Raw genomic sequence first — 56,494 nt, forward strand, 5'->3', positions numbered from 1 at the left:
GTTGTTTGACTTCGAGCCGCGGTGAACGGAGTGTCGTGTCATAAAGGCCGGGCAGAACAGCGCCACGACATATCGCCACGGATCGGCGTACATGGTGATGGTTTGCTAAGGCCGCATAAGGGAACACCGTGACTATGCTGAATATTCCGAAGTCCAGAAGCTCAGCGTCATAATCACGGAAATCGGAAGCGGCGGGCCGGAGCTGCGCCGGGATTTTGTACACACGATCGAGCTGTAGATATCCTGCATTTCCCGGAGATGCTGGCGGCAGTCGTGCGCGCAAACGCCAAGAATCTGCGAACGACCGTATGAACAGGAGGTAAGTACATCATGGTGTTGCTAAAAACTGAGAAGACCTCGCGCGTGCCGACACTGCTATCCATGGGTTTCGTGGTGGCTATGGCCTTGGCGTCCTCCGACAGAATGGCGCATGCCCAGGCTGTGGAGCTCCCCAAGCCTCTCATCGATGCAGCGCAGGCTTATGCATCGAAGCTGACCGGCGGGCAGAAGATCGGCGGCAAGGTGTCCATTCTGGGCGTCAACGGCGGCCGGGAGCTTGATATGCTCAAGGCTGCCTGGGCGCCTTTCCAGGCGGCGACCGGCATTACCGTCGATTATACGGGCACGACCGATTTTGCCGCGGTGCTGCAGACACGCGTCCAGGCAGGAGATCCGCCGGATCTGGCCGGCTCCACCAATATCAATAACCTCATGCGTTACGCCAAGCAGGGGGCTTTGAAGGATGTCGGCGCGATGGTCGGCGAAGCCGCCATCAAGGGCAAATTCGATGCCGGGCTTGTCGATGCGGCAAGTCTGAACGGCAAGATCTACGGGGTGTGGACCGAACTCAACAATTTCATGGTCTGGTACAACGTCCATACCTATGACGGCCCGAAGGCATCGCCGACCTGGGAGCAGTTCGACGCATGGGCCGTGAAGCGTGCCAATGCCGGCAAGACGCCCTGGTGTTATACCGACGAGCGAGGCGCTTCCTCGGGAGCGCTCGCCGGCAACTGGATCCAGGCCTACATCCTGAAGAACTCCGGCCAGAAAACTCTTAAAGGTCTTGCGGATGGCTCGGTTTCCTGGACCGCCCCCGAAGTGAAGGCTGCCTTCCAGGCCTTCGGCAAAGTCGCCCACGACCCCAAGATGATCCCGGGTGGCCCGGTTGCCGCCATGTCGACGCCTGCCGTCAAAGTCGGTACCGGACTTTTCTACGAGCCGCCGCAATGCTCGGTTCTTCTTTGGGGGACGTATGCAGGCAGCCTGACCACCCTCATCTATCCGAAGGTCAAGCCGATCGAGGACCTGGATTTCATGCCGGTGCCGGGCAAGCCGGAAAATGCGGCCTATGAGACCTTCGGCGGAACGCTTTACCTGGCATTCAAGGATACGCCGCAGGTCAAGGCATTCCTGTCCTATCTCGTTTCGGACGAGGCGCAGAAGCTCGTGGCTTCCGCTGGTAACTGGACCGTTGCCAGTCAGGCGGTTCAGCCGAGCGACTATTCCAACCCGGTTCTCAAGCGGGCTCGCGAGACGTTGCTCAAGCCGGGTGTCACGCTTGTCGCCCAGCCGACCCAGGTTGTCGATCCGCCTGTGATCCAGGCCTTGTGGAAGGGGATTGTGCAATATGTGCTCGACCCTGCCAGCCTCGACAGCGTCCTGCAGTCCATTGACGCTGCGAGATAAGTCGGACGATCAATCCCGGGAGCGGCCTGAGGTCGCTCCCGGCACAAGACGGAACAAGCGCCATGAGTAGTCAGATCCTGCAACTTGTCCTTGGGCTTCTCGCAATGCCCGCGGTCGTCCTTGCCATCATCCTGCCGGGCGAACTGGCGATCAGAAGGTTTCCGCAGAAGCGCCAGAGCAGCTTGCGGCCATGGATCTGGCTTTCGCCTGTCCTTGCTCTGGTCGGGCTTGTCATCGCCTATCCGCTCGCCGCATCGATCGTTTTCAGTTTTCGCGATGCCATGGCCAGCAAGTGGGTTGGATTCAGCAACTTCGTCTGGGCATTCGGGAGCGCCATGCGGCCCGTACTGGTCAACAATGTCCTCTGGATCGTCGTCTTTCCGCTGCTGACGGCCGTGCTCGCGCTTTCGGCCGCCATCATGCTGGACCGGGTCAAGTACGAGCGCATCGCCAGGACCTTCCTGATCCTGCCCACGGCCATGTCTTTCGTCGCCGGCGCCGTGATCTGGAAGATGATGTACACCTATGAGCCGCCGATGCAGCCCCAGACCGGTACGCTCAACGCCATCTGGACCGCGGTCACCGGCCGCATGCCGATCGCCTGGCTGATAGACCGCAACGTCAACAACTACGCGCTGATCTTCGTCGCTGTTTGGATGAGCATCGGCGTAGCCACGCTGATCCTTTCGGCTGGCGTCAAGAACATTCCGCGAGAACTGGTCGAAGCGGCCCGCATAGACGGGGCGGGGGAGTGGTCGATCTTCCGGTTCGTGACGCTACCCTCGCTGTGGCCGACGATCCTCGTGGTCCTGACGACCCAGGCGATCTTCTCCCTCAAGGTCTTCGACATCGTATACGTCATGACCAATGGCTCCTTCGGCACCGACGTGATCGCCAACAGAATGTATACGGAGCTTTTCGTGAAGCAGAATCTCGGAACGGCCAGCGCCATCGCTGTCCTGCTCCTCATCCTGGCGTCCCCTGTGATCTTTATGAATATCAAGCAGATCAAGTCGGGGGGAGGAGAGTGACGATGTCCGCAATCGAAAGCCGCACCGCCATGTCCGCACCGATGCAATCCACGTCCAGGCTCGGAAACCGGCTGAAACAGGTAGCGCTCCACACCGCCGTCTTCCTGCTGTGTCTGGTCTGGTTCACGCCTGTCCTGTCACTTTTCGTGACGACGTTCCGATCGGAAAGCGACTCGTCACGGACAGGGTGGTGGTATGCCTTCATCGAGTGGCGACCGGTGTTGTCAAACTATGTCGAAGCGATCTACCTGACTGGCGTCGGCCGAAGCGTCGTCAACTCGATCGTCCTGACGGTCCCGACCGTCCTGGGCACCGTGCTCTTCTCCGCGATCGGGGCGTTTGCCTTGGCCCGGATGCGGTTTCGCGGGCGTATCGCCCTGTTCCTCGCCATGGTCGGTTTCCAGGTGCTGCCGCCCCAGCTCGTGCTGGTGCCGATGCTGAAGTTCTTCCTCGCGCTTGGCCTTACCGGGACCTTCATTCCGGTGTGGATCATCGAGATGGGGTTGACGGTGCCATTCGGGATCTTTCTCCTTTACGGCTTCTTCGCCAGCATTCCATCCGACCTCGTGGAAGCCGCACGCATCGACGGCGCTTCAGAGCCCCGGATATTCTTCCAGATCATCCTGCCGCTGTCGGGAGCCGTTCTCGCATCGCTGGCGATCCTGCAGTTCATGATCGCCTGGAACCACCTGCTGATCCCGCTGATCTTCCTGGGGTCCGGCTCGCTCTCGCCGCTGACGGTGCAGGTCGCAAGCCTGGCGCAGACCAATGCGGGTGGTCTCAACACGCTCACGGCGGCAACTTTCATCTCGGTGATCGTGCCTTTGGTCCTGATCGTCACCCTTCAGAAATATTTCGTACGCGGCGTGCTCGGCGGCGCAGTCAAAGGATAACCATCAACGCTTGCGATCCGCCGCGAGCGGAAGGCAGGCCGCTGCGCTGGACGGGTAAGTCGGCGCACGCAACGAGGAATGGAAGCATGGCCAACGTAAATCTCCGCGATGTCAGAAAGATCTATAATCAGACCCAGGTCATTCATGGCGTGAACGTCGATATCGATGACGGCGAGTTCGTGGTTCTGGTCGGACCGTCGGGGTGCGGGAAATCGACACTGCTGCGGATGATTGCCGGGCTGGAGGAAATCAGCGACGGCCAGGTCCATATTGGATCGACCATCGTCAACGACATGTCCCCGAAGGACCGGGATATCGCGATGGTCTTCCAGAGCTACGCGCTCTATCCGCATATGACGGTTGCCCAGAACATGGGTTTCTCCCTGCAGATGCGCGGCAACGCAAAGGCGGAGATCCGCACCCAGGTCGAAAAAGCCGCCAAGATTCTCAACCTCGAGCCGCTGCTCGAGCGTTATCCGCGCCAACTGTCGGGCGGCCAGCGGCAGCGCGTTGCCATGGGTCGGGCGATCGTGCGCAATCCGCAGGTCTTCCTGTTCGACGAGCCGCTGTCCAATCTGGACGCCAAGCTGCGCGTCGTCATGCGCGGCGAGATCAAGGCGCTGCACCAGAGGCTGGGAAGCACCATGGTCTACGTGACGCACGACCAGATCGAAGCCATGACCATGGCCGACAAGATCGTGGTGATGCGGGACGGTTTCGTCGAGCAGGTCGGTTCTCCCCTTGCTCTCTACGATCGGCCGGCCAATCTCTTCGTTGCGGGTTTCATCGGTTCGCCGGGGATGAACTTCCTGTCAGGCAGATACGCCTCGGGCGCGGTCTGGATCGGCGATGTCTCGCTTCCGGTTTCCGATCTTCCCGTCTCCGCCAGCGAAGGGCGGCAGGTGGTCTACGGCATCCGCCCCGAAAACCTGGCCATTACCGATGACGATGGCCTGCCTCTCGTCGTCGAGGTCATCGAGCCGACAGGCGCCGAAACGCATGTCGTCGGGCACATATCCGGACAGCGGGTCATCGGCGTTTTCCGGGAGCGATTTACGACGCGGCCGGGAGGTGTCCTTCGCGTCAAATTCGATCCCCGGAAGGTCCATCTCTTCGACCAGCAGAGCGAACAGCGGATAAACTGAGCATCGACGTCCCTAGCTCCGTTTGAGGTGCGATTTGCCAGCAGAAGATCTCAGCTTGTGGGACAGTTTGATGTTGTCCGTGAAGGTTGGCGAGGCGCAATTGGGCCGAGTTCACAGAGCCGTATTCCATTGCACGCTCCCTCAGGTGCAAGTGATGAAAGAGCTTTTCTCCTCGCCCTCCGGGATGAGAGTGGGTGAATTGGCATCGCGTCTGGCGGTAATGCCCAGCAATATCTCGCAGATCGTCAAAGGGCTGAGCGCGGCGGAGCTTGTGGAGCAGCATCCGATGGAAAAGGATCGGCGGATTCAAATAATAAGCCTGACCTCACGCGGTCGCCATGTGGCGGAAAGCGAGATTCGCCGAAATGAGAAGGAAATTGAAGCCTACTTTGCTTGCCTGACACGACACGAAAAGCTGGTAATGTGTACGCTGCTGCAGAAAATAACTTCGTCGCGACAAGGTGACATGCGTTAGATGCAATCTCGCGGCAACTCGGCTCACCCTCTCAAGGAGACTGAACATAGCGGTGCGGTAATGCGGCACATAGGGTTTCCAGTTCTTTGACGAACGAAGTCACCACGGGTCGCAAGACGCTGCGTCGGCGATAGGCGATACCGATATTACGGGTCCACGTTCGGCTATCCAGCTTAAGAGCTACAAACTGCGCGTCCCGCCCCTGGATGAAGACGCTGGTGCGCGTCAGATAGCTCAACCAAGGCGAATTGGTGATCATCGACATCTGAAATGTCGATGACGTCGTTTCGCAAATGGCAAGCGGTCGCGGAAGTTGCGCGGCGGCAAACAAGCCCTCCAGGGCAACCCGGTCAGGTTCCGGTCGCGCGGGTATCACCCATCGATATTCCGTCAGATTCGCAAGGCTGACCTTGGGCATCCGGACCAGCTCATTGTTCCGGTCGGCGACGATGTCGACCGGGATTTCAAGCAAATTGAGAAACTCGATCTCTTCAGAAATCTCTTTGGGCCGGGTCATCACGGCAATGTCGATCGCGCCATTGAGCAGGGAGGCATAAAGCGCCGAGCTCAGCTCCTCATTGAGCGAAACATCGACCTCCGGTTGGGCCTTGAGAAACCGCTTGATGGCGGTCGGGACGATTTCCCGCATTGCCGTGGTGACCGCACCGATGCGCAGCCGGCCTCGACGGGCACCGCGCATGGCGTCCAATTCGTTCCGCGCCTCGTCCGTCAGGGAGAGCACGAGCTCTCCATATTCGATCAACCGCAAACCATAATCAGTTGGCTTGACGCCCCAGGGGCCGCGATCCAGGAGGCGAACGCCCAGCGACTCTTCCAGGGCACGAATACTCTTGCTGAGCGCGGGCTGTGTCACATTCAATCTCTCGGCTGCGACGCCGAAGCTGGCGTAACGCGCCACCAGAACCAGATTCCTCAGCTGTCTCAGATCCACGGTCTCTCCGATCGCATGTCCAATAACTTCCGGTTATCCAAAGTGCTTCAGCCGTCGGTTGACTTCCCAGCGCCAACGGTTTCCGTGGTGTGCCGGCCAACAGTCGGGGCGGCTCAAAGCCCTTCCGCTGCCTTTTCATTATGACCAAAATTCATGATAGGCGACCATTTAGTTTCTTGCCGATGCCCATCCCTTTGGCCAAGATCGACTTCAATAACCGGCAACAACGCCGGATGGGAACGATAAATGAACGTGGTCACGGGGCAAAAAGCCCGTCAAATGGGCAAGGAGCGAAAACCCCTTCGGATATTATCCGAGTGGGCGGCCGGTGCCTGCAACTTCAGTCCGCTGGCCTATCGTCGGGGTGAAGACGCGTTCTCGGATATCACTGCGTGTATGATTGCCGGAATGAATGACGTTTCGACCCGTTCAGTCGTCGACGCGGTAGCCGAAGGTGGCCTGGGACAATGCCTCGCGTTCGGAGCGTCCGGCAGGGTGAGTGCACCCTGGGCGGCCCTGATCAATGGAACCGCGGCGCATGCGCTCGACTTCGACGACAATTTCGCGCCCGCTTTTACTCATGCGACGGCGGTCCTGGCCCTGTCTCTTATACACATCTAGATGTGTATAAGAGACAGGAGTGCACCCTGGGCGGCCCTGATCAATGGAACCGCGGCGCATGCGCTCGACTTCGACGACAATTTCGCGCCCGCTTTTACTCATGCGACGGCGGTCCTCGCTCCCGCGCTTTTATCTCTGGTGAATGGCCGCAGGATCGACGGGACCGCGCTTATCGACGCATTCATCGTTGGGCTGGAACTCCAGGGCCGCATTGGCCGCCTCATGCAGCCGGCTCACTATGAACGCGGCTGGCATTCCACCTCGACGATCGGAGCTATCGGCACTGCCGGGGCTTGCGCTCGGCTGCTTGGCGCCACTCCGGACCAGGTGCTCGCCGCAATGAGCGCGGCAACCAGCATGGCTGCCGGTTCGAAGCTGCAGTTCGGTTCCATGATGAAGCCGATCCATGCCGGGCTCGCAGCGAAGAATGCCGTTCTCGCGGCCCGGTTCGCCATGGCCGGTATCGGCGCCAATGATGACCCTCTTGCCGGCGACTGGGGTTTTGCGGCGTTGACCGGCGCGGGCAAGATTGGTGCCGAAGTCATGATCGACGGGCTAGGGGAGGCGCTGGAAATCGAGACGAGCGGATTGCTCGCAAAGCGTTTTCCCTGCTGCGGCGCGGTCCATCGCAGCGTCGATGCATTGGAAGTCCTGCAGAGAGAGCCGGGCTTTTCGCCGGAGGCGATCGACCGGATCGAGACGTCTCTGCCCGAGATGGCAAGGCGGAACCTTCGCTTCGACTGTCCCGCCGATGAAATGGAAGCGCGGTTCAGCGGCACCTATTGCATGGCGCGAATGCTGGTCGATGGAGGGCTCAAGCTCAAGCACTTCACTCCGGAAGCTGTGCGGGATGAACGGATTGCCGCGTGGCTGCCTCGCATCCGCCTGATCGCCTACGACAATGCTCTGATGGTCGATGGCGCGAATTTCGAGGCGACCACACGAGTCTATCTGAAGGACGGTGGGGTCATGGAAGCGATGGTCAGCCATCCGAAAGGTTCGCCGGAGAACCCACTCAACGATGACGATCTGCTGGCAAAATTTCAGACGTGCTGCGCCTGGAGCGGTCACGCCGCAGCGGCCGAACCGCTTTTCGAACTCGCGAGATCATTGGGAGCGGCAATCGACGTCGGTGAAGTCATGGCGGAGGTCGAAAGGACCCTGCGCATCCAATAACCGGCCCATCCGGGCCAATCGGTAAAAAGGGAACGTCTTCGAAGAAATACAAGAACGAAGACAGAAAATGGAGTGAAATCATGAATTTCGTGAAAACCAGGCTGGCCGCTTCGGCAGCCTTCCTTCTGATGGGTACATTGTCTCTTTCTGCCGCGGATTTGAAGATCGGTGTCAAATCGGAACCGTCTTCGCTCGATCCGCAGTTCCACGTTCTGGTGCCGAACATGCAGGTGACTTTCGCCATGTTCGATCCGCTTGTGATGATGGACCCGAAGCTGGTGCCCAAGCCGGCGCTGGCCGAGAACTGGAAGCCGACCAGCGACACGGTCTGGGAATTCGCCTTGCGGAAGGATGCAAAGTTCTCCGACGGCTCGCCGCTGACTGCCGATGACGTGGTTTTCACGTTCGACCGCATTCCGAAGGTTCCGAACAGCCCGACGGCTTTCACGCTGTTCACCCGCCAGATCGCCAAGGTGGAGGCAGCGGATGCGCATACGGTGCGCATCACCACGAAGCAGCCTTATCCGCTGTTGGTGACCGATATTGCCAACCTGCCGATCCTGTCGAAGGCGGCAGCATCCGGCCCGGCTGCCGAAGGCAAGACGACTGTCGAGTTCAACCGCGGCGAAGGACTTGTCGGCACCGGCCCGTTCAAATTCGTTTCCTGGCAAAAGGGCGCAGATCTGGTCCTGGAGCGCAATCCGAACTATTGGGGCAAGCCGGCGGCATGGGACAAGGTGATCTATCGCCCGATGACCAATCCGGCGGCCCGCGCTGCGGCCCTCCTGTCCGGTGACATCGACATGATGGAAGACCCGCCGACAACGGACCTGGAGCAGTTCAAGACGAACCCCAAGCTGTCGGTCGCGGAAGCCCCCGGCACACGTATCGTCTACATCGCTCTGGACCAGAAGGGCGAACCAAGCCCGGGCATTCCCGGACAGGGCAACAAGAACCCACTGATGGACAAGCGGGTCCGCGAAGCGCTTTCGCTGTCTATCGATCGCAAGGCGATCGCCGAACGGGTGATGGGCGGCGTCGCCGTCGCCACGGGAGACCTGCTGCCCGAGCCGATGTTCGGCGCGGTCAAGGCACGGCAGGCCGCACCGGCGGTCGATACCGCCAAGGCCAAGGCCCTGCTTGCGGAAGCCGGTTATCCCAACGGCTTCCAGATCACGCTTGGCACTCCGAACGGCCGCTACGTCAACGACGCCCGCGTCGCCCAGACGATTGCCGCCATGTGGACGCGTGCCGGCGTCAAGGCCGAGGTCGCCGCCGCTGCTCCGCCGGTATTCTTCAAGAGCCGCGACAATTTCGAATACAGCGCCTATCTCGCCGCCTGGGGAAATTCCACGGGAGAGATGTCCACGACGCTGCGGTCGCTGGTCGGAACCCGCGAGCCGTCCAAGGGGTCGGGCACGTCGAACGGCGGGCGCTATTCCAATCCGGAACTGGACGCCCTCCTCGACAAGGCATCCGCCACGATGGACGACAAAGCCCGCAAGGAGCTGCTGCAGAAGGCCGACGAGATGGTCCTGTCCGACTACGGCATCATTCCGGTACATTTCGAAGTGCCGGTCTGGGCGCTGCGCAAGGGCCTGACCTACGCTGCCCGCGCCGATCAGTATACCCTGCCTCAGGACGTCGCATCCGCGAAGTAAATCAAGTTTCCGGCCTGCTTGGCGATGCGCAGCAGGCCGGGACACGCGAAAGAAGGACAGGCGAGTGCCCGTTTTTATCATCAACCGACTGTTTCAGGCATTCGGCGTGATCCTTGTCATGTCGGTCCTGGTCTTCGTCGGCCTTTACCTGATCGGTGATCCGACTTCGATGCTGGTCAGCCCGGAGGCGACGGAGATCGAGCGACAGGCGCTGCGCAAGGCGCTCGGTCTCGATCAATCGATATGGGTTCAATACCTGACGTTTCTTGGAAATGCCGCGCAGGGTGATTTCGGTCGCAGCTTTCTCACCGGCCAGCCGGCGCTGCAGCTGATCATCGAGCGCATGCCCGCGACCGTCGAACTCGTGATCGTCGCCATGACGTTTTCCGTCCTTGTCGGCGTCCCGCTGGGCATTCTGGCCGGGTTGCGGCCGAAGGCGCCGTCCAGCAAGGCGATCATGACAGGCTCGATTCTCGGCTTCAGCCTGCCGAATTTCTGGATCGGCCTGATGCTGATCATGCTGTTTGCGGTCTATCTCGGCGTCCTGCCGGCCTCGGCACGCGGAGAAACCGTAAGTGTCGGCCCTGTCGCGCTCAGCATATTGACGATCGATGGCTGGCAGCATCTGGCGCTGCCGGCGCTCACGCTCGGCCTTGCCAAGGCCGCGCTGATGATCCGCGTCACTCGAGCGGCCACCCGCGAAGTCCTGCCGATGGATTACATCAAATTCGCCCGCGCCAAGGGACTGCGCCCCTCTCGCATTCTCAACGTCCACCTGCTGAAGAACATCCTGATCCCGATCATCACTGTCGCCGGTTTGGAGTTCGGCCAGGCCATCGCGTTTGCGGTCGTCACCGAGAGCGTCTTTTCCTGGCCCGGGATGGGCAAGCTGCTGATCGATTCCATCATCACCCTCGATCGTCCCGTGGTCGTCGCCTACCTCATCATGATGGTGTTTTTCCTGGTGATCCTGAACCTCGTCGTCGACATTCTCTACATGGCGATTGATCCGAGTGCCCGCGAAAAGGTGCGCGACTGATGAGCACGCCAACCACCGTTTCACCCACGACAACCGTCGAGGAAACGCCCTTCCGCCGCTTTGTGGTCCAGTTCACGGAAAACAGGCTGGCTATGGCGGGACTGATCCTGATGATCCTGCTTGCGATTCCCGCCTTTGGGGCACCGTGGATCGCGCCCCAGAACCCCTATGATATCGGCGCGCTCGATATTCTGGATTCGCAGATGCCGCCGGGCAGCGTCGCCGAGGTCAGTGGTATCACCCACTGGCTCGGCACGGATAGCCAGGCCCGCGACGTCCTCTCTGCCGTTCTCTACGGCATGCGGACGAGCCTGCTGGTCGCCTTCCTGTCCGTCACGGTCTCACTTCTGATCGGCACGACGGTCGGCCTTTGCGCGGCCTATTTCGGCGGCTGGCTGGACGCCCTATTGATGCGCATCGTCGACATCCAGCTTTCCTTCCCGGCGATCCTCGTGGCGTTGGTCATGCTTTCGGTCCTCGGCCAGGGACTGGACAAGGTGATCATTGCGCTGATCATCGTGCAGTGGGCCTATTTTGCCCGGACCGTCCGAGGCACCGCCCTTGTGGAGCGCAATCGCGAGTACATTCTGGCGGCCCGCTGTCTTTCGCTCGGCTGGCGGCGCATCATCGCGCGCCACCTCCTGCCAAACTGTCTTCCGCCGCTGATCGTCATCGCCACGATCGATCTTGCGAACGCCATCGCACTGGAGGCGACCCTTTCCTTCCTCGGCGTCGGCGTTCCGGTCACCCAGCCGTCGCTTGGCATGCTGATCGCCAACGGTTTCGAATTCATGCTGTCCGGTCAGTACTGGATTTCGTTCTTCCCGGGTATCGCGCTCGCCCTCGCCATCGTCGGCATCAATCTCGTGGGCGATCACCTTCGCGACATTCTCAACCCGAGGAATGCCCTGTGATGGACGTTAGCAGCATGCAAGCAACCGCGACGGCCAAAAGGGAGCCGCTGCTCTCGATCAAGGGGCTGAAAACCCATTTCGCCACGAGGGCAGGCGTCGTGAAAGCGGTCGATGGGGTCGATATCGAACTCGGTCGTGGCGAGATTCTGGGTCTTGTCGGTGAGTCAGGTTCCGGCAAGTCGATCACCGGCTTCTCCATTCTGGGTCTGATCGATCCGCCCGGCCGTATCGTGGACGGCAGCATCGACTATGACGGTTTCGATCTCGTTTCGATGGGCGAGGAGGCCCGCCGGCAATTGCGTGGCAACGACATCGCGATGATCTTCCAGGATCCGTCGATGACCCTCAATCCGGTTCTACGCATCGACACGCAGCTGATCGAAACGGTCCAGGCGCATGCGGAGGTCAGCACGGCCGAAGCCCGGCAGCGGGCCAGGGATGCGCTCGTGCAGGTCGGCATTCCATCTCCCGATGAACGCCTGAAAGCCTACCCTTACGAACTTTCCGGCGGCATGAGGCAGCGCATCGCCATCGCCATCGCTCTCATCAACAAGCCTAAGCTCATCATCGCGGACGAGCCGACGACTGCACTCGACGTGTCGATCCAGGGCCAGATCATCTATGAGGTGAAACAGCTTTGCCGCAAGACCGGCACCGCTCTCATCTGGATCACCCACGACCTCGCTGTCGTTGCTGGTCTCGCCGACCGTATCTCGGTCATGTATGCCGGCCGGATCGTCGAGACGGGCATCACTGCGGACGTGATCGAGAGGCCTCTGCACCCCTACACGCAAGGGCTGATCGACTCCGTTCCTTCGCATGCCACGCGTGGCCGCAGACTTCACCAGATCAAGGGCATGACGCCGTCGCTGCTCAACCTGCCGCAGGGTTGCGCCTTTCGCGAACGGTGCGAAAGGGCGACGCCCGAATGTCTGGTCGCACCCGAACCTACCCTGTTGCCGGGCGGGAAATCGGTGCGCTGCTGGAATCCAGCCCTATGAGACAGGACATGACGACAGAAAAAAGCCAGCAGGAACCGATGCTGGAACTACGTTCCCTCGCCAAGACGTTCACCAAGCCGGTCGGTGTGGCCGGGCACATCGCCAACCTCTTTGGCGCTAGGGTCAAGAGGATCGACGTGCGCGCCGTCGCAGGCATCGATCTTTCCGTCAGAAGGGGGGAGGTCGTCGGGATCGTCGGCGAGTCCGGCTGCGGCAAGTCCACCGTCGCACGGATGATCGCCGGCATCAGCAGCATCAGCGCCGGGACCATCAGCTACAAAGGGGTCTCGTCCGCGACGATGACGCCCGAACAGCGCCGGGATTTTGCGCTGAGCGTCCAGATGATTTTTCAGGACCCGTTCGCCTCGCTCAATCCGCGCATGCGCGTGGTCGATATCATCGGTGAAGCGCCGGTCGCCCACGGTTTGATCCGTAAGGCCGAGCAGCGGGCTTACGTCGTTGATCTCATGGAAAAGGTTGGGCTTTCCGGCGCCTATGCCAACCGCTATCCGCACCAGTTTTCCGGTGGTCAGCGGCAGCGCATCGGCATTGCCCGTGCTCTTGCGGTCAAGCCATCGTTGATCATCTGCGATGAGGCGGTCGCCGCGCTCGATGTCTCGATCCAGGCGCAGGTGCTGAACCTCTTCATGGATCTGCGTGACGAGCTGGACCTGACCTATCTGTTCATTTCGCACAATCTGGGTGTCGTCGAACATATCTCCGACCGGGTGGTCATCATGTATCTCGGCCGCGTGGTGGAAATCGCGCCGACCGAAGAGCTGTTTTCCACTCCCAATCATCCCTATACGCGGCTCTTGCTGGAGCAGTTGCCGGTGCTCGAAGCCGGCGAACGTGACTACAAGCCGATCCAGGGCGAGCTCCCGTCGCCGCTCGATCCTCCGTCGGGTTGTCCGTTCCATCCGCGCTGCCCAAGCGCAATGGATCGCTGCAAGCGAGACATTCCCGAACTCAAAGTGATTGGCCCTGGGCGCCTTTCAGCCTGTCATCTCAACGAAGCGGCCTGATCATGCAAACTTTCAAAACCACCCCGCTCGCCGGAGATACTGCGATCCCGGCGCTCCTCGCCAGCGCGTCTTTCAGGGCTGCGACGAGCACTCTCGCACAAACCCATGACCGTTTCATCAGCGAGCTTGTGACGCTCACCGAAATTCCGGCGCCTCCCTTCAAGGAAGAGGTCCGAGGACAGGCATACCGGGACATGCTCGAAGCTGCCGGTCTGGAGGACGTCGCGATCGATTCCATCGGCAACGTTACGGGAGTTCGCCGAGGCAAGGCTTCGGGCGGACGCATGATCGCCGTTTCCGCTCATCTCGATACAGTGTTTCCCGAGGGGACCGATGTTACAGTCCGGCACGAGGGCTTTCGTCTTTCCGCGCCGGGCGTGGGCGACAATACCCGTGGCCTTGCAACAATCCTGGCCTATCTCCGTGCTCTCGATGGCGCCGGAATAGAGAGTCGGGACGACATTCTCGTTCTGGCGACCGTTGGCGAGGAAGGCGAGGGCGATCTGCGCGGCATGCGGCACTTCTTCGCCAACAGCGCCTATCGCGACCGCATTGCCGCTCTCATATGCCTCGATGGCCCGACGCCGGCCGATACCATCGTTTCCGCAGGAACGGGGTCGAAACGTTACCAGGTGACGTTCCGAGGACCGGGTGGCCACAGCTTTGCCGACCATGGAATCGTCAATCCGATGATTGCCGCAGCACGTGCCGTTGTCGAACTCGGGCGTCTTTCCCTGCCGGACGACCCGAAGACCACATGCAGTTCCACGGTCATCAAAGGCGGCAGTTCCGTCAATGCCATTCCTGCGGAGGTTTCGCTGATGGTGGACCTGCGTTCCAATTCCGCATCCGAGCTGGCGGGTCTCGATACCCGCTTTCACGAGATCGTGCTGCAATCCTGCCATGTCGAGAACGACAGCCGTTCGATCGAGAAGGGCTCAATTGCCGTCGAGATTGTGCTGATCGGTGACCGGCCTGCCGGGGTCACCGCCGACGGTGAACTGACGCGGTCCGCGGCCGCTGCCATCGCCGCGCTTGGTCGGACCCCGGTGTTCAGTTCGTTTTCGACGGACGCCAATGTCGCCATGAGCCTCGGTGTTCCGACCGTTACCCTGTCGTGGGGAGGCAAGGGTGGCGACGCCCATACGCTGAACGAGTGGACGGACGTGGATCCGGCGACGACCCTTCCGGAAATGTCCGTTGGACTGGCCGTGCTACTCGCCTGCGCAGGCGCCGATATTCTCAAATGATCGAGGAATGACCGATATGCAGGACGACAAGGCTGAAGCGACACGGCGCAACGACGTTCTCGATGCCGACCATATCGCACGCTGCGCCGACGCCAAGGCTCAGGCCTTCATCGATCTCAGCGATCGCGTCTGGGGCATGCCGGAGCTGCGTTTCGAGGAATTCCGATCGGTCGAGGAGCATATTGCCGCCATGGAAGCCGAAGGCTTCCGTGTCACCCGCGACATTGCGGGAATGAAGACCGCTTTCATGGCGGAGGCAGGCGAGGGTGACGTCACGATCGGGTTCCTGGGAGAGTTCGACGCTCTGGCCGGTCTTTCGCAGGAAGCCGGCATCACGGAACAGCGGGCTGCCGAGCCGGGCGCCAATGGCCATGGATGCCATCACAATCTCCTGGGCGCGGCTTCGCTTCTTGCGGCCGTCGCCCTGCGCGACGCCTTGGCCGAAAGCGGTGTGAAGGCACGGGTCCGATATTATGGATGCCCCGCCGAAGAAGGGGGATCGGGCAAGACATACATGGTGCGTGCAGGCGCATTTGATGATCTTGATGCCGCCTTCTGCTGGCACCCCTGTGTCTACAACGCCGTCATGTCCTCCTCGACGCTTGCCAATATCCAGGCCTATTTCCGCTTCAGCGGGCGTGCGGCGCATGCCGCGATGAGCCCGCAGGTCGGTCGCAGCGCTCTCGATGCCGTCGAGCTGATGAATGTCGGCATCAACTATATGCGCGAGCACATGCCCTCGGACGCCCGTGTGCATTATGCGATTACCCAGACCGGCGGCATTTCTCCCAATGTCGTGCAGGCTTCCGCGGAGGGCCTCTACCTGGTCCGTGCGCCGAGGCTCAGCGATGTCCGCAGCCTTTTCGAGCGGGTGCGCAAGATCGCCGAGGGCGCAGCACTCATGACCGAGACGAAGGTCGAGATGGTTTTCGACCGCGCCACTTCGAATATCCTCCCGAACCGGGCCCTGGAGGAGGTGATGCATCAGCAGTTCGAGAGACTGGGTGCCCCCGGCTTCGATGCGGCGGACTTCGACTTCGCCGACAGGCTGCGCGCCGCCGCATTGACGGATGACGACGTCTGCGCCAGCGCCGAAGCCTTTGGCGGGCCGGCCGATTATCCGAAATCCCTGCATGACGGGATACTGCCGCTGCCGGAACAGCCCGGCCTGCTCTTCGGTTCGACGGATGTGGGTGATGTCAGCTGGGTCGTACCCACTGCGCAGTGCCTGACGGCGACCGCGGCGATCGGCACGCCGTTCCATGCCTGGCAGACCGTGACGCAAGGCAAGCTGCCGGCCGCCCACAAGGCCATGGTCACGGCCGCCAAGGTGATGGCAGCAACCGGTGCCAAGGCGATCGCCGATCCGGAATTGCTGTCGCGCGCCAAGAAAGAACTGCATGGACGGCGTGGTGGGCTACCGTATCAGACCCCACTCCCGGAAGGCAGTGAGCCGCCAACCGGAGCCGGGCGATAGGGCTGCCTATCTGCCAATGATCCTGCCGCGCAGCCAGGCGGATGAGAGGTCGATGCAGTAGACGACGAAGACGATCAGGAAGATGATCGACCAGGCTTCCGGCCACCGGTAGGCGGCGATGCGGTCGGCGAGGAAGAAGCCGATGCCGCCGGCCCCGACGATGCCGAGGATCGTGCCCGAACGGGTATTCGATTCGAAATTGTAGAGCATGATCGACAGGATCACCGGCATGGCCTGCGGCATGATCGCAAAGCGGATCGTCTGGGTGCGGCTGCCGCCCGAGGCGAGAACACCGTCGACCGGCTTGCGCGAGGTGTTTTCGATCGCTTCCGCGAACAGTTTGGCGAACGTGCCGATTTCAGACACGGCAATCGCGAAGACGCCGGGAAGGGGGCCGAGGCCGAAGGCGCGGATGAAGATCAGCGCCAGGACGATCTGCTCGATGGCGCGCAGCGCATCGAAACCGCGGCGTGCGGAGAGCCGGAGCCAGCCGAGCGGCATGATGTTCTTGGCGCCGAGAAAGGCAAGCGGGAAGGCGACGATCGCGCCAAGCAGCGTGCCGAGGAAGGACATGGCGACCGTCTCGCCGAGCGCCTTCAGTATCTCTTTCCATTCCTGCCACGTCGTCCAGACATAGGGCGGGAACATGAAGGACACGATGGTGCCGAGCCGTGTCAGACCCTGGGCCAAACGGACCGGAGAGAAGCCGAACAGATAGAAGCCGAACACGGCCGGCGCGATGATCGCGATGAAGGCGGCATAGCGGATCAGCCGCGTGGTTATCGGGGTCGAGAAGGCGCCCGGGACGCGCTGCCGCAGGTCTGCAAAAGGGGAGGCATCCATCATTCAGGCCCTCAGGTTTTCAAAACCGATGATGCGGTGGCGCAGCTTTTCGCTCAGGAAATCGATGACGACCACGGTCACCAGGATGATGACGAAGAGCGCCGACAGGTCCCGGTATTCCTGCAGCGACATGGCGGTGCGGATCTCCTGGCCGAGACCGCCGGCGCCGACATAACCGATGATCGAGGACGAGCGGACGTTGATCTCGAACCGCAGCAGCGTGTAGCTGATGACGTTCGGAATGACCTGTGGGACGACGCCGTAACGCATCTGCTGGAACCAGCTGCCGCCGGAGGCCTTGACGCCTTCGAGCGGCCGCATGTCGATGTTCTCGTTGACTTCGGAATAGAGTTTTCCGAGCGAGCCGGTGGCGTGGATGGCGATCGCCAGCACGCCGGCAAGCGGTCCGACGCCGAAGCAGAACACGAAGATCAAGGCCCAGACGAGATCCGGCACGGTGCGGATGATTTCGAGATAACGGCGGCTGGCGACCAGCAGCCAGCCATTCGGACTGAGATTGCGGGCGGCGGGAAAGCTCAAGGCGAAGGCGCCAAGCACGCCCAGGAATGTGGCGAGATAGGCGATCAGGATCGTCTCGCCGAGCAGTTCGAGCCAGACCGGCCAGCGCCAGAACCATTCTGCGAGGTCAGGCCCCAGCGTTTCCAGTCTCAGGACCGGAAGGGTCTTGTAGAGATAGTCGCCGAGCCGCGGCAGCGATGCCCAGAGCTTCCAGGTGGTGATGCGTTCGCCCGATGGAAGGTTTACCTCGGTCGTGTCGAAAAAGCCGTCGGCCCAGGCCGATATGAAGACGGCAGTGGCGAAGAGCGTGACGGAGATGAGCTGCAGGCGCCGTGCATCGCTCCGTTGCCGGCGATAATCGGCTTCGAACTGGCGGACGGCGAGGGAAGGTGAGGCAGTGATCATGTCAAATCCGGAAAGTGGGAGCGCTGCGAACGGCAGCGCTTCCCTTGGTTGACGACCGGTGTGGGTCAGCCCTGACGGCGCTGTTTGCTCAGCCATTCGCGCATGTCGATGATCCACTGGTAACGCTGGTGATCGACATCGACGTAACCCTTGGCGGTCGAGTTGGCGCCGCCGCTCATTTCCTTGAAGGCCTCAGGAGCCTTTTCCGGCATCGCCTTGATGACCGTCTTGACGTCACGGATGAGGTCGGCCGGCAGGTTCTTGCGGATGGTGAGCGGACCATTGGTGATTTCCGGGGACTGCCAAATGCGGCAGATCTGGCCCTTCGGGATCATGCCCTTGGTTTCCATCCGCTGCGGAATGCCGCTCGTCTCGTTGTTGATGTAGGTCGCGGCAGCATCGAACTGCTTGTTGAGCACGGCCATGACGCCGGTTTCATGCGAGCCCGAGAACGGGACGGCGGAGAAGAAGGTCTTCGGATCGTAGCCCTGCCTGACCAGATTGAAATAGGGCACGGCATAACCGGAGGTGGAATCCGGATCAGCGAAGGCCAGAACCTTGCCCTTCAGGTCGTTGACCGACTTGTAGCCGGAGTCGCAACGAACCGTGACGACCGAATAATAGCCCGTGGAACCGTCCTGCTCCTGGCTGGCGAGCAACGGCTCGACCCCGCCGTTCGTCTCCGTATAGGCAGCCGCGTAGGCGGACGAACCGAGGAAGGCGAATTCGATCTGGTCGGAGGCGAGTGCCTGGATGACGCCGTCATAATTGCCGGCGGTGAAGATTTCGATCTTGGCGCCCAGTTCCTTTTCGAGATAGGCCGTGAAACCGGCACGACGTGCGATACGGTCTTTCTCGTTCTCGGCGGAGGTGACGCCGACGCGGATGGTTTTGTACTTGTCTTTCCAGCCATCGGCATGAGCCTGGCTCGAAAGGGTAAGCGAGGCCGCCACGGCCGCAAGCATGAGGACGTTCTTCATTTCAGCTCTCCTGTTTTGACGAAAAACGCCGGCGCCGTGATCTGCCGCCGACGGGAACTCAAACCGCTTCGTAGACTCTCGAATTCGCTGACCTGCCCGACACAAACGATGTCGAGGTCACGGCTTCGTCGATGTCCTCGTCGAGTCCTTCGGTTCCGTAGATTTCGTGGATGCGCTCCGGCGTCAGCTGATGGGGCGTTCCATCGAAGCGGACCTGCCCGTCACGCATGGCGATGATGCGCTCGCAATAGGCGCGCGCCGTATCGAGCGTGTGCAGGTTGACGAGAATGGTGATGCCATCCTCGCGGTTGATCTTGCGAAGGGCATCCATCACGCGGGTGGCATTGGCCGGATCGAGCGAGGCGATCGGTTCGTCGGCCAGCATGATCTTCGGCTTCTGGACGAGCGCCTTGGCGATCGCCACGCGCTGCTGCTGACCGCCGGAAAGCGTGCCTGCGCGCTGCAGCGCCTGCGGCACCAGGTCGAGCCGCTCGAGCGCCCGGATCGCCATCGCCTTTTCTTCGTCGGTGAAATGGCGGGCCATGGAGGATAGAAAGCCATGATGAGCGATGCGGCCGATCAGGACATTGGTCAGCACGTCCATGCGTTCGACCAAGTTGAACTGCTGGAACACCATGGCGCAGGACGCACGCCACAAACGCAGTTCGCGAGCCTTGAGCTTGGTGACGTCCCGACCTTCGAACATGATCGTGCCGGAGGTCGGATCGGTCAGGCGATTGACGAGGCGCAGAAGCGTCGATTTGCCGGCACCGCTGCGGCCGATGATGCCGACCATCTGCCCGGCTTCGATCGACAACGTCACGTCATCGACGGCGCGTGTCTGGCCAAACGTCTTCTTTAGAGAAAAAAGCTCAAGCACGGGAAAATCTCCGACTTCCGAGCAACGTTTAGCGCGCTGCCAGGTTATACTTAAACGTCAGTCTTGTGTATTATGAATAGCAGTTCACCATGACAGTTTTATTATAAAATTCGCCAATGAATGCAGGAGTTTAGGATGGTCTCGTCAAGTTATACATTCGGATATTTCGAATGACCTCGGAAACCTTCTGAAATCATTCGCAAAAAAGACCGGCCTGAAGCCGGTCTTGATCTTTTTGTCTCAAGCGGCGCGCCTGATATGTGCAAGTGCGCCGTCGGAATAGACCTGGCGTCCGCGGCTGAAGGTGGCCCTCACGCGCGGCATGCGGCCCTGTTCGGCGATCACCAGATCGGCCCGCAGGCCGGGCTCGATGGCGCCCCGGTCAGTCAGGCCGAGAGCTGCGGCAGGATTGGAACTGACGAGTGCTGCGGCGGCCGGCAATCCGCCCTGTCCGACCTCGGCCAGCGCCAGGATGGCGGGGAGCATCGCTGACGGGTGATAGTCGCTCGCGAGCATGTCGAGGACGCCGCTTTCATAGGCTTCTCGGGCGGAAAGATTGCCGGAATAGGACAGGCCGCGCAGCGCATTCGGGGCGCCCATGGCAGTGGAGATGCCGAGCCGCCGGGCTTCCACGGCCGCTGCCATGGTGACCGGAAATTCGCTGATGCGGGTCTGCAATCCATGCACCACGGCGAGCTTTTCGACCGTGTCGTCGTCGTGGGAGGCGAGCGTCACGCCATGCGCCTGGGCGGCGGCGGCAACGGCTGCGATATTGTCCATCGCATCGGTGTTCTCCGCGCGCTTTTCGATGCGCTGGCGAACGGCTTCGGCGGCCTGTTCCGGCGTCAGCTTGTGGTTGCGGGCAACCGTTTCGATGTGGCGCTCGACATCGCGGTACTGACCCTGGCCCGGCGTGTGATCCATCAGCGAAATGAGATCGAGAGACCCTATGCGCAGCAAATCCTCGATGACGGTCCGGGCCTTGGTGAAGGTGATCTCGAACCGTGCATGGACCCGGTGGTCGACCAGCAGGTCGTTTTCCCGAAGCGCGGTGATCGTGTCGATGATCGCGCGGGAATGTTCCTCGGAGCGAATATGTCCATAGCTGCTGTTGGCGTGGAAGGAGAGGGCGGCATAGGCGGTGGTGATGCCGCTGCTCGCAAGCTTCTTGTCCAGTTCGAGAATGCCAAGTTCCAGCGGGAAACGAACATTCGGGCGCGGTTCGACCTCGCGCTCCACCATGTCGCCATGCATGTCGACGAAACCCGGCAGAAGCAGTCGGCCGTCGCCGGACATGTCGGGCGAGGCCACCGGCTCGTCGCGAACTTCGACGATCAGCCCGTCCTCGATCCGCACCGCCCCGCGCGGAACAACCCGGTCGCGCAGGACCACTTCGAAATCACTCAGCCACATTGTTCTCTCCATCGGCAATCGTTTTGACTTCAAGGCTAATTTCACGGTCGATCAGATCGGCGACGTCGTCCGGATGGTGGAAGACGCCGATCATCGCGACGCCGGCCGCCTTCAATTCGGCAAGCCGCGAGACCAGCGCGTGCCGGGCGTTCCTGTCGAGCGAGGCGGTGGGCTCATCGAGGAAGAGCAGGCGCTGCGGCAGGATCAGCGCACGGGCGAGATTGACCTTCTGCTGTTCGCCGCCGGAAAATGTGGAGGGATAGGCGGCCCAGAGCTCCGGCTTGACGCCGAAGGCGGCGAGCCAGCGGCGGGCTTCCTCAATTGCCTGCGCATAGGAGGTTCCGGCCAGCCGCAGGGGCTCGGCAACCAGTTCCTCGGCGGCGACGCGCGGGCGGGCCTGCAGGAACTGCGTCACGAAACCGATCTCGCGGCGGCGCAACAGGGCGATATCGACATCGGCCGCCAACGCGAGATCAATGATGCCTTCCCTGGTGTGGTAGAAGGCGTGGCCGGCACGCGGCAGATAGGATCGGTAGAGCGTGCGCAGCAGCGTCGATTTGCCGGCGCCGTTCTCACCCTTCAACAGGATGAATTCTCCCTCGCGCAGCTCGAAGCCGACGTTTTCGAAGGCGAACAGCGTGCGGTTGAGGTGATGCATCTCGAAATGCTTGGCCAGGCCCTCGACGGACAGGACGAGCGGGGAGGCGGACATCAAAGGCGTGTGCATGTTCATGATGCCGTCTCCTCAAAGTTTCGCGTGGACGAGCTGCTGCGTGTATTCATGCTGCGGATCCTGGAAGATCTGGTCGGCGAGACCCTGCTCGACCACATCGCCATTGCGCATCACCATGACACGGTCGGCCATCGTGCGGATGACACCGAGATCGTGGGAGACGATGACCATGGTGATTCGCCGTTCGCGCTGCAGCCGCTTCAGCGTATCGAGCACCAGCGCCTGGACGCTGACGTCGAGGCCGGTGGTCGGCTCGTCGAGGAGCAGCAATGCCGGTTCGAGCGCAATCGCCTTGGCGAGCTGGACGCGCTGCTGCATGCCGCCCGAAAGCTCGGAGGGCCTGGCATCCATGCGGGAGATCGGAAATTCCGAGGCGTCGAGCGATTCCTTCGCCCTTGCCCGCAGCACCGCGAAACTGCGCTCGCCGGCCATCAGCAGCCGTTCGGCGACATTGCCGCTGCTGGTATTGTTCATCCGGAGCCCGAGATGCGGGTTCTGGTAGACGATGCCGATATGGCGGGCGCGCAGCATGCGGCGCGAGAAGCGATCGAGCGTGAAGAGGTTGAGGTCTTCCTGGCCGGGAAGGGCGAGGTGGTATTCGCCCCGGTCCGGCATGTCCTCGAGATTCATCATCCTGAGCAGTGTCGACTTGCCGGAGCCGGATTCGCCGACGATGCCGAGCACTTCGCCGGGATAGACGGTGACGTCGACGCCGCGCAGCGCCCGCACGTCGCCAAAGCTCTTTTCGATGCCGGTCATGGTCAGGATCGGGTCTGCGAGCATCAGCCGCGGCGGCTGGCGTTCCAGCGCTGCGTTCATGGAAGAAGCGGGTGTCATCGTTCGAGCCTGCCTTCGCGGTAGTAGGTTTCGCCGAGGGTGACCGGTTCACCCTCCTGCCGGCGGATGTGCTTGACGCCGTATTGGCTGTCGGAGACCTCGAAACTCGAGGAGCCGTCGTCCTGCGGCAGTTCGTTCATGAAGAACCCGGTGACGCCCGAGCGGTAGCAGGTCTTGTCGGCATGATCCTCGATCCGGTAGGGCACGTCGTCGAAAACGAGCGGTTCGACCCGGGTATAGGGTGGCACCGCGTGGATGCGCTTTTCGCGGCCGGCCGAAAGAATGGTCAGGTTGGCGGCCATGTGCATTTTCGGCACGTCCCAGCGGGGGATCGGCGAGGGGGTCATGACGTGGCGGCCGTTGACCATGCTCGGATAGGACGATCCCTGCATGATGCGGCCGGAGCGGACGAGCTGTTCATAGAGCGTCAGCCAGAGCTGGCCGTAATCGGCATCGCCGTGCATGATGCGCGCTTCCGACATGTCCGGCTGGACGGGGCGCAGCGGTTCCGGATTGGGGACCTGCAGGACGAGGATCTGATCCTCGCGCAGCTTTTCTTCCGGAATGCGGTGGCGCGACTGGATGACGTCAGCTTCCATCGTGTCGAGTGTTTCCCTAGCCGAGCTGACACGGCGCAGGAATTTGCGGATGCTGCTGGCATTGACGGAATCGTCGGCGCCCTGGTCGATCACCTTGACGACCGAGCTGGGCTTCAGGAGCGTCAGCGTCACCTGCAGGCCGCCGGTTCCCCAGCCGCGGGCGATCGGCACTTCGCGGCTGGCATAGGGGACCTGATAGCCCGGAATGGCGATGGCCTTCAGGATGCGGCGGCGCATCTCGCGCTTGGCGGACTGGTCGAGGAAGCCGTAGCTGAAGGCTTCCCAGGGTTTGGTCAGTTGATCGAGTTTCACGATATTGCCTTTTCGAGTTCGGCCGGCTTTGCCGCGCCGGCTGCGGGAGCGCCGGCCTTGTTGGCAGCTTGGTCCGCCTTGACCTTGCGAAGCGCATCGAGGCTCGACTGGAAGGTCACGTAATGCGGCAGCTTGAAGTGGATGCAGAAGCCCGAGCTCTCGACCGGTTCGGTGTGATAGAGCACGAATTCCTCGTTGGAGGCCGGATGCGGCTTCTCCTGGCTGGAAGCGAGATCCAGGGAGGCGGCGGCGATCACCTTCACCTCGTTCCAGCCGAAGGTGGCGGAAAATCCGAGCTGCAGGTTCTTGGCCTTGGAGATGATCTCCGCCTGGCTGACGCGGACGCGGCCGGTGCTGAACAGCGTTCCGCGCGGGTGGCGGATCCGCACCTCGGCCTCGCCGAGCCTGAGTTCGTTGACGGTCGGATGGGTATTTCCATACCCGCGCATGGTCGCATAACCCAGCGCCAGGGTCCCGCCGGTATCGGCGCGAGCAAGGCTCTGAAGTTTGTGGGCGCGGCTTGCCGGGAAGAGCAGCGGCTCGCGGGTGACGTCCGGGATTTCGTCGAGCAGTACGTGTTCGGCGGGCGGATCGGCGATCAACCCCTGCGCCTTCTGCCAGTCGGCGAGCGAAGGCTGCGTCGCCGGGGCTGGAGTGTTCGCCAGTTCCACGGCTTCGGGAACGAAATCCTCGCCGCTCAGTACCCCAACGTTCAGAAGCCGGTGCGAGTAGTCGAGCGTTGGCCCGAGAATCTGGCCGCCGGGAATATCCTTGAAGGCGGCAGAGATGCGGCGGACGGTGAAAAGCTCGTCCTGCCGGACCGGTTCGGCGATCGTTATCCGCGGCTGGGTGGTGCGGTAGGCGCGTAGCAGCAGCACGGCTTCATAGAGATCGCCGCCGGATTGGGCCAGCGCCAGTGCGGCCAGTTCCGGGGCGTAGAGCGAGGCTTCGCCCATCACCCGGTCGAGCAGATAGGGCAGGCTCTCGGCGATCGCGTCGACGCGTGCCTTGTCGATCCGCCCGAGATCTTCCCGGTAGAGCCGTTCGGACTGTTCGATCGCGCGTTCGCCGCCGCGCGTTGCAACATAGGCCATCAGAGCACCTCGATTTCGGTTGAACGGGGAAAACCGACCAGTCGGTCGCCATCGGTAAGGTAGAGGTCCCAGCCGAGCGGATAACGGGCGGCTTTGCTGCGCAGGGCCCAGAACGAGGGATCGACGCCGCCGATCGCGATATCGAGCGAACCGTTGACGCCGGGGCCGGAGAGCCTGAGCCGAGTACCGGAGCCGGTGGCCCCGCCGATGACCGCCGGCGCAAAAATGGTCGCCGAGGCATCCGGATAGAGGAGGTTGCCGACAAGCAGGTCCGAAAGGTCAGAAAATTGCAGGCCGTTTTCGAGCGAGATGAAGACATATTCGGCTTCGGCGATCGGCACGGCCTGCGCTCCGGTCGCGGCGATTCCCTCCTTGAGCGCCTCATCGCAACAGAAGAAGGTGCATTCGCGGTCGAGCAGGCTTTCGGCGAGCGCGAGCATGCCGGGAAATGCCAGGGTCTGGACCAGGCCCGGACGGGCAAGGCCCCACATCAGGGCGTCGAACGTGGCATTGGCACGGATGTCCTCCGCTGTCGGAACAAGCAGGGTCTGCGTCATCAGAAGGTCTCCATGCGCACGCGGGTGGACTCGACCTTGCGCAGCCGGGTCTCGTCGGCCTGCGCCTGCAGCCGTTGCTCGTCGGCGAGGAAAGTCCGGATTTCAGCAAGGCCGATGCCGGCAGCCATGCAGGCGTCGATGACGGCCATGGCCATCGACTGTTCGAGGTCGCGGCCGATGACGGCGCCATACCCTTCGACGCCTCGTTCCGGCAGACGGATATGAGCCTCGGACATCAGCACTTCGCCGAGATGGAAAGCCGTGTTCTGAACAGTATCGACATAGGGCAGCATCGCCAGGCCGGTGCGGCTGACGGCAACTTCGATCGGTCCGAGTTCATCGATATGGGTTTCCGCGAATGCCTTGATCGCTTCGGGGCGCGAGCGCGCCAATATGTCGAGCGCTGCGGCGTGGCTGAAGCCGTCCGCCGAGGCGCTTGTCTCGGGTGTCTCAATCATCATGTTGTCCTTTCGCGGATCCCGTCGGCGGCTGGTCCGGGAGCTCATTCTCGATGGTGAATTGCACCCGTTCGCCGGCCCAAACCGTCTCGGAATAGGCGATCGGGCGGCCTTCCATGTCGACGTCGGTCTTCTGGACCACCAGAACGGGTTGTTGCGGAGACTGGGCGAGAAGCTGAGCTTCCTCACCGATGGGGCGGCGGGTGAGGATGGTCGTGGTCTGGCGCAGATAGTCGGGGATGCCGAAGGCGGCGTAGATCAGAGTGACCGACTCGCCCGCGCGGCGGCGCAGGTGCATGTTCGGGAAGCGCTCTGCGGGATGGTAGGAATGGCCGAGGCTGATCGGCACGTCATCGGCAAAACCGCGCCGGACGATCATGTAAACCTTGGCGCCGGCCTCCAGTTCGAGGGCTGCGGCGACGGCCGGCGGTGCGACGATTTCGGCTTCCGTGACCGGCTGTCCGGACGGAGTGCGGCCCTGATCGAGCAGGTTCTTCCGGAAACGGGTCCGGCGGGCGATGTTGTAGGTGATGACCGAATGTTCTTCGACGAAGGTGCCGCGGCCCTGTTCGACACGGATTTTCCCGGCCGCTGCCAGTTCCGAGATGGCGCGCCGGACGCTGTGGCGGCCGACGTTGAACTGGTCCATCAATTCGGTTTCGGTTGGCAGGCGGTCGCCGGGCGAGAGCGTTCCCGAGGCGATGCCGAGGCTGATCTCCCGTTCGACGAGTTGCCACTGGCCGGAGCGCGCCTTCATGAGGGCCGGATCTTGATCCTGTATCATTCGGATGAATCCCAAATTCATTCGGATGACTTTTTATAGCGGAGCGCGGTGACAGTTTTATGTAGCGGCCGCCGGTGGTGGCCCGATTTGCCGAATTGTTAGCGTGGGTCCGCAGAGCTTTGAACGGAGTCCGTGCTCGTCGCGGATTGTGATCCGTTTGGGATTGAATTACGGATCGGCCAGATGGTTCGGTTCGCTTAGAGGCCGGGTGCTGGCGAGCTTGTTGCGGATAAGCGGAGTACCGAAAAATCCTCGGCAAAGCGCTGGTATCTTCGGCTCCTTGGCGAGATCATATCGCCTTTCAGGCGGCGCACGCGATGTGTACCGTGTCCGCCCTTCTTCGCTCAGTCCTTGTCGTTCATCGCCGCACGAAGCGTGTCGTTGATGCGGTCCTGCCAGCCGGGACCATCCTCCTGAAAATGGGCGAGCACGTCGCTGTCGAGCTTCAGGGACACGAGCTCCTTGACACTCGGTGGTGCGCGCCGCTCGACGGCGGGGGCAGGGGCTGCCTTCTTGGCCGGCGCAAACAGAGCCTCTGCGGCCTCGAGCGGATTGACGGGCCGGCGCGGGGGACGTGTCATGATTATCTCCGTAGTCAAAGCGGGCGTGCTCATCGTCGCAGCTCAGGTCTGTAAACGTGGCTCCCTGTTCGAACTATCAGTAAGCCTGGTGAAATAGCAATCACGGAGCAGGGCGCTCAGAGGGAAGGGGCATCACCAATCGGGGCATGTGGGCCGCACTGGCATCCGCGAACCTCGGAAACGGGCTATGGGATTTCCGGTCTTGGTCGTATAACCGTGCTCGATCCCGAGAACGCTCTTCCGCGCACGCCAGTTGACACGCGCGATCTCCGCTGATCGTCCGCAGGATCAGTACTGTTCCACTGGCCTCGGTCAGAGTCCGAAGTCCTGAAACCCATCCGTCTCACCCAAGGAGAACGACCATGGACCGCACTGCAGTTGAAAGCCGCCGCAAGGCATCGTTGAACACCCCGTCAGATCTGCCCTCCAACGCCACCACCGATATTGCCGGTGCGCTTGCGGCGCTGCTTGCGGATACGTTTGCGCTTTACCTCAAAACCAAGAATTTTCACTGGCATATGAGCGGTCCGCATTTTCGCGATTACCACGTGATGCTCGACGAACAGGGCGAGCAGATTTTTGCCATGACCGACGCGATTGCCGAACGTGCGCGCAAGATCGGCGGCACGACCATCCGTTCGATCGGCCATATCGGCCGTCTGCAGCGCCTTCTCGACAACGACGCCGATTTCGTCACTCCGCGCGACATGCTCGCCGAGCTGAAGGACGACAATCAGCAGCTCGTCTCGTTCCTGCGCCAGGCCCACGAAGTCTGCGCCGAACATAACGACGTGGCCACCACGAGCCTGCTGGAAGTCTGGATCGACGAGACGGAACGCCGCGCCTGGTTCCTGTTCGAGACGACGCGCGACGCCGAATAGGTCGTTCGGCAATCGAGATCTATCAAGGAATATCAGCGGCAGCGGTATCGCTGCCGCTGATTGTCGCGATCACCATCTCATTCATCGTTCAAAACCGGTACGGGCATTTCATGTTTCAGGATTTCTCTTCCATCATCCAGCGTTTCGGTGTCGGCAGCCGAGGAAGTTCGGCTGTCGTGCATCAAGGCACCGGTTATTTCGCCGTGACGCCTCAATCGCCCTATGACGGTGATCTGAGCGTCGCCGAACAGACCCGGCAACTGCTCGCCAAGGCCGAAATGCGGCTTGCCGAGATCGGCAGCGCCAAGCAGGGCCTGATCTTCTGCGCGATCATGTTGGCGGACATGGACGGCTATGCCGAAATGAACGAGGTCTGGGACGCCTGGGTTTCGGGCATGGCCCCGCCCGCCCGGGCCTGTTTCGAGGCGCGGCTTGCCAATCCCAACCTCAAGGTCGAGATGATCATGGTGTGCGCTGCGGCATCGGCCAGCGCGAAATAGCAGGCACATTTGCAAGACCCTTGCGCATCTTGCATGGGTGCCGTGAGGCTTTGTCGCTTTTCCAGGCAGGTGGGGAGGACTATATCCCTGTCATCGAACGACGCCGGAGCCAAGAACGGTTGCTGACGTCAGACAGTCTCAGGAAAGGGACCCGATCATGAACGTAGCACGCTCTTTCAACAACTGGCGCAAGTATCGTCAGACCGTCACCGAACTCGGCCGTATGACCAGCCGCGAACTGCAGGACCTCGGCATCGACCGCGCCGATATCCGCAACGTTGCCCGTGCAGCCATCGGTCGCTGACCGCGATATTTATGCATGGAATTGCAAGACGCCCGCCATTGCCGCGGGCGTTTTCGTGTCGGAAGGTTTTGGCAGACCGGCCGTCTTCAGTGCGGGCATGTGGTTCTGGTATGCAATTTTCGTATAGCTGCACTGCAACATAATGACTATCAAGCGGGCCGGATCGCTGTATAGTCATATTTATCGAAGCAATGCACCTCCTCCCGCAGAGCTTCGTGTTATCAGGCGGCCCACTCCTCCTCCCAGGGACGTCTGTAGGAATAGCGGCACTCCTCCTCCCAGCCGCTGTTCGGTTCTTTTCGGAAAGCCTGCCGCACCTCCTCCCGCGGCAGGCTTTTTCGTTTTGGGGCTGATGGTTTTCCAGAATTCACAATTGCGCGCGTTTGACCGGGCCTGCTTGCGCAGGTTCCGGTGCCATTGATTCTTGCCTGAAAATGCGAGGGCGGAGTGAGCCGGCTATCGCGGTGTTGCCGGCAAGGCGGCGTCGGCTGGAAAAAGCCTTCGATTCGCGCAGCGCGACTAAGGATTCGTGCCGAAAGATCGAATCCCGTGTGGCCACCCAGATACGCGGCCACCACCGAAAGCGCCACGAGAGATGAGGCGGTCCAGCGCATATCGGTCTTGTTGCCCGGCCCTGTTCCTCCTCGGGGCCGGTCTTCTCCTCATCCTGAAGGCCATGTCCGCTGCGGTAAGCCCAACAAGCAAGAACATCGTAGTGATCGGTTAAAATCAGGCGCTCCGCAGGGCCCTTATTTACCCTTTGTTAACCATGTCAGGGCTAAAAACGATCAACGATTTCTTAACGCAGATGACCAAAATGCTAACGGACGCTCGATCTATCCGCATCAAGGGCCGCTCATTTCTGGCGGTCGTCCTTGCCCCCGATCTTCCCTTCGACGACTGGCTTGTCAGGCTGGATGACCTGGCGGCGCGTTCCGCGGGTTTCTTCCTGGGCCGGCCGGTCGTGCTGGACGTAAGCGACCTGCCTATCGACCGCGCTCAGTTGAAGGAGCTCATCGCAGAGCTTGCCGGGCGCAATGTCAATATCATGGGGATTGAAGGCGGTCGGCCTTCGATCCTGGGGCCTGGCATGCCTCCGGCGCTCAAAGGCGGCCGGCCGGTATCCGACGAGGCCGTCGCCAAGGAGCCGATCATCGAGCTGCACAACAGCGAGCCGAAGCCGTCGGTGCCCGAGGCGCGTCCGACCTTGCAGTCCGTCGTCATTCGCGAGCCGGTGCGGTCGGGACAATCGGTGATCTTTCCCGAAGGAGACGTGACGATCATCGGATCGGTCGCCTCGGGAGCTGAAATCATCGCCGGCGGATCGATCCATATCTACGGGACCCTGCGCGGCAGGGCCATGGCGGGATCGCTCGGAAACGCTTCGGCGCGCATCTTCTGCCGCAAGCTCGAGGCGGAGCTGCTGGCAATCGACGGCATCTACAAGATGGCGGACGACATGGCCCCCGGCCTTCGCGGACATTCGGTCCAGCTTTGGCTCGAAGGGGATTCGATCATGGCAGAGAAACTTATTTGAGCCGAAACCGGCCAGCAAACAGGAGAGCAAGATGGGGAAAGTCATCGTAGTCACTTCAGGCAAGGGCGGGGTTGGCAAGACGACCTCGACTGCCGCACTTGGAGCGGCTTTGGCGCAGCGAAACGAGCGGGTGGTCGTCGTCGATTTCGACGTCGGGCTGCGCAATCTCGACCTGGTGATGGGCGCCGAGCGTCGGGTTGTCTACGATCTGATCAACGTCATTCAGGGCGAAGCCAAGCTCACGCAGGCGCTGATCCGCGACAAGCGGCTGGAGACGCTGTTCCTGCTGCCGGCATCGCAGACGCGCGACAAGGACAACCTGACGCCCGAGGGTGTCGAGCGGGTCATTACCGAGCTGAAGCGGGTCTTCGACTGGGTCATCTGCGACAGCCCGGCCGGAATCGAGAGCGGTGCCACGCTCGCCATGCGCCACGCCGACATGGCGGTGGTCGTCACCAACCCGGAAGTCTCGTCCGTCCGCGACTCGGACCGTATCATCGGCCTGCTGGATTCGAAGACGATGAAGGCCGAGCGGGGCGAGCGCATGGAAAAGCACCTGCTTCTGACGCGCTACGATTCCAACCGCGCTGAGCGGGGGGATATGCTCAAGGTCGAGGACGTGCTGGAAATCCTGTCCATCCCGCTGCTCGGCATCATCCCGGAGAGCATGGACGTGCTGCGTGCCTCCAATATCGGTTCGCCCGTCACCCTGGCGGACGCTCGCAGCGCTCCGGCCATGGCCTATTTCGAAGCCGCACGCCGGCTTGCAGGAGAAGTTCTGCCGATCACGATCCCCGGGGAGAAGCGAGGGATATTCGGCAAGATCTTCGCACGGAGGGCCGCATGACGATATTCAATCTCTTCCGCAAACAGCGCTCCGCACCGACGGCGCGTGAACGCCTGCAGGTGCTTCTAGCCCACGAGCGTTCGTCGAACGGCTCGGACCTCGTATCCTTGCTTCGCGAGGAGATCCTTGCGGTGATCGCCAAGCACGTGCAGGTCGACAGCGACAAGGTGCAGGTCAAGATGGATCGCGACGAGAACGTCACGATCCTCGAGATCGACGTCGAGATCCCATTGGGTGCCGTCAGCCAGGCCGCCTGAGCCAGTGGCATTCCGCCGGATCTGATTTTTGAAACGCGGGCGATCGAGGTCGTCCGCGTTTGCGTTTTTGTCTGATACTGGCGCGCCTGGCACGTCGCTTGCTTCGGGAAAGGGTTGTCCCTGCAGGAGAAAACGGCCGTGTACGCGAACATCAATCCCTCGATCGACGTCAGGTTGCTGCGCACCACCTATCTGGTGCTCAGGGAGCGCAATGTCTCCAAGGTCGCGGTGCTGCTCGGGCACAGCCAGCCCGCGGTCAGCGCCTGCCTCAAGAAGGCGCGCGAGATTTTTGCCGATCCGCTTCTCGTGCGCAGCGGCCAGAAACTGGTACTGACCGAGCGGGGCGAAGAGGTGATGGCGTCGATCGCCACCATGCTCGAAGGTCTTCTCGATACGCTCAACCGCAGCAGCCAGTTCGATCCAGGCATGGTGCATAGCCGGATGCGGATCGCCGCGGTCAACTGCTTCGGGACCTTCCTCATTCCGCCGATCGCGACGAGCATCCGACGGGAAGCGCCGGGCATATCGGTCGATTTCTTCGCGCCGTCCGAGCAGAGCGACCTGATCGAGGACCTCGGCTCGGGCCGTGTGGACATGGTCATCGGCAACTGGCCGGCGCCGCAGCAGAGCCTGAAGTCGACGACGCTTCTGCATTGCGACATTGCCTGCGTGGTGCAGAAGTCGAACCCGATTGCCAAGCGCGGACGCCTTTTCCTGGAGGACTATCTCGATGCCGACCATGTCTCGCCGACGCCCGGCTCGAATGCCGTCTACAGTCCCATCGACGGCCGGCTGGCGCAGCTCGGGATGCGCCGCCATATCGCCATGTCGGTCCCTGAATATGCGCTGATCCCGGCAATCCTCGCCGAAACGGACCTGATCTTCACCACCGCGCGGCCCTATGCCGAATATATCGTCGCCAACGCACCAACCGATCACCTGCAGCTCGTCGAGGCGCCGCGGGAGTTCGACCAGATGAACCTCTATCTTCTGTGGCACGAGCGGGCTCACAACAGCGGCGCCAACCGGTGGCTGCGCAATGTCATCCGCACCGTCGCCCGTCGTTTCGACCAGACGCTTCATCCGTTGCCATCGGGAATCCCGCTTCGGGCGGTCTCTTGAGGCGTACCAAGTATAAGCAAACGGATATACCCGCTATCGACGGCCATGGCATTCACCCACGCAATAAATTTGCCCATGCTGCAGGCAGGATTTTTGTCTGCCGAAGAATTGGGCAGAATGATGTAGTGCCGGGGAATTTCAGATGTTGATGCACACTCTTCTCGTGGATGGCGCCAATCGCGATCCCGACCACGCCTGCTTTCACTGGGTCGATCGCGACAAGAGCCTGACCTATGCGCAGGCCGTCAATGCGATGGAACGGGCGGCGGGCGCACTGCACAGTTTTGGCGTCAAGCCAGGCGACCGGGTGACGATATTTGCCCATAACGGCATGGACTATCTGACCATGATGCTCGGCTGCTGGCGGCTCGGGGCCATTTCAGCCCTCGTAAACGTCAAGTTCGCCGACGAACTTGCCTATTATTTCGGCGATCACCAGCCGACCGTGGTCGTTTATACACACGACAAACATGAGCAGGTCAGTGCGGCCGCAGCCGGCGTGCCGACGATCCGGGCATTGATCTGCATGGATGGGCCGCAGCCGGGCGCTCACTCGCTGCCCGAACTGATGGCCGCCGCCCTGTCAGCGCCGGCCGATCCGGGCAACGAGGATGCCATCGCGCATCTTTCCTACACGTCCGGAACGACCGGCAAGCCGAAGGGCGCCTGCCTCAAGCACGAACCGACGGTGCGGGCGACACGCTGCATCGCCGAGCGGCTGCAGATCACTGCGGACGACGTCTCCTTCGGCCCGAGCGCGCTGTCGAGTTCCTATCAGCTGGTCGGCAACCTTCTGCCGCAGCTTTCGCGTGGTGCGGCGATCAACGTCATGGGCCGCTGGACGCAGACGACCGGGTTCGATGCGCTGGAAGCCCGCGGCGCCACCATGCTGATCGCCAATCCGCCGATCCTGACCGAGGTGCTCAACGAGGCGGCGATCCGCGGCCATGCGCCTTCCAAGCTGCGCATGAGCATGTCCGGTGGCGGTCCGGTTCCGCCGGTGCTGAAAGCAGGCTGGCAGGAAAAGCTGAAGCTGCCGCTAGTAGAAAGCTACGGCCAATCCGAGCTCGGCGGTTTCGTGGCGCTCGGTTTCCCGAAGCTCGATGCCGCCGACATGGAGACCCGTCGTGCGGGCATGCCGCTACCGGACAAGGAGGTCCGCATTCTCAATTCCGACGGCACCGAACTTCCCTGCGGCTCGGTCGGCGAAATCGCGCTCCGCGGCGGCTTCATGTGGGGTTACTGGGGCAAGCCCGAAAAGTCCGCCGAGACGCTGCGCGACGGCTGGCTGTGGACCGGCGATATTGGCACGATGGACCGGTGCGGCTTTGTCACCATGATGGGACGTCGCTCCGAGCTTCTCGAAGTCGGTGGCAAGACCTGGTACCCGCGCGACGTGGAAGAGGCGCTTTCGACGGTTGATGGCATCGAGCAGGCGGCAGTCGTCGGCGTGCCCGATGCGGCGATGAAGACCCGGCCGGTTGCTTTCGTGCAGGCCGCCGCAGCCGTCGACGGCGAGGCCGCCAAGGCGCAGATCGCCGCGACCGTTCCCTATGACCTGTCGGTCATGACGGTCATTTCGCTGACCGAACTTCCCATGACCCCCACCGGCAAGATCGCCAAGGCGGAGCTCGCGGCACGCGCCGCGGCGGCCTGAGCGACAATCAAGGACATGACCATGAAACTGAAATCGCATTGGTGGTGGGATCATACGGCACGGGATTTCTCCGAATTCGAGATGGAGAAGTTCGTGGCGATCCTGCCGATCGCCGCCGTCGAGCAGCACGGGCCGCATCTGCCGGTGCGCGTCGATGCCGCGATCAATGCCGGCGTCGTTGCCCGCACCGTCGAACTGATGGAAAACGACCTGCCGGTGCTGGTACTGCCGATGATGCCGGTCGGCAAGTCGGTCGAGCATACCGCCTATCCGGGCACGCTGACCTTCAACTACGACACGCTCGCCAAGATGTGGTTCGAGCTCGGCGAGAGCGTCAACCGCGCCGGCTGCCGCAAGATCATCTTCGTCAATTCGCATGGCGGCCAGCCGCAGGTGATGGACATCGTTTGCCGCGAGCTGCGCATCAAGCTCGACATGTTCGCCGTCAGCGCCTGGGCGAGCGCCGGTGCCGATTTCTCGGATCTGTTCAGCGCCCACGAGATGAAGCACGGCATCCATGGCGGCGAGGCGGAAACGAGTGTGATGTTGCATCTGCATCGCGAACTGATCGATATGCAATATGCCGAGGATTTCGTGCCGGTCTCCGTCGAGCTCGAAGCGGCTGGCGGGTTGCTGATGCCGGAAGGCCGGATCGGTTACGGCTGGCAGACCCAGGACGTACAGCCCTCCGGCGCCTGCGGCAATGCGGCCGCCGGCGATGCCGAGCGCGGCCGGCTCTATGTCGAGCGCAGCGCCGCCAACCTCCTGAAGCTAATCAAGGAAGTCCTGGATTTCCCGCTCGACCGGATCACCTCGAAAACCATGTACAGGGGCTGATCAGTTGACGACACCCCGCGCACCATACGGCGTTGCCGGTCCCGAAAGGGGCGAGCTTCTGCTCGATGACGGTGTCGTGTTGGTGTCGGATATCTATCGTCCTCAGGGGGAGGGCAGGTTCCCGGTGCTGCTGATGCGCCAGCCCTATGGACGTGCCATCGCCTCGACATTGGTGCTCGCGCATCCCTCCTGGTACGCCGCGCATGGCTACATCGTGATCATCCAGGATGTGCGCGGCTGCGGCGATTCCGGCGGTATCTTCGAGGCCTTTGTCAGCGAGATGGCCGATGGTGCGCGCACGCTCGAATGGGCGGTCGCATTGCCGGGAAGCAACGGCAAACTCGGCCTCTACGGCTTCAGTTACCAGGCGGTGACACAATATTTTGCCGTAGCCGGCAAGGGGAGCGTGCGGCCGGATGCGATCGCGCCCTCCATGGGCTCCTGGATGCCGCGCGACGACTGGGCCTATGAGGGCAATGCCTTCCGGCTCGGGCTCAACGCCGGTTGGGCGGCGCAGATGGCGCGGCTGACGGCGGCGCGGCGCGAGGATGCCAGGACCTATGCGGAGATCGGCGCCGCCGGGGACGATGCGGCCCTTCGGGACCTGCTTGTCTCGCGGCCCGACATATCGCATCTCGCCAAGTGGGTGGTGGACGATAAGGAGTATTGGGACGCGGTATCGCCCGGCGTGCTGCTGGCCGATGATCCGCTGGACATCCCGGTTCTCCATACCGGCGGCTGGGCCGACTTCCTGCTTCAGGGCACATGGGCTGCCGATGCTGTATTCAGGGCAAAGCATCGAGACAGCACCCATCTGATCATCGGTCCCTGGGCGCATGCGCCCTGGAATCGCGCAGGTGGTGCCACGGACATGGGGCCGGATGCGGAATTCTCGATCGACCGCGCGCAGCTCGCCTTCTTCGATTTCTATCTCAAGGGTTTTGGCGAGCGGCCGCAACCCGTGAGGCTCTTCGACATGGGGCGGCAGCGCTGGCTTAGTTTGGACAACCGGCCAGAAGCGGAGGACGCCAGTTTCTTCCTCTCCTCGTCGGGTCTCGGCGCTGCCATGGTGAGCGACGGCAGCCTTCTGCTGGAGAACGGCGCGGAAGCCCGCGACACCTTCGTCCACGATCCCACCCGCCCGACGCCGCTCGTCGGCGGTCATCTAGGCACCCCGGCTGGTTTTGCCGACCGCAGCGGCCACGATAACCGCGCCGATGTCGCCGTCTATACCAGCGCACCCTTCGAAGCGGCGAAATCCTATATCGGCGAGGCTTTGGCCGAGATCGAGGTCGAGGCGCTGTCCGAAGGTTTCGATCTCTGCGCGACGCTATCGCTCGTTGGCCCATCGGGAGAGGCGAGGGTGCTCAGCACCGGTTATGCGCGCCTCGCAGGCGGTGGGCGAATTTCGGTGCGCGTCAGCCTGCGCCCGGTCTGCGTCACCGTTTCGGAAGGTTTTGCCTTGCGGCTTTCGCTGCAGGGCGCCGGTGCGCCCGTCTTCGAAGTTCATCCCGGCGACGGCCCGTTCGCTTCCGTGCCCGAGATGGCCCGCCGACCCATCACCATTTCCATCTGCCATGGCGGGACGACCCGTTCCCGCCTGATCATGCCCGAGGCTCCCGACAATGTCGCATAAGCACTACCTGACGCTCGACAACATCACCGCCACCTACGGCGATTCCGTCGCCGTCAGCGGCCTCACGATCGAGGTCGCCAAAGGGGAGCTTCTGTCGCTGCTCGGGCCGTCCGGCTGCGGCAAGACGACGACGCTGCGGATGATCGCCGGCTTCGTGCAGCCATCGGAAGGGCGCATCATCCTCAACGGCGAGGATATCAGCAGGCGCCCGGTGCATACCCGCAATATCGGCGTCGTCTTCCAGTCCTACGCGCTGTTTCCGCATCTGACCGCGCTCGACAATGTCGGCTTCGGGCTGCGCATGCGCCATGTAGGCAAGGCGGAATGCCGGGCGCGCGCCGCCGCCGCACTCGATACGGTCGGGCTCGGCGCCTATTACGATCGCTATCCGGGCCAGCTTTCCGGCGGCCAGCAGCAGCGCGTGGCGCTTGCCCGCGCGCTGGTGATCGAGCCGGACGTGCTGCTCCTCGACGAGCCGCTGTCCAATCTCGACGCCCATCTGCGCGCCGACATGCGCACCGAAATCCGCACGCTGCAACAGCGGCTTGGCATCACCACGGTGTTCGTCACCCATGACCAGCAGGAAGCGCTTGCCATGTCGGATCGCGTGGCGGTGATGAACAAGGGCCTGCTCGCCGAGATCGGCACGCCGGTTGCGCTCTGCGACCGGCCGCATTCGCCGTTCACCGCATCTTTCCTCGGCGCCCGCACGGTGATCGAGGGGAGGACAGAGAACGGCGTGTTCACCGCGGCGGGCCTCACCTGCGAAGGCGCACCGGCGAATGCAACTCGCCTCGTCCTGCGCGCCTCGCGCCTCAGGCTCTCAGACGGGCCGGGGCCGCTGCATGTCTCCGGCACACTCGTCAACGCAGCTTTCCTCGGCGACACCTATGAAGCCGATATCCAATCCGCATGCGGCACGATCCGCCTGATCGTGCCTTCGGATATGCCGCCTCCGCCCCTCGGGACGCCGTGCAGCATCCAGACCCAGCCGGGTGGCGCCACATTCATCTGACCGAAAAAGGGGAACCAAGAAATGACTCTCTCGCGTCGTACATTCAATAAGCTGATTGCCGGTGCCGGCCTTGCCGCGCCGTTCCACATCATCCGTCCCGCCTCCGCGCAGGAGCCCAAGAAGGGCGACGAACTCGTCGTCGGCATCTGGGGCGGGGCGCAGGAAAAGATCGTCAAGGAACATGTCGAGAAACCGCTGGTCGAGAAATACGGCTGCAAGATCAGCTATGTTCTCGGCGGGACCGGCGATCGCCGCGCCCGCGCCTATGCCGAGCGCGGCCGCCCGAGCTTCGACGTTCTCTACCTCAACATCTTCGAAAGCCGGCAGGCCGTGAAGGACGGTGTTACCCAGGCGCCGACGCCGGCCGTCAAGAACTTCGAGGCTCTTTATCCGAGCGCGCGCAAGGGCGGTTACGGCGTTGCCTTCAACCCCTGCACGATCGTCTATGACAAGACCAAGGCGTCGAAGCCGATCACCTCGTGGAAAGACATGTGGAACCCGGAATGGAAGGGCCGCATCGCCTGGCCGGACGGTCTCGGCGCCGAAGGCATCTCCGCGCTGATGATGGCTGCCCGCGTCTGGGGTGGCGATGAAAAGAACGCCGACATCGCCTTCGAAAAGGTCAAGGAACTGAAGCCGTTTGCGGCGATCCAGGGCAGCCAGGCGCAGCTTTTCGAAATGTTCGACCAGAAGCTCGCCGATCTTTCGGTCGAATTCGGCAGCTTCACGCAATCCTATGTGGAATCGCGCAACCCCAATATTGCGATCGCCACCCCGGTCGAAGGCCAGGCGCTTTCGATGAACGTTGCCTGCATTACCGAAGGCACGAAGAACCAGAAGCTCGCCGAAGAGTGGATCAACCTGCATCTCTCCGAGCCCTGCATGCTCGCCTATGCACGCCAGATCTACTATTCGCCGACCGTCAGCAACATCACGGTCCCGGACGACCTCAAGCCGAAGCTGGTCCTCGGCGATGCCGATGTCGCCAAGCTCGTCGATTTCGATTGGGACGTGATCAATGCCAGCCGCGCCAAGTGGCAGGCGAAATACGATCGGGAGATCGCGGGATGAACCGTTGGATCGGGCCGGCGCTTGCAGCGCCGGTCACCCTTTGGCTGCTTCTATCCTTCGCGGCGCCGATGTTCGTGGTACTCGTGCTCTCCCTGCACGAGTATCCCGATCCTTTCGGCCCGCTGTTCATCGCGCCGTCGATCGCGCAGTTTCGGGACATCGCATCGGACGGCTTCTATTTCGGCGTCGTCTCCGAAACCATCCTGCTCGGCCTCGGTGTTACCGTCATCACGGCGCTTCTCGGTTATCCGCTCGCCCACTGGCTGGCCCGGATGCCGGTGAAATACCGCGCGGCCGCATTCGCCGTCATCCTCATTCCGCTGCTCACCAATGTGGTGGTGCGCTCACTCGGCATCATCCTGCTGCTGGCACCGGAAGGGCTGATCAATTCGGTCACCGGCCTCATCGGCATCCCGCCGGCGAGATACATGCTGTTCACCCATGGCGCGGTCGCCGTCGCGCTGGCGCAGGTCTTCCTGCCATTCATGGTGCTGGCGCTTTACGACAACCTGCAGAACACTTCGCCGCGCGTGCATGAGGCCGCCCAGAGCCTCGGCGCGTCGCCCGCGGTCCGGTTCCTCACGGTGGACCTGCCGCTTTCGCTGCCCGGCCTGCGCTCCGGCACCGTCATCGTTTTCCTGATGGCGACCACGGCCTATGTGTCCGCCTCGCTGCTCGGCGGCAAGAAGGTCTGGACCACGGGCATGCTGGTGCTGCAGGAGGCGATCAAGAACCTCAACGCGCCGCTTGCCGCAGCACTTGCGATCATCATGACCGTGACCGGTCTCGCGTTTGCGGCGCTCTGCGCCTATCTCCTCAACCGCCTCATGCCGTGGCTGAAGGGCAAGCCCAGCAATCCGTGGAGCATTCCGCGCTGGGTCGTGCCGGTCATCGACATTCTCGGGCCGATCGTTTCGAACCTGCTGCTTGCCACCTCGCTGCTGCTCCTGCTTCTGCCGCTGGTGCTCGTCTGCATCCAGAGTTTCAACGACGTGCCGCAGGCGACCGCGTCCGGTTTCCGCGGCTTCACGCTGAAATGGTACGAGGCGGTGTTCTTCGCCGGGACCTATGCGGATGCCTTCTGGGTGTCGGTGCGGCTTGCCGTCACCTCGATGCTGGTGGCGCTGGCGCTCTCGTTGCCGGCGGCGTTTGCGCTCGCCCGCTACCCGTTCAAGGGCCGCTCGGCGCTTCTGACCTTCTGGCTGCTGCCGATGTCGCTGCCGCATGTGGCGATCGGCGTCGGCATGCTCAGGCTGCTGCAGATCTACCTGATCATCCCGCCCTTCCTCGGTCTCGTGGCGATCCACGTGATCGTCATCCTGCCCTTTGCGATCACGCTGCTGACCACCTCGGTCATGGGGCTCGACCGGGCGCAGGAAGAGGCGGCGGCGAGCCTGGGGGCAAGCCCGGCGCGGCGGTTCTTCCTGATCATCATGCCGGGCCTAGCGCCGGGACTGTTTGCGGCCGGCATCGTCGGTTTCCTCCTGAGTTTCGGCGAGGTGACCGTGACGAGCTTCCTCACCACCGCCCGCCTGACGACGCTGCCGGTCCGCATCTACGCTGAATCCACCTTCAGCCTGGAGCCGACCGCGCATGCCATCTCGGCCGTGCTGATCGTCTTCACGGTCATTGCGCTGGTGCTGGTGGGCAGGGTGGTTCGTCTCGACCGTCTGTACGCACGGTGAATCGGAAACGATGACGGGCCGGCCCGCTTGACAGGCATACTGAAAACCAACGGTTATCGTCGTGTCCACGTCCTGCTCAGGCGCGACGGATGGCCCGTGAATCCGAAGCGAATCGATCGCCTTTACAAGGAGATGGACCTCCAGCTCCGCAACAAGGTTCCAAAGCGACGCGTCAAGGCGAAGCTGCGGGCCGACCGCACGGAGGCGACCCATTCCAACCATGTCTGGGCGATGGATTTCGTTCATGACCAATTGGCAACGGGCCGCAAGATTAGGGTACTGACAGTGGTCGATACGTTCTCGCGTTTCTCGCCGGCAGTCGATGCGCACTTCAGCTACCGAGGCGAGGACGTGGTTCAGACCCTTGAGCGGGTGTGCCGGCAGGTCGGTTACCCGGTCTCCATTCGTGTCGACAATGGCAGCGAATTCGTCTCGCGCGACCTCGACCTGTGGGCCTACCACAAGGGTGTTGTCCTCGACTTCTCGCGGCCTGGCAAGCCGACCGACAACAGCTACATCGAAAGCTTCAATGGCAAGTTCCGCGCCGAGTGCCTGAACGCTCACTGGTTCTTGAGCCCTGACGACGCGCGGTCGAAGATGGAGGATTGGCGTAGAGACTATAACGAATTCCGGCCACATAGCGCCATCGGCAACAAGGTGCCGATTTCGCTCATGGACGGCTCACCGGCCCCATGGCCGGGCTGAGCCTTAACCCCGGAAAATTCCAGCTCCCGCTGGCCGAAATTCGAGGAGCACCTCATAGTCAGTGATGAGGCGCGGGTGCGTCTTGTCGTCGGTCGCGGCAGTCGCCTCGCGGGGACGCTCGTATATTCCGACCGATACGACGCCTCTACTATAATCCTTTTGGTCGGGTTGCGAATGCCCCGTTTGGCCGGCATCCTACGGTTGCTTGGGGTCCGAGGATTAAGCCCGGTGTGGTACAAAATAGGCATTACTTTGATTTCGGTGTTCGGCCCGACCGCCGGTTGGGCTGATGACCTTCAACTCCTCTATCCCGATAACAATGTCTCCTCTCGACCCTTCATCGAATTCCGGGCCCGCGGGGGACGTTTAGATCCGCAACAGTCAAGTGTGGGACATACGTTCGTCTTGCTCGGGAGAGAGTATGATAACGGTCTGGCCGCGATCTATGGGGTTGGCGGATTTTATCCGAAGCATGGTGATAAAACATCAGCTGAGGTTTTGCACATGGTCCTCAGCAGCGGAAGCGTAAAATATACCATTGATGATTTGCGTGAAGACGAGCGCTTCAAAACGTACATCACACCGGAGCAAGAAACCAAAGTAAAATTCGTAATGAAAAACTGGAATACCAAAAAGTATTCTGTTGTATATCACAATTGTGTCGGGCTCGTGCGTGATGTCGCCAAATCGGTGGGATTAAATGTGCCCACCTTTGATGTACTTCATGTGGGCCGCGAATTTCCAGTCGAGTTTCTTCAACAATTACAAAAATCAAATCAGGAAAACTCTGCGGTAGAGGCCGGAAACAGGGAGGCTGACCGCATTCAACAGCAACGTGACGCCAGTATCGCAGAGGGCTCAAAGGTTAATGCCGATTGGAATGCTAAAGTGCGGAAATCTCAAGAGCGACGTAACGACATAGAAAGAGACAACAGGGCTCGGCAGTCCGTCCTACCTCCGCCCGGTTTACCCCGAGATGATAGGCCCGACATCTTTATGCAGGTGAATCCCCTTGAGCGGCCGAGATAATCTTTCGAGCCGTCATATGGACGAGTGTGAATCGTTGGAGGCTAAAATCATGCTCAGAAGGGCCGTCGTCGGAGCTGCCATTGCATTTGCAGCCCTAGCGGGCAGCAGTTCAGCCGCATATGCGCCGTTTCACAACGTAGGGCATCCTAATTGCCCTACAAATGATGGGAAAACCAAGTGGATAGACTTTATCTCCGGAAAGGTACCTGACGTGCCAGGTCGGAGAGCAGCTTTCTTCGGCGTCCAGTTCAGATTTGCCAAAAATCTGACCGATAGAAGCGGAATGGGCGCTCTCGACCCGGCTGCCTGTTACTCGGTGATGTTCAACAAGAACCGGCCAAAATTCGCCAACGGCTACGAGAGCTATAGGAATTGGAGCTACGACCGTATGAATAGGCCGGAGTACAAACAAGATAATCATAGGGCCGCGCTGCCAGGCGATCCTACCCAATACGAGTTGAACGTCGAAGGCATTATGTTTCTGTATAACGAGGCCGGCGAGATCTTCGATACTTCATCGCAAAAGGTCGGCCAACTTGTATGCTACACATCCAATGAGTGTGAGCGGTACCGGTATTGACCGTCCGACGCTCACGATGCTTGTCTCAAGGGAAATTGAACATCCAACAGCGGCAAATCACTAAAGAAATTAACCACGCGCAGCTCAGACACAAACGAGGCCTTTCTCGTTCAAAAAGTGCTCGATGCCGATCGGCGCCTCGGACGCGGTGAAATAGTGGATGGTGGAAAGGTCCAGCGCTTCCCAGGCCCGGTCTAAGCGGGTTGCGATACCCCCATTGCTCTTCGCGCTCCAGGCGCCGGTATGCCCTCCTGTTGTGGATCCGGCCAAGCCGACGATCACGCGATTTCAGCGTCTTCCTACGGCGCCGGAACTCCGGCGGCATGGCGTTCCAGCATTTGCCGCAGATGGTCTGCGTCGAGCCGGGGTACTTCTCCTGCGCGGCGGTGCCTCGCGGATTTCGCTGCTCGCATCAAACACAGCCATAAGTCAGCAAGAGCGGCGGGCGCACGGATGGTAACGTGGCCATTGCCAAGGGAATACGGCATCCTCGCAGCAGCTTGCAAACGTCCTGAATGCTACGGAAAGCCAGCCAAGAAGACGCTCGACCATGACGGCTTAGAGGCTGTGACCGTCTATATTAAGAAACAAGGGGAGTAGGAGGCATGACAGACTTTATCACGTTCGTGAACGTCCTCTGCTCACCCCTCTGCCTGCTCACCCCTCGCCGCCGTGTTCTGCGTTGGCGGCTGGTTCGGCGCAACGATGGTGGAGGGCGGTGGTGATTCAGATATTGACGAGAGCGGGCTTTCACCGCCCGTAGTAAATCTTGTCTGATAGCTCATTGTGATACTTCGGCGGGCATTTCGTCACCACACTCACTGACTTTGGTGCGTTGATTGAGGTTAGTTGGTACTGGCAAAAGAGTACGCCCACACGAACATTGATGCCCTCCGACAAAGCGAGTGCGATCGTTTTTTTGCTCCCATCATCGAGTCCGGTGGTAAAGGTCGGTATTCCTCCCTTCAGATTGTCCAAGGTAAAATAGGTATCCCCATACAACGGAACCGTTTGGGACGGGACCATCTCGAAGGTGCTAACGACCATCTCATGCATCTTCAATTCAGCCTGAAGCCGTGTCACGTCCCCTTGTACCGCCCGTTTTTCGGCTTCAAGGAGGCGTTTCCGGCCCTCAAGTTCAGCCCGTTCCATCATCGCCTGGTCGAACATGCCTTTCTGGAGCCGAAGCTCTGTTTCCAGCGCACTGATACGCGACATTGCCACAACGGATGCGTCAGGCGCGGTGGCAGAGCCGTAGGCGGCACCCGCAACAGCAGCGGCGACAACAAAAATGCCGGTAATGATGGTGGCAACCAGGGGATGTTTTGCAAGCTCGGCAATAACACCCGTTTTTGCGGGCTTCATCGGGTCGTCGCCCGGCCCCTTGATTTCGGATTCTTGCGGTCCTTCATGTCCTTCTGGACTATCGTTAGGCATCAGTCCCACCATCTCTGATAGGTAAATTTACTGAACTCGCGTGACTGTCACAAGACTCGCGCGCTACGCCTAATGTATGCTGCGGAGCGGATTACCAATCTTCCCTAGGCAAATAGAAGGCGGATTGCTCCCATGCAATCCTGCCTCGTGGCGAACAGCGGGTGGCAGGCTGCAAATCCCTTCGCGGGGAACCGGCTGCAACGCAGTGAAGATGGGCGGAAGGGACTTGCGGTGCGTGCAGGGCGGGGCCCTAGCTGAAGCTAGGCTCTCGCAAAAAAAACGAGAGCCCTTGCTGTCCATATCGGTTTTTAAGTTTATGAATTGCAGGTCAAATTGGTTCCCAGGGTATCGGAGCTGGCGTCTTCATTTTTCTTTTTGAAACCTAGCCGGCGCCCGTCGCCATCTACATTTTTATACTCGCTCCCGGACCACTTTTTGTTTCCGTCAATAGATTCTGCGTAAAAATAGTAGACTAGACTTCTGGAGCGCAATCGCTCGCCCTGATCGGAAGGGCGAATCTCTTTCCCGCTTTCAATTCTCCAGAAGCCTTCATATTGCCAGTCGCTGTCAGTGTCCTGATAGCCGATTGCTAGTCGAATTGGTTCATTGCAGTTGTTTTGGAAGGCAAATTCCTTGGCGGCCGTCTGTTGAATGCGGGCAGCCGTCTGTTGAACCACAAGTGCTGCTTTCGAAATAGCAGACTGCTCAATCTCAATGTCATCGTGGATATCGACACTTCTTTTCTCGATGATCTGTCCAAACGCATTCGCGATGTATTCGGCGAGAAAGGGTTCAACCCCGCCCTTTTGCCGGTATTGGACAACGTGTTCAAGCTCGTGATACATAAGCTCTATGTCGGTTTCATCGCCCAGGTCTATTTCACTCGGGAAATGATGCTATTCGGCTAAACAGCGATTCCAGGAATTTTGCTTCTCGACTGATCTCGCGGATTCCGGCCAACCATCGGCCGCATGGACAGAAGTTACCTTCAATCGACCGTAGCGTTCAGAACCTTTGCAATTTCGGTCGCGAGTTGAATTTGCGTGTACGGCTTCCCTAACCGAGGAACATCAAGGTCTAGGCCAGGCGGAAGTTCTGCGTAACCCGATGCGATAAGAACGGGGAGTGTCGGTGATATAGTCCGTGCCGCTTTAACGAGATCACCGCCGTTCATCCCAGGCATCGAATAGTCGGTGATCATGAGATCGACCGCCGGACCATCACGCAAACATTCGAGGGCCTCTTCGCCCGAGTGCGCCTCCACGACGTCGTGGCCGAGGTCCATCAACATATCGACGGAACTCATGGCGATGAGAATATCATCGTCGACCAGCAGTATTCGCTTTGGCCCAGTAGCCGCAACTGCACGGGTGTCAGTCTTGCGCTCGGGTGTCTCTGTATCAGCCGTCGTCTCCGAAACCGGAATCCATAGTTCGGCAGTCGTTCCGATCCCGATGGTACTCGTCAGGCTTAGGTGACCGTTCAACTGTATGGCCAAACCATGGATCATCGAAAGCCCAAGCCCTGTCCCCTTACCCAATTCTTTTGTTGAGAAAAACGGCTCCACTGCTTTTTTGAGCGTCTCCTCGTCCATGCCATGGCCTTGGTCTGCGACAGACATGACAACATATTTTCCTGCGGAAAGCTGGTCGGTCGTGAATGGAACGTCGCCTTGCCTCAACTGGATGCGAATGGTGCCACCGCCCGGCATTGCGTCTCGCGCGTTGACCGCGAGATTTAAAAGAGCGAGTTCGACCTGATTGGCGTCGGCCGAGACGGAAGGAAGGTTTTCGGGCAGGTCGGCTTCAATTTGAATCGACGAGCCAACGGACCGTCGAAGCATATCTTCCATGCCACGAACCAGACCAGGAAGAGCGACCGGCTCAATCTTGAGGTCCTGTCGACGTGAGAAAGCAAGCAACCTTTGGGTCAGCGACGCACCGCGTCTAGCCCCCTGCAAGGCTCCATCGATTAAGCGTTTCGCCCGGCTGTCGTCGCCGACATGCCTCTCCAGCATTTCGAGATTGCCCATCACGGCCATCAGCAGGTTATTAAAGTCGTGTGCCACCCCCCCTGTCAGCTGGCCTATCGCTTCCATCTTTTGAGATTGCCGCAGCTGGTCTTCAGCACGTTCACGCTGGCTGACCTCTGCCATCACGTTCGCATGGGCCTCCTGAAGCTCGTGAGTTCGCTCCGCAACTCGCTGCTCCAATATTTCATTGAGCCGACGCTGGTTTTCTTCGGCTTGCATCCGTGCGGTGATGTCGGCGGACACGCCCACCAGTTTAACCGCTGTTCCAGAGCGGTCTTTATAGAGCTGGGCACGAATTTCGGCCCAGTGAGTGGAGCCGTCGCGCCAGACAGTTCTGTATTCTATGGAATAATCAGCGCCCGTTTCGACCGTCGCGCGGACGGCCGCCTGCATGCGTTCTTGGTCATCAGGATGGATCGAAGACAACAAATCCGCGTACGTGAACGGTTCGTTTGCACCACGGCCGAAAATGGCCTTGCAGGTCGTCGAGGTCGTGAGAATTTCGGTAGCCAGGTCAAGTTCCCAAGCACCAAGCCTTCCGGCTTCGAGCGCCGTCTGGAGACGCCGCTCGCCCTCATCAAGGGCCTCCATCCTCAGCCTTGCCTCGTATTGCCGCCGTCGTCCTCTTAACGCTGACCGGGCGACACTGATGAAGGTTGTCGCGTGGAAGGGGCGTTCGACGAAGCTCACGTTGCCCAAAACCTCGGACAGCCGGGCTGCTGCAGGATTTCGTTCCGGTCCGCCTCCACGGGATGTGAGGACAATGAACGGCAAGTCCGACCAACTAGGCTGTTTTTCGATCCAGATTGATACGGCCCTTAAATCCGCAGACCGTAGCGCTTCCTCAGTGACGACGGCAAACGCAACATCATCACTGAGGCTGGCGACGAAAGATGTCAAATCCCCGACAGCCTTTGCGTTTGTACCTGCTTCCCCAAGGAGGGACAAAGCGATCTGCGCGTCGCGCCCGTTTGGAGCGTAGACCAGCCCGAATGCATCTCTATTGGGAATCGCTGCTATCCTTGTCTAAGATTTGCAGGACGGACTGCCTTTCGCCTACGAAGGTCGGAACACCGCGAAGGACACCTTGGAATTCCGTCAGCGGATCGCCCAAGGTCAGTCCATTTTCCGAAATACGATATTCCCGGATGGTATGCTCGTGCCTGCCGGTCCGTTTCTTGATGACGGACACGGCCCGACGAACCTTTCCCAACGCCTCGAAATATCGCAACAGGATAACGCTGTCCGCGAGGTAGGTCACATCGACAGGCGACTTCATATCGCCAACGAGACCATGCTGGGCAACAGTCAGATATGTGTTCGCGCCCTGGCGGTTCAAGTATTGCAGCAACTCATGCATGTGCAGGATGAGCGCGTTCTCTTCCGGCATGGATGCCTGGTAGCCGTTGATACTGTCGATTACGACCGTCTTTGCGTCAAAGCTGGCAACCCTATTTCTCACACGCTGAGCGAACTCGCCTGGCGACAATTCGGCTGCATCAAGCTGTTCGATATGCATCAAACCTTGGTCGCGCAACCTCTCAAGATCGAGGCCCATCGCCTTCGTCCTCGAAAATAGCAAACCCAGTTCTTCGTCGAAGATGAAAACGGCTGCCTTCTCGCCGCGCTTAACTGCCGCGTCGACGAACTGTAGCGCAAAAAGGCTTTTCCCTGTACCGGCTGGACCAATCAAAAGCGTGCTCGATCCACGCCCGATCCCGCCACCAAGTAGTTCATCGAACTCCTCAATGCCGCTTGATAGGGTCGTACGCTCGAAACCTGTTTTATGTTCGACAGCCCGTAGACGAGGGAAAACGGCTATGCCGCCTTTTTGAATGATAAAATCGTGAAACCCGCCCCGAAAAGATTGACCACGGTATTTGATAACGCGCAGCCGTCTCCGTTCGGAGCCATAGTCCGGGGCGAGCTGCTCCAGATAAATCACGCCGTGCACCACGCTGTGGACGGTTTTATCAAGGTTGTCGGCGGTCATATCGTCAAGCAGCAGAACCGTCGCGTTTGACCTGGAAAAATAATGCTTCAAAGCCAATATCTGTCGCCGATATCTCAAGGAGCTTTGAGCGAGCAGCCTTATCTCGGAAAGGCTATCGATGACTACCCGGTTAGGCTTCACGCGCTCGAACGCTTCGAAGATCAGCTTTGTTGTTTCGCCCAGTTCAAGATCGGAAGAATAAAGCAGGCTTTGCTGCTGGTCGGCGTCGAGAAGACTTTCGGGCGGGACAAGTTCAAATATTTCGATGTTGTCGCTGATTTCCAAGTCATGGGACGCCGCCGCATCCCGAAGCTCTTCATCCGTCTCAGACAGGCTGATATAAAGGCACCGTTCGTTGAGCCTTGCGCCCTCTATAAGGAACTGCAAGGCTATCGTTGTCTTACCGGTACCGGGTGATCCTTCCAGCAAGAAAACGTGACGTCGAGTGAAGCCACCGGCCAGTACGTCGTCCAGACCTGGAATTCCTGTTTCGGCTTTTGTTGTCAGAATTTCGTCCATTTTTCCTCCTGGTTCGTCGAATGTAGAGTGCCAAGCGACCTCAGCAAGGCGGCGCTCCAAGATATTGAATGGAAGCACTCTCGCCAGCCATGGCCCGATTTTTGTTGATTCTGTCAATTAACTATGACGTCCCGGTCTTAGAACGTCGCGTCCACTGACCAGGTACTGCCGATGAGCTTGTAGCTTGACGACACGGCAGGAGAGACGCCTATCGTGGACGTTCGGCGCGAGTGGTCTACCAGACACCCGCAGGCAGTGTTTCACTTCCTCTTGGAACGAAACGGCCATTCAAGCGATAGGAGCGACAGCAAAGTAGAGGAGTATCATGGCCAAGTATTTCTTCGATGTCATCAACGGCGAGGGTCCCATGCGCGATGACGAAGGGACCGATCTTCCGAATGCCGACGCTGTAAGAGCCGCTGTGGCGAAAATTGCGTTCGATGTCGCAAAGGACGAACTTGAAGATCAGAATGGGGCTGTCATCACAGTGAACGTGAGAGATGATAGCGACTTCACCGTTTTTTCGGGTCACCTGTTGTTCAGCACCGAATGGAGAAATTAATCGGTCTCGGTGAAAGCAAGCCCTATGCCACAAGTATCCCGTTTCTCGCTGGACCGACGCCGAAGGCAATTACCTTTGACTGCTATGGCACTCTTGTACAGTGGCACGAATGTTTCGAATTTCCTGGACTTGCGGGCATTGACAAAAAATCCTTTCTATTCCATAGGTTAACGACATTCCGAGGGGAGCATCTGACGATGCTGAGATGGCGCTGAGCCGGACCCTTGAACCTGATCCGGGTCATGCCGGCGTAGGAACGGAAATAGGCGTCACCCGACGATTTTTCTCTTCTCCGCTTCACCTGGATCTCCGTGATTGATTTGATCTGGAGATCGACCGATGACATTCATTCTTTCCGTTGTCCCAAGAGGATATTCAGCCGTCGCGTGCAGTTCCGACGCGTAGCATCATGCGCGCGTATCATGCGGTCGTCGGCCTCGTCCTGCTTGTCGCCCTCTGGCAGGCCGGCGTCTGGCTGTTCGCTCCACCCCGTTATATTCTGCCGTCGCCCATTGCCGTCGCTTCCGCCTTTCTGCGGCAGCCGGGTTTCCTGCTGCAAAACAGTCTCGTCACGCTGACGGAAATCGTGTTCGGGCTGGTGATCGGTGCTGGCATCGGGATCGCCACCGCCTTCGGCGTTGCGGCGCTGCCGCGGCTTGGCCGTCTCGTCTGGCCGATGGTGCTGATCCTGCAGGCCTTCCCGGTCTTCGTGCTGGCGCCTATCCTGGTTCTCTGGCTCGGTTTCGGTCTCGCCTCGAAAGTGGCGATGACGACGATCATCATCTTCTTTCCGGTCGCGTCGGCCTTTGCCGACGGTCTTCGCCGCACCGATCAGGAAATCCTCGACGCCGTTTCGCTGGAGGGGGCAAGTCACTGGCAGACGCTGGTCTCGATGCGCGTGCCGCTGGCGATCCCGAGCCTCGTCTCGGGCCTCAGGGTCGCGGCGCCGCTGGCGCCGCTCGGCGCGGTCGTCGGCGAATGGGTCGGCGCGTCGGGCGGGCTCGGCTTCGTGATGGTCCAAGCCAATGCGCGCATGCAGACCGATACGGTGTTCGCGGCCATGACCATACTCGCCATCCTCACCCTAACTTTAAGGCTTCTCATCGACCGGCTGACGGCCGGTCTCGCCCCCTGGGCCAGCGAAGCCGATCCTTCATCTTCATCCGCATCAAGGAGTTCCGTTCGATCATGATCCGTATCCTCACAGCCTCCGTCATCGCGCTCGCCAGCTTGGCCGCGCCCGCACCCACGCAGGCGGCCGACAAGCTCAGCGTGTTGCTCGAATGGTTCGTCAATCCGGATCACGCGCCGATGGTCATCGCCCAGCAGCGCGGGCTGTTTGCCGATGCCAATCTCGATGTTGAACTCATCCCTCCGTCCGATCCGTCCGCGGTGCCGCGCCTCGTTTCGGCAGGCCAGGCGGATATCGGTATCCACTACCAGCCCAACCTCTATCTCGACCACGAAGCCGGCCTGCCGCTGGTGCGGTTCGGCACGCTGGTCGAAACTCCGCTCAACACCGTCATGGTTCTGGCGGACGGCCCGATCAAGAGCCTCAAGGACCTGAAGGGCAAAAAGGTCGGCTTCTCGGTCACCGGCTTCGAAGATGCCATGCTGAAGCGCATGCTGGCCTCGGAAGGGCTTTCCAACGACGACGTGGAACTGATCAACGTCAACTTCTCCCTGTCGCCGTCGCTGATCGGCGGCAAGGTGGATGCGACGCTCGGCGGCTTCCGCAATTTCGAGTTGACCCAGATGAAGCTGGAAGGCCATGCGGGCCGCGCGTTTTTCCCGGAAGAGCATGGCGTGCCGGCCTATGACGAGCTAATCTTCGTCACCCGCCGCGATTCTGCCGCCGACAGCCGCCTGCCGCGCTTCCTGCACGCGGTCGAGCAGGCGTCGATCTTTATCACCAACCATCCGCAGGAAGCCTGGCAGCTTTTCGTCAAGGCCTATCCGAACCTCGACGACGAGCTCAATCGCACCGCATTCTTCGACACGCTGCCGCGTTTTGCCAAGCGCCCGGCCGCACTCGACCAGGGCCGCTACCAGCGTTTCGCCACCTTCATGAAGGAAATGGGGCTGATCAAGAGCGTGCCGCCTGTCGCCGACGTCGCGGTCGAAATCAGGTAGGCCAAGTCGCTGATATTGTTTGATTTGAACGCCGGGGTTCGCGTAACGTGATTTCCATGCCAGATAGGCTTTCAACGTTACGGACCCCGGAGTTTTCTTGGCCATCGGACTTGCTCATGCGGAACTGATCGCGGTTCTTTCGGCCGTCACCGGCGACGAGCCGCGCGTGATGACGGTTCGTTCCGGAGATGCGCTGCCGTCCGGGCCTTTCGAACTCGGCCACAGAAGCCTACAGGCCGGGCTGCGGGAATGGGTTAGGGACCAGACCGGCCATCCGCTCGGTTATCTCGAACAGCTCTATACCTTCGCCGACCGCGACCGGACCCACGAGGATGCCGAGGGGCGGACGATCTCGATCAGCTATCTCGGCCTCGTCCGCGAACAGGCCGCCCCCGGCGCCGGCAAACCGGGCTGGCACGGCTGGTACGAATATTTCCCCTGGGAAGATCATCGCAGGGGTGGGCCGGATATTCTGGCCGACATCACCGGGCGTCTTGAGGGTTGGATCGCCTCGGAACCAGCACGCCGCGAGCACCGCCAGCGCCGCGTCGATTTCGCCTTCGGCCTTGATGGCGCCGTCTGGAACGAGGATCTCGGCCTGCAGCGCTATGAGCTGATGTACGAGGCGGGGTTGGTGACCGAGGCGGGCTGCCCGCCGGCCAAAAGTTTCGGCCGTTCGATGTTTGCCGATCACCGCCGTATCCTGGCGACCGGGATCGCGCGGCTGCGCGCCAAGATCAAATACCGTCCGGTCGTCTTCGAATTGATGCCGGAGAGTTTTACGCTGTCGCAATTGCAGCGCACCGTCGAAGCACTTGCCGGCCTCACCCTGCACAAGCCGAACTTCCGCCGGCTGATCGACCAGCAGGAACTGATCGAGGAAACCGGCGAGGCGACCAGTGAGACGGGCGGACGGCCCGCCAAGCTCTTCCGCTACCGTCATGCTGTCCTCGAAGAGCGTGCGCTGTCGGGTTCAAAACTTCCGCTTTCACGCAATTGACATAAACTCGAATCGAGAATATCTCTTTGCGCCGGATATACTCACTTCGAGTATAAAAGGAGCTGTTGATGAATTCTCCGCTTTCGGTTTCCTCGCTTTACGATCGTGTCAGCCGCGTCATCCCCAAGGCCGAATGGATGAGCTACGAGGCGGATGTCGCAGCGATCCTGGAGCTCAAGCGCACCCGCAACGCTGTCATCCTCGCCCACAACTATCAGACGCCGGAAATCTTCCATGGCGTCGCGGATATCGTCGGCGACAGCCTGGCGCTCGCCCGCAAGGCGATCGACGTAGATGCGGATGTCATCGTGCTCGCCGGCGTGCACTTCATGGCGGAGACGGCAAAACTGCTCAATCCGAGCAAGACGGTGCTGATCCCGGACATGGCGGCGGGCTGTTCGCTGGCGGATTCCATCACCCCGGAAGACATCGCGCTGCTGCGGCAGGCGCATCCGGGCGTGCCGATCATCACCTATGTGAACACCTCAGCGGCAGTGAAGGCGGCGTCTGACATCTGCTGCACCTCCGGCAATGCCAAGCAGGTGGTGGAATCGCTCGGCGTTCCGAAAGTGCTGATGATCCCGGACGAATATCTGGCGCAGAACGTGGCGCGAGAAACCAATGTCGAGATCATCGCCTGGCACGGCCATTGCGAGGTGCATGAGCTGTTCAATGCACAGGACGTCCGCGATCTGCGCGAGGCACATCCGGGCGTCGTGGTACTTGCGCATCCGGAATGCCCACCGGAAGTGGTGGCCGAGGCCGACTTTGCCGGTTCGACCGCCGTGATGTCCGATTATGTCGGCCAGAAAAAGCCGGCCCGGGTCGTGCTTCTGACGGAATGCTCGATGAGCGACAATGTCGCCGTGCATCATCCGGATGTGGAATTCGTGCGGCCCTGCAATCTCTGCCCGCACATGAAGCGCATCACGCTCGCCAACATCCGCAAGGCGCTTGAGGAGAACCAGCACGAGGTGACTGTCGATCCGTCGATCGCGGTCGCCGCCCGCCGCGCAGTCGAGAGGATGCTCGCCATATGACCGATATCCTCGACCATCTCGCCGGCCGTGTCGCGATCGTCGGCAGCGGTCTGGCGGGGTTGGTGACGGCGCTGACTTTGGCGCCGCAGCCCGTCGCCCTGATCACCCGTGCTGCGCTAGGTGCGGAGACCTCCAGCGCCTGGGCGCAGGGCGGCATCGCCGCGAGCCTCGGGGCCGACGACAGCGCGGACCTGCATCTGGCGGATACGCTCGCAGCCGGCGACGGACTTTGCGATCCGGCTGTGGCGGCTTCGATCCTGAGGCAAGCTCCGAATGCCATCGCCGTGCTGGAAAGGCTCGGCGTGCATTTCGACCGGGCCGCCGACGGCTCGCTCTCGCTCGGCCTCGAAGCTGCCCATTCGCGCCGCCGCATCGTGCATGTGGCGGGCGACGGCTCGGGTGCGGCAATCGTCCGGGCTCTGGTCGAGGCCGTCTCCGCAACGCCGTCGATCACGGTGCTTGCCGGTGTCGAGGTGCGGCGGCTTCTGATGGAGGACGGCGCAGTTTCCGGCCTGCTCTGCGCGGCGGGCAAGGGCGCGATCATCCTGCCGACCTCGCGGGTGGTTCTCGCGACCGGCGGTCTCGGCGGGCTTTATGACGCGACCACCAATCCGACCGGTAATTTCGGGCAGGGCATAATGCTCGCCGCGCGTGCCGGCGCGATGCTGGCGGATATGGAATTCGTGCAGTTCCACCCGACTGCGCTCGACTCCGTTCGGCGGCCGCTGGCGCTGGTGAGTGAAGCGGTACGCGGCGAGGGCGCGGTGCTCGTCAACGAAAAGGGCGAGCGTTTTCTTGCCCGCGAACCGGGCGCGGAACTTGCCGCGCGGGACATCGTGGCACGTGCCATCAGCGCCGAGATCGCCCGCGGCGGGCGCGTCTTTCTCGATGCCCGGCCGGCGCTCGGAAGCGGGTTCTCCAGCCGGTTCCCGGCAATCGATGCGCTCTGCCGGGAGGCAAGGGTCGATCCCAATTCCGACCTCATCCCGGTTCGTCCCGCCGTTCATTACCACATGGGTGGTGTGGCGACGGACGGAAACGGCCGCAGTTCCGTCCCTGGCCTCTGGGTGGTCGGGGAGGCGGCCTCGACCGGTCTCCACGGCGCCAACCGGCTGGCCAGCAACTCGCTGCTCGAAGCGGCCGTTTTGGGTATGCGGGCCGCGCAGGATCTCTCGGCAACCTCCGCTGAAACGCCTCACCGGGTCGCCGATGCGGAGCTGCCAGTGCCGGCGGATATTTCCGCCGTGCGGCCGATCGTGTCGCGGCATCTCGGCGTTCTGAGAAATGCCGGCGCCATCCATGGTGCGATCGCCAGTCTGCTGCCGCTCGTCGAGAGCGAGGGAGCGGCCGCCGATCCGGCGATCGTCGCGCTGCTGATTGCAGTCTTCGCCTCGCTGCGGCAGGAATCTCGCGGTGCGCATGCCCGCACCGACTTTCCATTGAAGCTTGCCTATGCGGAGCGGCGGCAGATGCGCCTTGCCGATGCGCTGGAAATCGTCCGCGCGACCGCCTCCCATCCTCTTGCCCGGAGTGCCTGACATGATCCTTGCCGCCCTTCCGCGACTTCTCGTCGAACCGCCGGTGCGCGCTGCGCTTCTGGAAGACCTCGGCCTAGCCGGCGACGTCACCTCGACGGCCGTCATTCCGGCCGGTCATCGCTCGACGGTCGTCATGGCCGCCCGCAAGCCCGGCGTCATTGCCGGCCTCGATGCGGCGGAACTGGCCTTCCAGCTCGTCGACCCCAAGATCGTCATGACCCGCCATATCGAGGACGGCGAGGCGGTGACGCCGGGTGACGTGATCGCCACGATCGAAGGCCCGTCCAGAGGCCTTCTCACCGGCGAACGCACGGCACTCAATTTCCTCGGCCATCTCTCCGGCATCGCCAGCGTCACGGCCGGCATCGTCGCGGCGATCGAAGGCACAAGGGCCTCCGTCGTCTGCACTCGCAAGACCACGCCGGGGCTCCGCGCGCTGGAGAAATATGCGGTGCGCGCCGGCGGCGGCATGAACCATCGTTTTGCGCTCTATGACGCGGTGCTGATCAAGGACAATCACGTGGCGATCGCGGGCGGCATTGCCGAATCCATCCGTCGTGCCAAGGCCGGCGTCGGTCATATGGTCAAGATCGAGGTGGAGGTGGATACGCTCGAACAGCTTCGCGAAGCCATGGACGTGGGTGTCGATGCGGTGCTGCTCGACAACATGACGCCGGACCAGCTGCGCGAGGCCGTCGGCATCGTCGGCGGCCGGGCGATCACCGAGGCGTCCGGCGGGATCACGCCGGTGACGGCCGCAGCCGTGGCGGCCTCGGGCGTCGACCTGCTCTCCGTCGGCTGGATCACCCACAGTGCGCCGACGCTGGATATCGGGCTCGATTTCCGCTCTGCAAATTAGGGGTGGTCGGCGGCGCCCGAGTGCTTCCAGAGCCGTTGAAAACAATGCTACATCCTTGATCCGGAACACAGAACGGACAAGGAGTGCAAGATGCCGAGACTATCCAGGGACGAGATCGATGCCGTGCTGGCTCTGGTCGATGCCGATATCGACAAGAGCCTCGCGCGCCTCTTCGATCTGATCCGCATTCCGAGCATCTCCACCGATCTCGGCTATCGCGACCAGTGCAAGGCGGCAGCCGATTGGCTGAGCCGCGATCTCGCCTCTATCGGCTTCGATGCGTCCGTCAGGCCGACGACGGGCCATCCGATGGTCGTCGCGCACCAGAAGGAGGCGGCCGGGCCGCATCTGCTGTTCTACGGGCACTACGACGT

General features: G+C 61.2%; 55 protein-coding genes, 2 pseudogenes and 1 riboswitch (1 of these 58 cut by a window edge). Of the genes and pseudogenes, 38 read left to right on the forward strand and 19 right to left on the reverse strand.

The features are described from left to right. Positions 1 to 330: 330 nt before the first annotated feature. From PMI07_RS24560 to PMI07_RS24580, 5 genes are all read left to right on the forward strand, one after another. Positions 331 to 1,689 carry an extracellular solute-binding protein gene (locus tag PMI07_RS24560; RefSeq protein ID WP_007754200.1) on the forward strand — a complete coding sequence of 453 codons (1,359 nt, stop codon included), beginning with the start codon at positions 331 to 333 and terminating at the stop codon, positions 1,687 to 1,689. 62 nt (positions 1,690 to 1,751) lie between these two features. Beyond that, on the forward strand, positions 1,752 to 2,720 hold the full coding sequence (locus tag PMI07_RS24565) for a sugar ABC transporter permease (protein WP_007754199.1): 969 nt from the start codon (positions 1,752 to 1,754) through the stop codon (positions 2,718 to 2,720). A gap of 2 nt (positions 2,721 to 2,722) precedes the next feature. Further along, positions 2,723 to 3,613 (forward strand): carbohydrate ABC transporter permease, encoded by an 891-nt coding sequence (locus tag PMI07_RS24570; protein ID WP_007754195.1) that lies wholly within the window; start codon positions 2,723 to 2,725, stop codon positions 3,611 to 3,613. A gap of 86 nt (positions 3,614 to 3,699) precedes the next feature. Next, on the forward strand, positions 3,700 to 4,758 hold the full coding sequence (gene ugpC, locus PMI07_RS24575) for a sn-glycerol-3-phosphate ABC transporter ATP-binding protein UgpC (RefSeq protein WP_007754193.1): 1,059 nt from the start codon (positions 3,700 to 3,702) through the stop codon (positions 4,756 to 4,758). Positions 4,759 to 4,828: 70 nt separating this feature from the next. Further along, on the forward strand, positions 4,829 to 5,233 hold the full coding sequence (locus PMI07_RS24580) for a MarR family transcriptional regulator (RefSeq protein ID WP_155956634.1): 405 nt from the start codon (positions 4,829 to 4,831) through the stop codon (positions 5,231 to 5,233). Between the two features lie 31 nt (positions 5,234 to 5,264). Here the strand turns inward: PMI07_RS24580 and PMI07_RS24585 are convergent, their stop codons facing one another. Further along, positions 5,265 to 6,185: a LysR family transcriptional regulator gene (locus PMI07_RS24585; protein WP_007754189.1), complete on the reverse strand. Its 921-nt coding sequence runs from the start codon at positions 6,183 to 6,185 to the stop codon at positions 5,265 to 5,267. A 279-nt stretch (positions 6,186 to 6,464) separates the two neighbouring features. Here PMI07_RS24585 and PMI07_RS35830 point away from each other — a divergent pair. The 9 genes and pseudogenes from PMI07_RS35830 to PMI07_RS24630 all read left to right on the forward strand — a co-directional run. Next, positions 6,465 to 7,319, forward strand: a pseudogene (locus tag PMI07_RS35830) (MmgE/PrpD family protein); the annotation flags it as partial. Positions 7,320 to 7,349: 30 nt separating this feature from the next. After that, positions 7,350 to 7,982: an MmgE/PrpD family protein gene (locus PMI07_RS35835; protein ID WP_245277232.1), complete on the forward strand. Its 633-nt coding sequence runs from the start codon at positions 7,350 to 7,352 to the stop codon at positions 7,980 to 7,982. An 80-nt stretch (positions 7,983 to 8,062) separates the two neighbouring features. Next, complete coding sequence (locus PMI07_RS24600) at positions 8,063 to 9,643, forward strand: ABC transporter substrate-binding protein (protein ID WP_024164112.1); 1,581 nt, start codon at positions 8,063 to 8,065, stop codon at positions 9,641 to 9,643. Positions 9,644 to 9,707: 64 nt separating this feature from the next. Beyond that, positions 9,708 to 10,682 carry an ABC transporter permease gene (locus tag PMI07_RS24605; RefSeq protein WP_007772636.1) on the forward strand — a complete coding sequence of 325 codons (975 nt, stop codon included), beginning with the start codon at positions 9,708 to 9,710 and terminating at the stop codon, positions 10,680 to 10,682. Continuing rightward, positions 10,682 to 11,596 (forward strand): ABC transporter permease, encoded by a 915-nt coding sequence (locus PMI07_RS24610; RefSeq protein WP_007772637.1) that lies wholly within the window; start codon positions 10,682 to 10,684, stop codon positions 11,594 to 11,596. The genes PMI07_RS24605 and PMI07_RS24610 overlap by 1 nt, the downstream gene beginning before the upstream one ends. Beyond that, on the forward strand, positions 11,596 to 12,597 hold the full coding sequence (locus tag PMI07_RS24615; RefSeq protein ID WP_007772638.1) for an ABC transporter ATP-binding protein: 1,002 nt from the start codon (positions 11,596 to 11,598) through the stop codon (positions 12,595 to 12,597). Before PMI07_RS24610 ends, PMI07_RS24615 begins: the two co-directional genes overlap by 1 nt. 8 nt (positions 12,598 to 12,605) lie before the next feature. Further along, positions 12,606 to 13,622, forward strand: a complete 1,017-nt coding sequence (locus tag PMI07_RS24620) for an oligopeptide/dipeptide ABC transporter ATP-binding protein (RefSeq protein WP_037088277.1) — start codon at positions 12,606 to 12,608, stop codon at positions 13,620 to 13,622. 2 nt (positions 13,623 to 13,624) lie between these two features. Further along, positions 13,625 to 14,872 (forward strand): M20/M25/M40 family metallo-hydrolase, encoded by a 1,248-nt coding sequence (locus PMI07_RS24625; protein ID WP_007772640.1) that lies wholly within the window; start codon positions 13,625 to 13,627, stop codon positions 14,870 to 14,872. A 16-nt stretch (positions 14,873 to 14,888) separates the two neighbouring features. Then, complete coding sequence (locus tag PMI07_RS24630; protein WP_007772641.1) at positions 14,889 to 16,349, forward strand: M20 family metallopeptidase; 1,461 nt, start codon at positions 14,889 to 14,891, stop codon at positions 16,347 to 16,349. A gap of 6 nt (positions 16,350 to 16,355) precedes the next feature. Here the strand turns inward: PMI07_RS24630 and phnE (PMI07_RS24635) are convergent, their stop codons facing one another. From phnE (PMI07_RS24635) to PMI07_RS24695, 13 genes are all read right to left on the reverse strand, one after another. Continuing rightward, on the reverse strand, positions 16,356 to 17,195 hold the full coding sequence (gene phnE / locus PMI07_RS24635; RefSeq protein WP_024164113.1) for a phosphonate ABC transporter, permease protein PhnE: 840 nt from the start codon (positions 17,193 to 17,195) through the stop codon (positions 16,356 to 16,358). Next, a complete protein-coding gene (gene phnE, locus PMI07_RS24640; protein ID WP_024164114.1) occupies positions 17,196 to 18,116 on the reverse strand; it encodes a phosphonate ABC transporter, permease protein PhnE in 921 nt (306 codons plus the stop codon). It lies immediately after the preceding gene. Positions 18,117 to 18,181: 65 nt separating this feature from the next. Then, entirely contained in the window at positions 18,182 to 19,096 is a 915-nt protein-coding gene (gene phnD, locus PMI07_RS24645; protein ID WP_024164115.1) for a phosphonate ABC transporter substrate-binding protein, read from the reverse strand. Positions 19,097 to 19,154: 58 nt separating this feature from the next. Then, positions 19,155 to 19,976 (reverse strand): phosphonate ABC transporter ATP-binding protein, encoded by an 822-nt coding sequence (phnC, locus tag PMI07_RS24650; protein WP_007764588.1) that lies wholly within the window; start codon positions 19,974 to 19,976, stop codon positions 19,155 to 19,157. Positions 19,977 to 20,216: 240 nt separating this feature from the next. Continuing rightward, on the reverse strand, positions 20,217 to 21,389 hold the full coding sequence (locus PMI07_RS24655; protein ID WP_007764586.1) for an alpha-D-ribose 1-methylphosphonate 5-triphosphate diphosphatase: 1,173 nt from the start codon (positions 21,387 to 21,389) through the stop codon (positions 20,217 to 20,219). Next, the gene (locus tag PMI07_RS24660) at positions 21,376 to 22,122 is read right to left on the reverse strand and encodes an ATP-binding cassette domain-containing protein (protein ID WP_024164116.1); all 747 of its coding nucleotides are present in this window, start codon (positions 22,120 to 22,122) and stop codon (positions 21,376 to 21,378) included. Before PMI07_RS24660 ends, PMI07_RS24655 begins: the two co-directional genes overlap by 14 nt. 12 nt (positions 22,123 to 22,134) lie before the next feature. Then, positions 22,135 to 22,959, reverse strand: a complete 825-nt coding sequence (locus tag PMI07_RS24665; protein ID WP_007756906.1) for an ATP-binding cassette domain-containing protein — start codon at positions 22,957 to 22,959, stop codon at positions 22,135 to 22,137. Further along, positions 22,956 to 23,870 (reverse strand): alpha-D-ribose 1-methylphosphonate 5-phosphate C-P-lyase PhnJ, encoded by a 915-nt coding sequence (locus tag PMI07_RS24670; protein ID WP_007756904.1) that lies wholly within the window; start codon positions 23,868 to 23,870, stop codon positions 22,956 to 22,958. The genes PMI07_RS24665 and PMI07_RS24670 overlap by 4 nt, the downstream gene beginning before the upstream one ends. Then, positions 23,867 to 24,964, reverse strand: a complete 1,098-nt coding sequence (locus tag PMI07_RS24675; protein ID WP_007756903.1) for a carbon-phosphorus lyase complex subunit PhnI — start codon at positions 24,962 to 24,964, stop codon at positions 23,867 to 23,869. Before PMI07_RS24675 ends, PMI07_RS24670 begins: the two co-directional genes overlap by 4 nt. Next, on the reverse strand, positions 24,964 to 25,521 hold the full coding sequence (gene phnH / locus PMI07_RS24680) for a phosphonate C-P lyase system protein PhnH (protein ID WP_007756899.1): 558 nt from the start codon (positions 25,519 to 25,521) through the stop codon (positions 24,964 to 24,966). Before phnH ends, PMI07_RS24675 begins: the two co-directional genes overlap by 1 nt. Further along, positions 25,521 to 25,979, reverse strand: coding sequence for a phosphonate C-P lyase system protein PhnG (locus PMI07_RS24685; protein ID WP_007756898.1), 459 nt, complete (start codon positions 25,977 to 25,979; stop codon positions 25,521 to 25,523). The genes phnH and PMI07_RS24685 overlap by 1 nt, the downstream gene beginning before the upstream one ends. Continuing rightward, positions 25,972 to 26,763, reverse strand: coding sequence for a phosphonate metabolism transcriptional regulator PhnF (phnF, locus tag PMI07_RS24690; protein WP_024164117.1), 792 nt, complete (start codon positions 26,761 to 26,763; stop codon positions 25,972 to 25,974). The genes PMI07_RS24685 and phnF overlap by 8 nt, the downstream gene beginning before the upstream one ends. Before the next feature lie 344 nt (positions 26,764 to 27,107). Then, on the reverse strand, positions 27,108 to 27,344 hold the full coding sequence (locus tag PMI07_RS24695) for a BrnA antitoxin family protein (RefSeq protein WP_007759323.1): 237 nt from the start codon (positions 27,342 to 27,344) through the stop codon (positions 27,108 to 27,110). A gap of 362 nt (positions 27,345 to 27,706) precedes the next feature. Here PMI07_RS24695 and PMI07_RS24700 point away from each other — a divergent pair, with 362 nt between their 5' ends. The 16 genes and pseudogenes from PMI07_RS24700 (at position 27,707) to PMI07_RS24770 (ending at position 43,007) form a co-directional block, all read left to right on the forward strand. Then, positions 27,707 to 28,225, forward strand: coding sequence for a DNA starvation/stationary phase protection protein (locus tag PMI07_RS24700; protein ID WP_007759324.1), 519 nt, complete (start codon positions 27,707 to 27,709; stop codon positions 28,223 to 28,225). A 110-nt stretch (positions 28,226 to 28,335) separates the two neighbouring features. After that, positions 28,336 to 28,725 carry a RidA family protein gene (locus tag PMI07_RS24705; RefSeq protein WP_007759325.1) on the forward strand — a complete coding sequence of 130 codons (390 nt, stop codon included), beginning with the start codon at positions 28,336 to 28,338 and terminating at the stop codon, positions 28,723 to 28,725. A 157-nt stretch (positions 28,726 to 28,882) separates the two neighbouring features. After that, complete coding sequence (locus tag PMI07_RS34520) at positions 28,883 to 29,029, forward strand: DUF1127 domain-containing protein (protein WP_007759327.1); 147 nt, start codon at positions 28,883 to 28,885, stop codon at positions 29,027 to 29,029. A gap of 808 nt (positions 29,030 to 29,837) precedes the next feature. Next, positions 29,838 to 30,566 carry a septum site-determining protein MinC gene (minC, locus tag PMI07_RS24710; RefSeq protein WP_037088181.1) on the forward strand — a complete coding sequence of 243 codons (729 nt, stop codon included), beginning with the start codon at positions 29,838 to 29,840 and terminating at the stop codon, positions 30,564 to 30,566. A gap of 31 nt (positions 30,567 to 30,597) precedes the next feature. Beyond that, complete coding sequence (minD, locus tag PMI07_RS24715; protein WP_007759329.1) at positions 30,598 to 31,413, forward strand: septum site-determining protein MinD; 816 nt, start codon at positions 30,598 to 30,600, stop codon at positions 31,411 to 31,413. Beyond that, a complete protein-coding gene (minE, locus tag PMI07_RS24720) occupies positions 31,410 to 31,670 on the forward strand; it encodes a cell division topological specificity factor MinE (RefSeq protein ID WP_007759331.1) in 261 nt (86 codons plus the stop codon). Before minD ends, minE begins: the two co-directional genes overlap by 4 nt. Before the next feature lie 138 nt (positions 31,671 to 31,808). Next, positions 31,809 to 32,792 carry a LysR family transcriptional regulator gene (locus tag PMI07_RS24725; RefSeq protein WP_024164118.1) on the forward strand — a complete coding sequence of 328 codons (984 nt, stop codon included), beginning with the start codon at positions 31,809 to 31,811 and terminating at the stop codon, positions 32,790 to 32,792. Between the two features lie 142 nt (positions 32,793 to 32,934). Beyond that, a complete protein-coding gene (locus PMI07_RS24730) occupies positions 32,935 to 34,449 on the forward strand; it encodes a class I adenylate-forming enzyme family protein (protein ID WP_007760222.1) in 1,515 nt (504 codons plus the stop codon). Positions 34,450 to 34,470: 21 nt separating this feature from the next. Next, positions 34,471 to 35,286 (forward strand): creatininase family protein, encoded by an 816-nt coding sequence (locus PMI07_RS24735; RefSeq protein WP_007760224.1) that lies wholly within the window; start codon positions 34,471 to 34,473, stop codon positions 35,284 to 35,286. 4 nt (positions 35,287 to 35,290) lie between these two features. Then, positions 35,291 to 36,922 (forward strand): CocE/NonD family hydrolase, encoded by a 1,632-nt coding sequence (locus PMI07_RS24740; RefSeq protein ID WP_007760226.1) that lies wholly within the window; start codon positions 35,291 to 35,293, stop codon positions 36,920 to 36,922. Continuing rightward, entirely contained in the window at positions 36,912 to 37,937 is a 1,026-nt protein-coding gene (locus PMI07_RS24745; protein WP_007760228.1) for an ABC transporter ATP-binding protein, read from the forward strand. Before PMI07_RS24740 ends, PMI07_RS24745 begins: the two co-directional genes overlap by 11 nt. A 21-nt stretch (positions 37,938 to 37,958) precedes the next feature. Then, entirely contained in the window at positions 37,959 to 39,008 is a 1,050-nt protein-coding gene (locus PMI07_RS24750) for an extracellular solute-binding protein (protein ID WP_007760231.1), read from the forward strand. Beyond that, positions 39,005 to 40,693 (forward strand): ABC transporter permease subunit, encoded by a 1,689-nt coding sequence (locus PMI07_RS24755; RefSeq protein ID WP_007760233.1) that lies wholly within the window; start codon positions 39,005 to 39,007, stop codon positions 40,691 to 40,693. The genes PMI07_RS24750 and PMI07_RS24755 overlap by 4 nt, the downstream gene beginning before the upstream one ends. Positions 40,694 to 40,744: 51 nt before the next feature. Next, a pseudogene (locus tag PMI07_RS24760) lies at positions 40,745 to 41,398 on the forward strand (IS3 family transposase); the annotation flags it as partial. Between the two features lie 228 nt (positions 41,399 to 41,626). Continuing rightward, complete coding sequence (locus PMI07_RS24765) at positions 41,627 to 42,427, forward strand: hypothetical protein (RefSeq protein ID WP_155956635.1); 801 nt, start codon at positions 41,627 to 41,629, stop codon at positions 42,425 to 42,427. Positions 42,428 to 42,476: 49 nt separating this feature from the next. Beyond that, positions 42,477 to 43,007, forward strand: a complete 531-nt coding sequence (locus PMI07_RS24770) for a hypothetical protein (RefSeq protein WP_007760239.1) — start codon at positions 42,477 to 42,479, stop codon at positions 43,005 to 43,007. A gap of 84 nt (positions 43,008 to 43,091) precedes the next feature. On the opposite strand, the gene PMI07_RS24775 is transcribed toward PMI07_RS24770, so the two are convergent. From PMI07_RS24775 to PMI07_RS24795, 5 genes are all read right to left on the reverse strand, one after another. Further along, positions 43,092 to 43,289 (reverse strand): hypothetical protein, encoded by a 198-nt coding sequence (locus PMI07_RS24775; protein WP_007760241.1) that lies wholly within the window; start codon positions 43,287 to 43,289, stop codon positions 43,092 to 43,094. A gap of 468 nt (positions 43,290 to 43,757) precedes the next feature. After that, complete coding sequence (locus tag PMI07_RS24780) at positions 43,758 to 44,444, reverse strand: hypothetical protein (protein WP_007760243.1); 687 nt, start codon at positions 44,442 to 44,444, stop codon at positions 43,758 to 43,760. A 314-nt stretch (positions 44,445 to 44,758) separates the two neighbouring features. Continuing rightward, entirely contained in the window at positions 44,759 to 45,289 is a 531-nt protein-coding gene (locus tag PMI07_RS34525) for a DUF1036 domain-containing protein (RefSeq protein WP_081760941.1), read from the reverse strand. A gap of 143 nt (positions 45,290 to 45,432) precedes the next feature. Next, positions 45,433 to 47,496 carry a hybrid sensor histidine kinase/response regulator gene (locus PMI07_RS24790; protein ID WP_037088188.1) on the reverse strand — a complete coding sequence of 688 codons (2,064 nt, stop codon included), beginning with the start codon at positions 47,494 to 47,496 and terminating at the stop codon, positions 45,433 to 45,435. Then, the gene (locus PMI07_RS24795; protein WP_007760261.1) at positions 47,477 to 48,988 is read right to left on the reverse strand and encodes an ATPase domain-containing protein; all 1,512 of its coding nucleotides are present in this window, start codon (positions 48,986 to 48,988) and stop codon (positions 47,477 to 47,479) included. Before PMI07_RS24795 ends, PMI07_RS24790 begins: the two co-directional genes overlap by 20 nt. A 325-nt stretch (positions 48,989 to 49,313) precedes the next feature. On the opposite strand from PMI07_RS24795, the gene PMI07_RS24800 reads away from it, so the two are divergent. From PMI07_RS24800 to PMI07_RS24835, 8 genes are all read left to right on the forward strand, one after another. Continuing rightward, complete coding sequence (locus PMI07_RS24800; protein ID WP_007760264.1) at positions 49,314 to 49,550, forward strand: hypothetical protein; 237 nt, start codon at positions 49,314 to 49,316, stop codon at positions 49,548 to 49,550. 171 nt (positions 49,551 to 49,721) lie between these two features. After that, a riboswitch (TPP riboswitch) is annotated at positions 49,722 to 49,824 on the forward strand. Between the two features lie 135 nt (positions 49,825 to 49,959). After that, entirely contained in the window at positions 49,960 to 50,742 is a 783-nt protein-coding gene (locus PMI07_RS24805) for an ABC transporter permease (RefSeq protein ID WP_024164119.1), read from the forward strand. Continuing rightward, positions 50,739 to 51,683 (forward strand): ABC transporter substrate-binding protein, encoded by a 945-nt coding sequence (locus PMI07_RS24810; protein WP_007772719.1) that lies wholly within the window; start codon positions 50,739 to 50,741, stop codon positions 51,681 to 51,683. Before PMI07_RS24805 ends, PMI07_RS24810 begins: the two co-directional genes overlap by 4 nt. Before the next feature lie 97 nt (positions 51,684 to 51,780). Continuing rightward, positions 51,781 to 52,683 carry a membrane protein gene (locus PMI07_RS24815; protein ID WP_007772720.1) on the forward strand — a complete coding sequence of 301 codons (903 nt, stop codon included), beginning with the start codon at positions 51,781 to 51,783 and terminating at the stop codon, positions 52,681 to 52,683. 68 nt (positions 52,684 to 52,751) lie between these two features. After that, positions 52,752 to 53,723: a quinolinate synthase NadA gene (gene nadA, locus PMI07_RS24820; protein WP_007772727.1), complete on the forward strand. Its 972-nt coding sequence runs from the start codon at positions 52,752 to 52,754 to the stop codon at positions 53,721 to 53,723. Then, the gene (locus tag PMI07_RS24825; RefSeq protein ID WP_007772729.1) at positions 53,720 to 55,261 is read left to right on the forward strand and encodes an L-aspartate oxidase; all 1,542 of its coding nucleotides are present in this window, start codon (positions 53,720 to 53,722) and stop codon (positions 55,259 to 55,261) included. Before nadA ends, PMI07_RS24825 begins: the two co-directional genes overlap by 4 nt. Position 55,262: 1 nt before the next feature. After that, positions 55,263 to 56,120, forward strand: a complete 858-nt coding sequence (gene nadC / locus PMI07_RS24830; protein WP_007772731.1) for a carboxylating nicotinate-nucleotide diphosphorylase — start codon at positions 55,263 to 55,265, stop codon at positions 56,118 to 56,120. A 90-nt stretch (positions 56,121 to 56,210) separates the two neighbouring features. Next, positions 56,211 to 56,494, forward strand: partial view of a M20/M25/M40 family metallo-hydrolase gene (locus tag PMI07_RS24835; RefSeq protein WP_024164120.1) — the 5' portion only. The gene runs 1,114 nt beyond the window's last position; only the first 284 of its 1,398 coding nucleotides appear in the window; its start codon is at positions 56,211 to 56,213; its stop codon lies beyond the right edge, outside the window.

Source organism: Rhizobium sp. CF080, from assembly GCF_000282095.2.
In the GTDB taxonomy this organism is placed as follows: domain Bacteria; phylum Pseudomonadota; class Alphaproteobacteria; order Rhizobiales; family Rhizobiaceae; genus Neorhizobium.

Excerpts from the sequence above, each read along its gene's own strand:
- PMI07_RS24695 (WP_007759323.1), bottom strand. The coding sequence starts at position 27,344 with ATGACACGTCCCCCGCGCCGGCCCGTCAATCCGCTCGAGGCCGCAGAG.
- nadA (WP_007772727.1), top strand. The coding sequence starts at position 52,752 with ATGAATTCTCCGCTTTCGGTTTCCTCGCTTTACGATCGTGTCAGCCGC.
- PMI07_RS24810 (WP_007772719.1), top strand. The coding sequence starts at position 50,739 with ATGATCCGTATCCTCACAGCCTCCGTCATCGCGCTCGCCAGCTTGGCC.
- PMI07_RS24610 (WP_007772637.1), top strand. The coding sequence starts at position 10,682 with ATGAGCACGCCAACCACCGTTTCACCCACGACAACCGTCGAGGAAACG.
- minE (WP_007759331.1), top strand. The coding sequence starts at position 31,410 with ATGACGATATTCAATCTCTTCCGCAAACAGCGCTCCGCACCGACGGCG.
- PMI07_RS24655 (WP_007764586.1), bottom strand. The coding sequence starts at position 21,389 with ATGTGGCTGAGTGATTTCGAAGTGGTCCTGCGCGACCGGGTTGTTCCG.
- PMI07_RS24620 (WP_037088277.1), top strand. The coding sequence starts at position 12,606 with ATGACGACAGAAAAAAGCCAGCAGGAACCGATGCTGGAACTACGTTCC.
- phnD (WP_024164115.1), bottom strand. The coding sequence starts at position 19,096 with ATGAAGAACGTCCTCATGCTTGCGGCCGTGGCGGCCTCGCTTACCCTT.
- minC (WP_037088181.1), top strand. The coding sequence starts at position 29,838 with ATGACCAAAATGCTAACGGACGCTCGATCTATCCGCATCAAGGGCCGC.
- ugpC (WP_007754193.1), top strand. The coding sequence starts at position 3,700 with ATGGCCAACGTAAATCTCCGCGATGTCAGAAAGATCTATAATCAGACC.
- PMI07_RS24755 (WP_007760233.1), top strand. The coding sequence starts at position 39,005 with ATGAACCGTTGGATCGGGCCGGCGCTTGCAGCGCCGGTCACCCTTTGG.
- nadC (WP_007772731.1), top strand. The coding sequence starts at position 55,263 with ATGATCCTTGCCGCCCTTCCGCGACTTCTCGTCGAACCGCCGGTGCGC.
- PMI07_RS24805 (WP_024164119.1), top strand. The coding sequence starts at position 49,960 with ATGCGCGCGTATCATGCGGTCGTCGGCCTCGTCCTGCTTGTCGCCCTC.
- PMI07_RS24665 (WP_007756906.1), bottom strand. The coding sequence starts at position 22,959 with ATGACACCCGCTTCTTCCATGAACGCAGCGCTGGAACGCCAGCCGCCG.
- PMI07_RS24780 (WP_007760243.1), bottom strand. The coding sequence starts at position 44,444 with ATGCCTAACGATAGTCCAGAAGGACATGAAGGACCGCAAGAATCCGAA.
- phnF (WP_024164117.1), bottom strand. The coding sequence starts at position 26,763 with ATGATACAGGATCAAGATCCGGCCCTCATGAAGGCGCGCTCCGGCCAG.
- PMI07_RS24770 (WP_007760239.1), top strand. The coding sequence starts at position 42,477 with ATGCTCAGAAGGGCCGTCGTCGGAGCTGCCATTGCATTTGCAGCCCTA.
- PMI07_RS24570 (WP_007754195.1), top strand. The coding sequence starts at position 2,723 with ATGTCCGCAATCGAAAGCCGCACCGCCATGTCCGCACCGATGCAATCC.
- PMI07_RS24625 (WP_007772640.1), top strand. The coding sequence starts at position 13,625 with ATGCAAACTTTCAAAACCACCCCGCTCGCCGGAGATACTGCGATCCCG.
- PMI07_RS24580 (WP_155956634.1), top strand. The coding sequence starts at position 4,829 with ATGTTGTCCGTGAAGGTTGGCGAGGCGCAATTGGGCCGAGTTCACAGA.
- PMI07_RS24750 (WP_007760231.1), top strand. The coding sequence starts at position 37,959 with ATGACTCTCTCGCGTCGTACATTCAATAAGCTGATTGCCGGTGCCGGC.
- phnE (WP_024164113.1), bottom strand. The coding sequence starts at position 17,195 with ATGATGGATGCCTCCCCTTTTGCAGACCTGCGGCAGCGCGTCCCGGGC.
- PMI07_RS24735 (WP_007760224.1), top strand. The coding sequence starts at position 34,471 with ATGAAACTGAAATCGCATTGGTGGTGGGATCATACGGCACGGGATTTC.
- PMI07_RS24685 (WP_007756898.1), bottom strand. The coding sequence starts at position 25,979 with ATGATTGAGACACCCGAGACAAGCGCCTCGGCGGACGGCTTCAGCCAC.
- PMI07_RS34525 (WP_081760941.1), bottom strand. The coding sequence starts at position 45,289 with ATGTATCACGAGCTTGAACACGTTGTCCAATACCGGCAAAAGGGCGGG.
- PMI07_RS24615 (WP_007772638.1), top strand. The coding sequence starts at position 11,596 with ATGGACGTTAGCAGCATGCAAGCAACCGCGACGGCCAAAAGGGAGCCG.
- phnE (WP_024164114.1), bottom strand. The coding sequence starts at position 18,116 with ATGATCACTGCCTCACCTTCCCTCGCCGTCCGCCAGTTCGAAGCCGAT.
- PMI07_RS24795 (WP_007760261.1), bottom strand. The coding sequence starts at position 48,988 with ATGGACGAAATTCTGACAACAAAAGCCGAAACAGGAATTCCAGGTCTG.
- PMI07_RS24705 (WP_007759325.1), top strand. The coding sequence starts at position 28,336 with ATGTTTCAGGATTTCTCTTCCATCATCCAGCGTTTCGGTGTCGGCAGC.
- PMI07_RS24825 (WP_007772729.1), top strand. The coding sequence starts at position 53,720 with ATGACCGATATCCTCGACCATCTCGCCGGCCGTGTCGCGATCGTCGGC.
- PMI07_RS24600 (WP_024164112.1), top strand. The coding sequence starts at position 8,063 with ATGAATTTCGTGAAAACCAGGCTGGCCGCTTCGGCAGCCTTCCTTCTG.
- PMI07_RS24565 (WP_007754199.1), top strand. The coding sequence starts at position 1,752 with ATGAGTAGTCAGATCCTGCAACTTGTCCTTGGGCTTCTCGCAATGCCC.
- phnH (WP_007756899.1), bottom strand. The coding sequence starts at position 25,521 with ATGACGCAGACCCTGCTTGTTCCGACAGCGGAGGACATCCGTGCCAAT.
- minD (WP_007759329.1), top strand. The coding sequence starts at position 30,598 with ATGGGGAAAGTCATCGTAGTCACTTCAGGCAAGGGCGGGGTTGGCAAG.
- PMI07_RS24800 (WP_007760264.1), top strand. The coding sequence starts at position 49,314 with ATGGCCAAGTATTTCTTCGATGTCATCAACGGCGAGGGTCCCATGCGC.
- PMI07_RS24730 (WP_007760222.1), top strand. The coding sequence starts at position 32,935 with ATGTTGATGCACACTCTTCTCGTGGATGGCGCCAATCGCGATCCCGAC.
- PMI07_RS24700 (WP_007759324.1), top strand. The coding sequence starts at position 27,707 with ATGGACCGCACTGCAGTTGAAAGCCGCCGCAAGGCATCGTTGAACACC.
- PMI07_RS24630 (WP_007772641.1), top strand. The coding sequence starts at position 14,889 with ATGCAGGACGACAAGGCTGAAGCGACACGGCGCAACGACGTTCTCGAT.
- PMI07_RS24675 (WP_007756903.1), bottom strand. The coding sequence starts at position 24,964 with ATGGCCTATGTTGCAACGCGCGGCGGCGAACGCGCGATCGAACAGTCC.
- PMI07_RS24660 (WP_024164116.1), bottom strand. The coding sequence starts at position 22,122 with ATGAACATGCACACGCCTTTGATGTCCGCCTCCCCGCTCGTCCTGTCC.
- PMI07_RS24745 (WP_007760228.1), top strand. The coding sequence starts at position 36,912 with ATGTCGCATAAGCACTACCTGACGCTCGACAACATCACCGCCACCTAC.
- PMI07_RS24560 (WP_007754200.1), top strand. The coding sequence starts at position 331 with ATGGTGTTGCTAAAAACTGAGAAGACCTCGCGCGTGCCGACACTGCTA.
- PMI07_RS35835 (WP_245277232.1), top strand. The coding sequence starts at position 7,350 with ATGATCGACGGGCTAGGGGAGGCGCTGGAAATCGAGACGAGCGGATTG.
- PMI07_RS34520 (WP_007759327.1), top strand. The coding sequence starts at position 28,883 with ATGAACGTAGCACGCTCTTTCAACAACTGGCGCAAGTATCGTCAGACC.